This window comes from Micromonospora sp. PLK6-60, assembly GCF_019890675.1.
Taxonomy (GTDB): domain Bacteria; phylum Actinomycetota; class Actinomycetes; order Mycobacteriales; family Micromonosporaceae; genus Micromonospora.
This window is the reverse complement of record NZ_JAIOAA010000003.1, coordinates 567,210-622,483: the sequence shown is the minus strand read 5'-3', so window position 1 is coordinate 622,483 and position 55,274 is coordinate 567,210. Positions and strand designations below refer to the sequence as shown.

At 72.3% G+C, this 55,274-nt stretch carries 51 protein-coding genes, 1 tRNA gene and 3 pseudogenes (2 of these 55 cut by a window edge); 32 read left to right on the top strand and 23 right to left on the bottom strand.

Annotated features, from left to right (window positions below; translation table 11 throughout):
- The 3 genes and pseudogenes from K7640_RS09210 to K7640_RS30765 all read right to left on the bottom strand — a co-directional run.
- Nucleotides 1-778, bottom strand: the 5' portion of a protein-coding gene (locus K7640_RS09210; RefSeq protein WP_222954275.1) for an alpha/beta fold hydrolase. 86 nt of this gene lie to the left of the window's left edge; the window shows 778 of its 864 coding nt (coding positions 1-778); the start codon lies at nucleotides 776-778; the stop codon falls past the left edge of the window.
- A complete protein-coding gene (locus K7640_RS09205; RefSeq protein ID WP_222954274.1) occupies nucleotides 778-1,332 on the bottom strand; it encodes a hypothetical protein in 555 nt (184 codons plus the stop codon). The genes K7640_RS09210 and K7640_RS09205 overlap by 1 nt, the downstream gene beginning before the upstream one ends.
- 410 nt (nucleotides 1,333-1,742) lie before the next feature.
- Nucleotides 1,743-2,123: pseudogene (locus tag K7640_RS30765) on the bottom strand (hypothetical protein).
- 125 nt (nucleotides 2,124-2,248) lie between these two features.
- On the opposite strand from K7640_RS30765, the gene K7640_RS09190 reads away from it, so the two are divergent.
- Both K7640_RS09190 and K7640_RS09185 read left to right on the top strand, forming a co-directional pair.
- On the top strand, nucleotides 2,249-2,650 hold the full coding sequence (locus K7640_RS09190) for a winged helix-turn-helix domain-containing protein (RefSeq protein WP_222954271.1): 402 nt from the start codon (nucleotides 2,249-2,251) through the stop codon (nucleotides 2,648-2,650).
- Nucleotides 2,651-2,941: 291 nt separating this feature from the next.
- Nucleotides 2,942-3,811, top strand: coding sequence for a hypothetical protein (locus tag K7640_RS09185; protein ID WP_222954270.1), 870 nt, complete (start codon nucleotides 2,942-2,944; stop codon nucleotides 3,809-3,811).
- A gap of 107 nt (nucleotides 3,812-3,918) precedes the next feature.
- Here the strand turns inward: K7640_RS09185 and K7640_RS09180 are convergent, their stop codons facing one another.
- Nucleotides 3,919-4,536, bottom strand: a complete 618-nt coding sequence (locus tag K7640_RS09180; protein ID WP_222954269.1) for a hypothetical protein — start codon at nucleotides 4,534-4,536, stop codon at nucleotides 3,919-3,921.
- Nucleotides 4,537-4,754: 218 nt separating this feature from the next.
- Between K7640_RS09180 and K7640_RS09175 the strand changes: the two genes are divergently transcribed.
- Nucleotides 4,755-5,321, top strand: coding sequence for a hypothetical protein (locus K7640_RS09175; protein ID WP_222954268.1), 567 nt, complete (start codon nucleotides 4,755-4,757; stop codon nucleotides 5,319-5,321).
- A gap of 358 nt (nucleotides 5,322-5,679) precedes the next feature.
- Here the strand turns inward: K7640_RS09175 and K7640_RS09170 are convergent, their stop codons facing one another.
- Nucleotides 5,680-6,153 carry a hypothetical protein gene (locus K7640_RS09170; protein ID WP_222954267.1) on the bottom strand — a complete coding sequence of 158 codons (474 nt, stop codon included), beginning with the start codon at nucleotides 6,151-6,153 and terminating at the stop codon, nucleotides 5,680-5,682.
- Nucleotides 6,154-6,417: 264 nt separating this feature from the next.
- Here K7640_RS09170 and K7640_RS09165 point away from each other — a divergent pair, with 264 nt between their 5' ends.
- A complete protein-coding gene (locus tag K7640_RS09165) occupies nucleotides 6,418-7,143 on the top strand; it encodes a hypothetical protein (protein ID WP_222954266.1) in 726 nt (241 codons plus the stop codon).
- 44 nt (nucleotides 7,144-7,187) lie between these two features.
- On the opposite strand, the gene K7640_RS09160 is transcribed toward K7640_RS09165, so the two are convergent.
- Nucleotides 7,188-7,991 carry a type II toxin-antitoxin system death-on-curing family toxin gene (locus K7640_RS09160; RefSeq protein ID WP_222954265.1) on the bottom strand — a complete coding sequence of 268 codons (804 nt, stop codon included), beginning with the start codon at nucleotides 7,989-7,991 and terminating at the stop codon, nucleotides 7,188-7,190.
- Nucleotides 7,992-9,376: 1,385 nt separating this feature from the next.
- On the opposite strand from K7640_RS09160, the pseudogene K7640_RS09155 reads away from it, so the two are divergent.
- Together K7640_RS09155 and K7640_RS09150 are read left to right on the top strand one after the other, a co-directional pair.
- Nucleotides 9,377-10,459, top strand: a pseudogene (locus K7640_RS09155) (replication initiator); the annotation flags it as partial.
- Between the two features lie 164 nt (nucleotides 10,460-10,623).
- Complete coding sequence (locus tag K7640_RS09150) at nucleotides 10,624-11,844, top strand: site-specific integrase (protein WP_222954264.1); 1,221 nt, start codon at nucleotides 10,624-10,626, stop codon at nucleotides 11,842-11,844.
- 116 nt (nucleotides 11,845-11,960) lie between these two features.
- Here the strand turns inward: K7640_RS09150 and K7640_RS09145 are convergent.
- Together K7640_RS09145 and K7640_RS09140 are read right to left on the bottom strand one after the other, a co-directional pair.
- Nucleotides 11,961-12,032, bottom strand: a tRNA-Lys gene (locus tag K7640_RS09145).
- A 98-nt stretch (nucleotides 12,033-12,130) separates the two neighbouring features.
- Entirely contained in the window at nucleotides 12,131-12,316 is a 186-nt protein-coding gene (locus K7640_RS09140) for a prevent-host-death protein (protein ID WP_222954382.1), read from the bottom strand.
- 116 nt (nucleotides 12,317-12,432) lie between these two features.
- On the opposite strand from K7640_RS09140, the gene K7640_RS09135 reads away from it, so the two are divergent.
- Together K7640_RS09135 and K7640_RS09130 are read left to right on the top strand one after the other, a co-directional pair.
- A complete protein-coding gene (locus K7640_RS09135) occupies nucleotides 12,433-12,921 on the top strand; it encodes a DUF1772 domain-containing protein (protein WP_222954263.1) in 489 nt (162 codons plus the stop codon).
- A gap of 73 nt (nucleotides 12,922-12,994) precedes the next feature.
- Nucleotides 12,995-14,077, top strand: a complete 1,083-nt coding sequence (locus K7640_RS09130; protein WP_222954262.1) for an NAD-dependent epimerase/dehydratase family protein — start codon at nucleotides 12,995-12,997, stop codon at nucleotides 14,075-14,077.
- 128 nt (nucleotides 14,078-14,205) lie between these two features.
- Here the strand turns inward: K7640_RS09130 and K7640_RS09125 are convergent, their stop codons facing one another.
- Nucleotides 14,206-15,399 (bottom strand): hypothetical protein, encoded by a 1,194-nt coding sequence (locus K7640_RS09125; RefSeq protein ID WP_374198076.1) that lies wholly within the window; start codon nucleotides 15,397-15,399, stop codon nucleotides 14,206-14,208.
- A 128-nt stretch (nucleotides 15,400-15,527) separates the two neighbouring features.
- On the bottom strand, nucleotides 15,528-16,277 hold the full coding sequence (locus tag K7640_RS09120; protein ID WP_222954260.1) for a ZIP family metal transporter: 750 nt from the start codon (nucleotides 16,275-16,277) through the stop codon (nucleotides 15,528-15,530).
- 79 nt (nucleotides 16,278-16,356) lie between these two features.
- Between K7640_RS09120 and K7640_RS09115 the strand changes: the two genes are divergently transcribed.
- Nucleotides 16,357-17,052, top strand: coding sequence for an SDR family oxidoreductase (locus K7640_RS09115; RefSeq protein ID WP_222954259.1), 696 nt, complete (start codon nucleotides 16,357-16,359; stop codon nucleotides 17,050-17,052).
- A gap of 6 nt (nucleotides 17,053-17,058) precedes the next feature.
- Here the strand turns inward: K7640_RS09115 and eis are convergent, their stop codons facing one another.
- The gene (gene eis / locus K7640_RS09110; protein ID WP_222954258.1) at nucleotides 17,059-18,252 is read right to left on the bottom strand and encodes an enhanced intracellular survival protein Eis; all 1,194 of its coding nucleotides are present in this window, start codon (nucleotides 18,250-18,252) and stop codon (nucleotides 17,059-17,061) included.
- 73 nt (nucleotides 18,253-18,325) lie between these two features.
- Entirely contained in the window at nucleotides 18,326-19,045 is a 720-nt protein-coding gene (locus tag K7640_RS09105) for a PP2C family serine/threonine-protein phosphatase (protein WP_222954257.1), read from the bottom strand.
- 64 nt (nucleotides 19,046-19,109) lie between these two features.
- On the opposite strand from K7640_RS09105, the gene K7640_RS09100 reads away from it, so the two are divergent.
- Nucleotides 19,110-20,129 carry an AAA family ATPase gene (locus K7640_RS09100; protein ID WP_222954256.1) on the top strand — a complete coding sequence of 340 codons (1,020 nt, stop codon included), beginning with the start codon at nucleotides 19,110-19,112 and terminating at the stop codon, nucleotides 20,127-20,129.
- Between the two features lie 45 nt (nucleotides 20,130-20,174).
- Nucleotides 20,175-20,780 (top strand): pyridoxamine 5'-phosphate oxidase family protein, encoded by a 606-nt coding sequence (locus K7640_RS09095; RefSeq protein WP_222954255.1) that lies wholly within the window; start codon nucleotides 20,175-20,177, stop codon nucleotides 20,778-20,780.
- A 1-nt stretch (nucleotide 20,781) separates the two neighbouring features.
- Here K7640_RS09095 and K7640_RS09090 read toward each other — a convergent pair whose 3' ends face one another.
- The 4 genes and pseudogenes from K7640_RS09090 to K7640_RS09075 form a co-directional block, all read right to left on the bottom strand.
- Nucleotides 20,782-21,156 (bottom strand): hypothetical protein, encoded by a 375-nt coding sequence (locus K7640_RS09090; protein ID WP_222954254.1) that lies wholly within the window; start codon nucleotides 21,154-21,156, stop codon nucleotides 20,782-20,784.
- A 123-nt stretch (nucleotides 21,157-21,279) separates the two neighbouring features.
- Nucleotides 21,280-21,559 (bottom strand): annotated as a pseudogene (locus K7640_RS09085) (hypothetical protein).
- 183 nt (nucleotides 21,560-21,742) lie between these two features.
- A complete protein-coding gene (gene mscL, locus K7640_RS09080; protein ID WP_222954252.1) occupies nucleotides 21,743-22,219 on the bottom strand; it encodes a large conductance mechanosensitive channel protein MscL in 477 nt (158 codons plus the stop codon).
- A gap of 39 nt (nucleotides 22,220-22,258) precedes the next feature.
- Entirely contained in the window at nucleotides 22,259-22,942 is a 684-nt protein-coding gene (locus tag K7640_RS09075) for a FadR/GntR family transcriptional regulator (protein WP_222954251.1), read from the bottom strand.
- Between the two features lie 48 nt (nucleotides 22,943-22,990).
- Here K7640_RS09075 and K7640_RS09070 point away from each other — a divergent pair, with 48 nt between their 5' ends.
- Nucleotides 22,991-24,331: an MFS transporter gene (locus K7640_RS09070; RefSeq protein ID WP_255608399.1), complete on the top strand. Its 1,341-nt coding sequence runs from the start codon at nucleotides 22,991-22,993 to the stop codon at nucleotides 24,329-24,331.
- A gap of 9 nt (nucleotides 24,332-24,340) precedes the next feature.
- Here K7640_RS09070 and K7640_RS09065 read toward each other — a convergent pair whose 3' ends face one another.
- Nucleotides 24,341-24,697, bottom strand: coding sequence for an STAS domain-containing protein (locus tag K7640_RS09065; protein ID WP_222954250.1), 357 nt, complete (start codon nucleotides 24,695-24,697; stop codon nucleotides 24,341-24,343).
- Nucleotides 24,698-24,857: 160 nt separating this feature from the next.
- Between K7640_RS09065 and K7640_RS09060 the strand changes: the two genes are divergently transcribed.
- The 6 genes from K7640_RS09060 to K7640_RS09035 are packed head-to-tail and all read left to right on the top strand — an operon-like array spanning nucleotide 24,858 to nucleotide 30,463.
- Nucleotides 24,858-25,718: an STAS domain-containing protein gene (locus K7640_RS09060; protein WP_222954249.1), complete on the top strand. Its 861-nt coding sequence runs from the start codon at nucleotides 24,858-24,860 to the stop codon at nucleotides 25,716-25,718.
- Nucleotides 25,719-26,132 carry an STAS domain-containing protein gene (locus K7640_RS09055; RefSeq protein ID WP_222954248.1) on the top strand — a complete coding sequence of 138 codons (414 nt, stop codon included), beginning with the start codon at nucleotides 25,719-25,721 and terminating at the stop codon, nucleotides 26,130-26,132.
- Nucleotides 26,129-26,548: an ATP-binding protein gene (locus K7640_RS09050; RefSeq protein WP_222954247.1), complete on the top strand. Its 420-nt coding sequence runs from the start codon at nucleotides 26,129-26,131 to the stop codon at nucleotides 26,546-26,548. The genes K7640_RS09055 and K7640_RS09050 overlap by 4 nt, the downstream gene beginning before the upstream one ends.
- Nucleotides 26,545-27,558, top strand: a complete 1,014-nt coding sequence (locus K7640_RS09045) for a SpoIIE family protein phosphatase (protein WP_222954366.1) — start codon at nucleotides 26,545-26,547, stop codon at nucleotides 27,556-27,558. The genes K7640_RS09050 and K7640_RS09045 overlap by 4 nt, the downstream gene beginning before the upstream one ends.
- A 32-nt stretch (nucleotides 27,559-27,590) precedes the next feature.
- Nucleotides 27,591-28,919 (top strand): ATP-binding protein, encoded by a 1,329-nt coding sequence (locus tag K7640_RS09040; protein ID WP_222954365.1) that lies wholly within the window; start codon nucleotides 27,591-27,593, stop codon nucleotides 28,917-28,919.
- A complete protein-coding gene (locus K7640_RS09035; protein WP_222954246.1) occupies nucleotides 28,916-30,463 on the top strand; it encodes a SpoIIE family protein phosphatase in 1,548 nt (515 codons plus the stop codon). Before K7640_RS09040 ends, K7640_RS09035 begins: the two co-directional genes overlap by 4 nt.
- A 182-nt stretch (nucleotides 30,464-30,645) precedes the next feature.
- On the opposite strand, the gene K7640_RS09030 is transcribed toward K7640_RS09035, so the two are convergent.
- Nucleotides 30,646-31,443: an AraC family transcriptional regulator gene (locus K7640_RS09030; protein WP_222954245.1), complete on the bottom strand. Its 798-nt coding sequence runs from the start codon at nucleotides 31,441-31,443 to the stop codon at nucleotides 30,646-30,648.
- 31 nt (nucleotides 31,444-31,474) lie between these two features.
- On the opposite strand from K7640_RS09030, the gene K7640_RS09025 reads away from it, so the two are divergent.
- The 3 genes from K7640_RS09025 to K7640_RS09015 all read left to right on the top strand — a co-directional run bounded on the left by K7640_RS09025 (nucleotide 31,475) and on the right by K7640_RS09015 (nucleotide 35,025).
- A complete protein-coding gene (locus tag K7640_RS09025; RefSeq protein WP_222954244.1) occupies nucleotides 31,475-32,050 on the top strand; it encodes a TIGR03086 family metal-binding protein in 576 nt (191 codons plus the stop codon).
- A 420-nt stretch (nucleotides 32,051-32,470) separates the two neighbouring features.
- On the top strand, nucleotides 32,471-32,917 hold the full coding sequence (locus K7640_RS09020; RefSeq protein WP_222954243.1) for a hypothetical protein: 447 nt from the start codon (nucleotides 32,471-32,473) through the stop codon (nucleotides 32,915-32,917).
- Nucleotides 32,918-32,919: 2 nt separating this feature from the next.
- Nucleotides 32,920-35,025: a glycosyltransferase gene (locus K7640_RS09015; RefSeq protein ID WP_222954242.1), complete on the top strand. Its 2,106-nt coding sequence runs from the start codon at nucleotides 32,920-32,922 to the stop codon at nucleotides 35,023-35,025.
- A gap of 64 nt (nucleotides 35,026-35,089) precedes the next feature.
- Here the strand turns inward: K7640_RS09015 and K7640_RS09010 are convergent, their stop codons facing one another.
- The gene (locus tag K7640_RS09010) at nucleotides 35,090-35,269 is read right to left on the bottom strand and encodes a hypothetical protein (RefSeq protein ID WP_222954241.1); all 180 of its coding nucleotides are present in this window, start codon (nucleotides 35,267-35,269) and stop codon (nucleotides 35,090-35,092) included.
- A gap of 338 nt (nucleotides 35,270-35,607) precedes the next feature.
- Here K7640_RS09010 and K7640_RS09005 point away from each other — a divergent pair, with 338 nt between their 5' ends.
- Nucleotides 35,608-36,561, top strand: coding sequence for a threonine/serine dehydratase (locus tag K7640_RS09005; RefSeq protein WP_222954240.1), 954 nt, complete (start codon nucleotides 35,608-35,610; stop codon nucleotides 36,559-36,561).
- 45 nt (nucleotides 36,562-36,606) lie between these two features.
- Here K7640_RS09005 and K7640_RS09000 read toward each other — a convergent pair whose 3' ends face one another.
- Entirely contained in the window at nucleotides 36,607-38,709 is a 2,103-nt protein-coding gene (locus K7640_RS09000; RefSeq protein ID WP_222954239.1) for a S9 family peptidase, read from the bottom strand.
- A gap of 85 nt (nucleotides 38,710-38,794) precedes the next feature.
- Between K7640_RS09000 and K7640_RS08995 the strand changes: the two genes are divergently transcribed.
- Nucleotides 38,795-40,171, top strand: a complete 1,377-nt coding sequence (locus K7640_RS08995; protein ID WP_222954238.1) for an FAD-binding oxidoreductase — start codon at nucleotides 38,795-38,797, stop codon at nucleotides 40,169-40,171.
- Nucleotides 40,172-40,286: 115 nt separating this feature from the next.
- Here the strand turns inward: K7640_RS08995 and K7640_RS08990 are convergent, their stop codons facing one another.
- The gene (locus K7640_RS08990; protein WP_222954237.1) at nucleotides 40,287-42,350 is read right to left on the bottom strand and encodes a SpoIIE family protein phosphatase; all 2,064 of its coding nucleotides are present in this window, start codon (nucleotides 42,348-42,350) and stop codon (nucleotides 40,287-40,289) included.
- Nucleotides 42,351-42,680: 330 nt separating this feature from the next.
- Between K7640_RS08990 and K7640_RS08985 the strand changes: the two genes are divergently transcribed.
- Nucleotides 42,681-47,054, top strand: coding sequence for a HAMP domain-containing protein (locus K7640_RS08985; RefSeq protein ID WP_374198068.1), 4,374 nt, complete (start codon nucleotides 42,681-42,683; stop codon nucleotides 47,052-47,054).
- Nucleotides 47,051-47,605 carry a two-component system response regulator gene (locus tag K7640_RS08980; RefSeq protein ID WP_222954235.1) on the top strand — a complete coding sequence of 185 codons (555 nt, stop codon included), beginning with the start codon at nucleotides 47,051-47,053 and terminating at the stop codon, nucleotides 47,603-47,605. Before K7640_RS08985 ends, K7640_RS08980 begins: the two co-directional genes overlap by 4 nt.
- On the opposite strand, the gene K7640_RS08975 is transcribed toward K7640_RS08980, so the two are convergent.
- Nucleotides 47,602-48,084, bottom strand: coding sequence for a GbsR/MarR family transcriptional regulator (locus K7640_RS08975; protein ID WP_222954234.1), 483 nt, complete (start codon nucleotides 48,082-48,084; stop codon nucleotides 47,602-47,604). The genes K7640_RS08980 and K7640_RS08975 overlap by 4 nt on opposite strands.
- A gap of 95 nt (nucleotides 48,085-48,179) precedes the next feature.
- On the opposite strand from K7640_RS08975, the gene K7640_RS08970 reads away from it, so the two are divergent.
- Both K7640_RS08970 and K7640_RS08965 read left to right on the top strand, forming a co-directional pair.
- Nucleotides 48,180-49,088: an ABC transporter ATP-binding protein gene (locus K7640_RS08970; protein WP_222954233.1), complete on the top strand. Its 909-nt coding sequence runs from the start codon at nucleotides 48,180-48,182 to the stop codon at nucleotides 49,086-49,088.
- Nucleotides 49,085-50,677, top strand: a complete 1,593-nt coding sequence (locus K7640_RS08965; RefSeq protein WP_222954232.1) for an ABC transporter permease — start codon at nucleotides 49,085-49,087, stop codon at nucleotides 50,675-50,677. Before K7640_RS08970 ends, K7640_RS08965 begins: the two co-directional genes overlap by 4 nt.
- An 11-nt stretch (nucleotides 50,678-50,688) precedes the next feature.
- Here the strand turns inward: K7640_RS08965 and K7640_RS08960 are convergent, their stop codons facing one another.
- Nucleotides 50,689-51,021 (bottom strand): STAS domain-containing protein, encoded by a 333-nt coding sequence (locus K7640_RS08960; protein ID WP_222954231.1) that lies wholly within the window; start codon nucleotides 51,019-51,021, stop codon nucleotides 50,689-50,691.
- 147 nt (nucleotides 51,022-51,168) lie between these two features.
- Between K7640_RS08960 and hemL the strand changes: the two genes are divergently transcribed.
- The 5 genes in view from hemL to K7640_RS08935 are tightly spaced (each overlapping or abutting the next) and all read left to right on the top strand, a layout consistent with a single transcriptional unit that may run on beyond the window.
- Nucleotides 51,169-52,509: a glutamate-1-semialdehyde 2,1-aminomutase gene (hemL, locus tag K7640_RS08955; protein WP_222954230.1), complete on the top strand. Its 1,341-nt coding sequence runs from the start codon at nucleotides 51,169-51,171 to the stop codon at nucleotides 52,507-52,509.
- Complete coding sequence (locus K7640_RS08950) at nucleotides 52,502-53,149, top strand: histidine phosphatase family protein (protein ID WP_222954229.1); 648 nt, start codon at nucleotides 52,502-52,504, stop codon at nucleotides 53,147-53,149. The genes hemL and K7640_RS08950 overlap by 8 nt, the downstream gene beginning before the upstream one ends.
- Nucleotides 53,149-53,727 (top strand): TlpA disulfide reductase family protein, encoded by a 579-nt coding sequence (locus K7640_RS08945; RefSeq protein ID WP_222954228.1) that lies wholly within the window; start codon nucleotides 53,149-53,151, stop codon nucleotides 53,725-53,727. The genes K7640_RS08950 and K7640_RS08945 overlap by 1 nt, the downstream gene beginning before the upstream one ends.
- Entirely contained in the window at nucleotides 53,727-54,593 is an 867-nt protein-coding gene (locus K7640_RS08940; protein WP_222954227.1) for a cytochrome c biogenesis CcdA family protein, read from the top strand. The genes K7640_RS08945 and K7640_RS08940 overlap by 1 nt, the downstream gene beginning before the upstream one ends.
- Nucleotides 54,593-55,274, top strand: partial view of a cytochrome c biogenesis protein ResB gene (locus K7640_RS08935; RefSeq protein ID WP_222954226.1) — the 5' portion only. 947 nt of this gene lie beyond the right edge of the window; the window shows 682 of its 1,629 coding nt (coding positions 1-682); the start codon lies at nucleotides 54,593-54,595; the stop codon falls past the right edge of the window. The genes K7640_RS08940 and K7640_RS08935 overlap by 1 nt, the downstream gene beginning before the upstream one ends.

The following is a 55,274-nucleotide window of genomic DNA, read 5'->3' as shown; positions in this document are numbered from 1 at the left end:
GTGCGGCGCCGGGGATCTCCTCGGTCAGCGCCACGCCGTTTCCGTACGGAGAGAACGGATCCTCGTCGCCGTGGATGACAAGCGTCGGCACGGCAATCGTGCCCAACCGCTCACGCCACCGTGGCTGGCAGTCGATGGCGGCGAACATGGTGCCCAGGTGGCTGGCACGCTGTGCCTCCGCCGTCCGTCCCGCCCGGTCGAACACGCGCCCGGCACCGACGCGGGCGTCCCCCTCGTCGAACCCCCGCCTGCCTGACATCAGCCGCGCGGTGGCGGTCATATAGTCGACGACGCTGTCGCGATCGGTCCAGTCCGGCTGCGGACGGCCGAACAGCTTTGCCATCAACTCCGGCGCGTGGTCGGGCAGGTCGGGATCCGTCGGACCGGGAGCGACGGGCCGGGTGGAGATCAGCGTCAGCGACGCGACCCGGTCAGGATGGTCCAGCGCGAGCAGTTGCGCGACGAAGCCGCCGACGCCGAGCCCGACCACGTGCGTACCCCTCAACTCCAGGGCCAGCAGTAGCTCCGCCGCGTCGGTCACCAGATCACGCAGGTCGTACGCGGGCGCGTCCGGGTCGACGAACGTCGACTGGCCGGCATCCCGCAGGTCGTAACGCACCACGTAGCGCCCGGTCAGCGCCGCGCACAGCTCGTCCGGCCAGCTCAGCATGGTGACGCCGATGAGCAGCACCGGCGGATCCTCCGGATCACCGAAGGTCTCGACGCAAAGCTCAACGTCATTGACGTTGATCCGCCGCGGGGTCTCGTTCGGCAACATCAACTGACCTCTCCCGACGCCCAGCACTCCGGCCTTCTCCTCGTCTCGCTCTGACCCGGGGTAGACCAGCCGGGCCGCCCGGCCTCATCGGCCCCGGCCTCCGTGGTCTGGCCGGATCGTGCGGGCGTCGAGTGGCGGCCCGTCCGGTGTGCGGCGATAGCATTGCTGTCACCCGTCGGAGCGGAGGATAAGGCGATGGCGGCAATCAGCATCAGAGATCTCGACGACGCGGTGCGAGAGAAGTTGCGCGGCTGCCCGAGGGTCACCGCAGGGAATCGCCGCACCAGGCCGCCAACGAGGTCTTCGCCGCCTTCCCTCGCCAAGTGCTGACCTTCGACCTCGCGGCGGCCGGCGCCTATGCCGACGTCGTCGCCGGCCGGTAGAGGCTCGGTCACCCGATCGACGGGTTCGACGCCCAGATTGCCGCCATCTGCCGGACCCAGGTTGCCGTTCTCGCCACCCGAAACAGCAAGGACTTCACCGATACGGGCGTCGAGGTTATCGATCCCTGGCAGGAGCCGATCGCCGGCGAAGGCTGAGCGACGCCCCGACACGGTCCGAACGTCGTTCGCGGCGAGCAGAGTGAGTGGGCCGCCAGGGACTCGAACCCTGAACCTATGGATTGCCGGCGAGCCGGCCGGATCGGATGCGGTGCGAGGTCATCCGGGCTGCTGGCGCGGATCTCGGCCGGGTTCGGCGGGCACGGTTGCTGTACTTCGCTGCTGTACTGCTGGCGCGGTTTCGCCCGCCTCCCGGGTCCACCCGAGGAACCTGCCGTGTAGGGCGCCGGCTGGCACCCATGTCAGGTCTTCGGCGGCCTGGATGAGGTAGGAGCCGAGGTAGAGGGCGAGGGACACCGGGGCGTGCGCGAACTCGGCCTGTAGTTCCCGGCGGCGGGTAGGGCAGGGCCAGGCGGCGTTGCAGCCGCCGCAGCTCCAGATCGGCATGACGGGGCCGTGGGTGGTCACCGCACACCGCCGAGGAAGCGGGTCGTGATCGTCCGGGCCTGCCGGCTGGTCGCCCAGTCCAGCTGCCAGCACGGGTACGGGGCCAGGCGTGACCACCAGGCGCGGCAGCCGACGCACATGCCGTCGATTCCCCGGACGTGTACGGCCAGGATCGCGTGCTCCTGGTCGGCGTTCACTGCGTCTCCTCTCCGGGCCAGTGGCCGCGATTAATGGGAATGCGGTGCCGGTTGTGGCAGGGCAGGTCGGCTCCGCAGCGGCAGATCCGCCGCCACTTCCGCCAGGACCAGACCGGCCGGTGCCGACGGGCGAGGGTGAGGGCGACGGCTACCAGGTACTCCTCGTACGAGACGCGCTGCACCGGATCTCCCCTCGGGCATGGATCGACGGCACGGCGGCCGGGCCTGAGCTGGTCATCCGACCGCCGCACCTGCTCTTCACCGTACCGACGTAGGACTGTAGATACAATAAGATGTAGAACTGTCGGACACGTAGCGTCACTTTCGTGATCGATCCCAGCTCAGATCGGGCCGTGTTTCGGCAGCTCGCAGACCTCCTGCGGAACCGGATCACGTCTGGCGACCTCGCGCCCGGCGCGTCGCTGCCGAGTGAGCTGCGGCTGGCTCAAGAGCACGGGCTGAGCCGCACGAGTGTGCGGCAGGCGATAGCGCTACTCCGGTCGGAAGGGCTCGTGATCGTAAAACCGCCGCGCGGGACCTTCGTCCGGGCCGTCGAGCCGGCCGAGACGGTGACCCTGCTCAAGGGTGACACCGCCTCCGCCCGTATGCCGACGCCGGCCGAACGCCGTGAGCTGGAGATCGGCGAAGGCGTCCCGGTGCTCGTGGTCTTCCGCGCCGACGGCTCCCGCGAGTTGTACGCCGCCGACCGCGTACGCGTGGGGCGCTAGCCCTCGGCCGATGAGCCCTCGCTTGTAAGTTCTGGGCGCTACGTCCAGCGGCGTCTATCCGCGTCCGAGACCTCGGGCACTCGTTCGTGCCCCGCCGTCGCAGGCTGTCATGGTCCAGGCTCATTGCTGTCAGCGTTGCTGTCGGCAGGCCGTTCACCCGCCGGCACATAGGTTCGCACCGCACCGCCAGATCCCCGCTGATGCCTACATCCCGATAACCAGTTTGCCGCTTGCCTCGCGCCACGCGACTATGTGCCAGTGCTGCCGCGACGACTCAGGATGCTCGTACAAGTGCCGGAGGCCAAACGGTTCGCCGTACTGGCTGAGGGCACGGAACTGTTGGCCGACAGCGTAGCCGCGCTGGAGGCCGACGCCTGCACCCTCGGCAACGCCCGGCACCACCGTGGCGCTGCGGTACTTCGTTGTTTCGCAGAGGAGGAGGCAGCGAAGGTCTTGATCCTGATGGATCTCGCTCGCGCGGGATGGAGAAACCACGCTGCGGTGAAAACAGGTCTCTACTCCTTCTACGACCACCTTGCGCGCGGCCTATACGTCAAGGCATACGATGGGTCGCCCGCCGACCTCGCCGAGGTCCGGCGCTATGTCGATTTTTGGCGTCAGCAGTACTACCTAGATGGTCCGATGGACGTGGATTGGATCTTCGGCAACGAAGTGATATCTGGCCGCGAGGAACGGCTCTACGTCGATTACATCGAAGACGAAAACGGGAATCGTCGCTGGACAGGTCCCGCCGATCGAGCTGCCGCCTTTGACGAGCCTTACCAGACTGCGCCTCCCACCAGTGTCGCCGTCCGGCTAGTCGCTGCTATGCATGACATTGGTTTGCTCACCGAGGAGGGGCTAGCCGCCACGCGTTCCGTGTGGGACGGAGTGGAAGCTGACGACAGCATGCATTGGTCCGACCTTCACCCTCTCAATGTTGCCGTGATCGAGAAGTCGATCGAGAACCGGAAGCAGCCCATCTCTGAAGCGAAGTGGGACTCGGCGCGCTACGTGTGTGAGCGATGGATTTTCCCGATGACCAGCTTGGATCTCAAAATGGCAGAGGTGAATCTCGCAGATTTAGAGGCTCAGCGCGAGCGTTGGCTCGCCCGGGAAATGGGCGTCGCCGACGAGATGGGCGACTACGGCACGTACTGATCAACGTCCTATACCCGCTGCGCTCGGTGATTCTGCCCTGCTGGCATGTCACCATGAATCGGCACGCCTGCACCCGGGCGCAGTCTGCCTGGTCGTCACTCAGTTAGTCACTCAGCTGCGGTAGTGACGTCGTCGGATCGTCCCCTGCGCGCTTCAATCTCCTTATTCAGTCCCTCGACGTAGGCGTCGATGCAGAGCTGGAGCAGGAGGATTGGGCCGGGAGTAATGTCGTCGACGTCAACCTCGCCGTAAGCCTCGTAGGTGCCGAGGTCCATCTCGACGCGCGTCCAGTAACGCCGGATGTCCTGCAAAATTTGCACGGCGTCACTAAACAGCTGCATGTCTGGCTCGAACTCCGGGTCAACAATGTACTTGCCGAGTTCATGAGTCAGATCATGCCGATGGGCATAGATCTCGTCGAGACGGTCGGCCTGTTGAAGTGTGATGGCGCCCGACTCCACGAGCCAGAGCAGCGACGCCCGCATCTTGCGCCTCTTTGGGTCGCGCCTCAGAACTTGGGCCTCATAGCGCTGCTCGTCGTACGTGTAACCGGACTCGTCGAAGCCGATGAGATAGAAGCCGCGGACGTCGTCGATTACGGTCTCTTTGATCAGCTCATGAGTTATCTGGTAGAGGCCAGCAAAGCTAAGAGTCGCACGGATGCGCCAAGGCTCCAGCTTGGCCGATAGTCGCGCCGCCAGGACCTCGCGCTCGTTCGCGTTCATCCGATAAGTCTGCTGGGTGACGGCGGATGACGGCAACGAGGTCCGTGCGTCTCATCTCCTGGTGCCCGATGGTCGTTGAAGCATGGCCCCACGCTGCCAAGCTCTGCGCCGGGCCTCCGCTGGCCTACGGTGACCGCCGCCTCGGGCGGGGAGCGGGCACGGATTCAGGGCAGGCTGAAGCTTGGACAGTCTTCGACGTCCACTATGGTCCCGTAGTCATGCGACTGAAGTGGGCGAAGCGAGTAGTCCTCATCCTGATCGGCGTAGTACTGGTAGGGCTAGCGGTCCTCGGGGCCGCAAATAAGTGGTCCGAAGCGGTGATGATCGCGCTACTCCCGCTCGGGTTGTTCATGTTGGTCTTCGGCGTTATCGGTGTTATGCCCTCCGGTAACTGGAAGGAGGGAAACCTGCAATGGCCGGAAGCGGATCTGTTGGCCCGTGTGGACGAGATGACCGGACGCGTTGACAAACTCGCCGCAGGACTGGACGAGTTGCGCCGGGAGTGGCGGGCCACCGACGAGCGCCTAACCGACATTATCTTGGCGTTGGAGCCGCCGCCCGATGACGAACTCACCGACGAAGAACGGCTGCAGCAACTGGAAGACGACATGAACTCGACTGACGTCGTCGTGAGCACCATGGCGATGGAGGGCAGCGGCTACGAGGATGGATCGACCTACGAGGAGTGGCGGGCGTCGCTGGAGGAGCTTCGGACTCTTTACTACCGAGAGGAGCGCCGGCAGCGGGCTCGGCAGAAATACCGGATCGCGCGCTCGGAACGTTAACAATGCTGCGGTCGTTGGACTTCTTCGTCCCGAAGGAACCACCAGCCGTCGACGAGCTGCGCCAGCAGGGCTGACCTGTCCAGAGGGTCCACCGCAGTCCACGGACGTCCGGCGTTGCTCGCGCCCGTCGTCACCCAGTTGGTCACCCAGCTTGGGTGTCAGACGTTGAAGCGGAACTTAGAGCGGCTGTCCCGCCACCAGCGGAAACCCTGCTCCGCCCCTGCTCTCGCGACGTCTGAAGCCGTCATTGTTGGTCGCTGGTTGACGACGTTTGACGCTGTCTTGTGCCCTATGTGTGCCCCGCACTGCGAGAAGCCGGCGACGGGGGGCAGTCTCCCCGCCGCCTAGCCGGCTGCTGTCATTCGCCAGTGGGCTCGCCTGACCATGGCGGCAAGTCTCGACGGACGCGGTAGGTGTAGGGCAGATTCTCGCGCGTGCCCAGCTCAACCTCGTAACGCGCCTCGTATGGATCCTTAAAAAGGAGCGTCCAACGACCTGTTTCGAGATCAAGTTGTTCACTGATCAAGTCGAGTTCGTCCATGTGTACGGGCCGCCCACGGCGGTCCGACATCTTGAGGCTGTCCGTCAGGGCAATCCGCCCTCGCATCGCCGCTTCCTCTCGCTCAAGAGGCCGGTCACTTGCGTGGATGTTCGGCCACCTCTGCTTCAAGCTGGCGAAGAGCAGTCCAACAGCAGTCCCCAGAGCGGCGTCCATGGCGTGGGAGCTGACGAACAGGAAGATGTTGTAGAACTCCTCTCCTGCCGCCCCCCAGCTGGTCTGCCCGCCTTCGTGCCGAAAGACATGCGGCCGGTACCCCTGACCGTCAAGCAAGCTCCGTACGCGCGCCGTAAGCGCCTCCCGCTGGTCACGCGGAACGGATAGATCAGCGATCCAAGCGGAGTCAGGCTCACCTCCCGGTGCCTCGGTAGTCGCAACGGTCACTCTGACGTGCAGGACGGCTTGATTCGCGTCCCCTGCCCTCGTTGACATGCCCTAGATCATGTGCGATGCCGGGAGGTAGCGGTACCCGCTGCAGTTCACTAACTACAGGTAAGTCTCCGGGGTTATAGCTGGCGACTGGATCGGTCATCAGCTGTGACCTGGGCAGACGCGGTCGCTGTCGGTCAACGTTCGGCGACGTTGGCCGATCCGCGACGGCCTGATGACGGCCTGGGCGCGCACTCGATCAAGCCGCCCGACGTGATGGCAGTTCGGCTGCTTGCACCGCGTCTGTACGGTGACCCGGTGTTGCTGACTCAAGCGCCGCTGGCCGCCAACTGGCAGGAGATGTCTGACCAAGCGACGGTCATTGGTGTCGTCGTCGCCCTTCTTGTTGGCATAGCGACGACCATCGTCCTGATCAGGCAGGAGAAGGTCACGAGGGACGGGCAGCGCCTCCAACTCGAACAGGCCAAGGCAGCCGCAGATCGGTCAGAGTCTGCTGCGAGGCTGACGGAGGAGTACACACGGCGCGTGGTGGATGCGCTCGAAACCATGGCCACACGAGCTGGCAGCCCTCTCGCGCCCCCGCCGGCTGCTCCCCGTGTCCAGTGGTCGCTCGTCCATCATCAGAACGACGCATACCGTCTGACCAACATCGGAGACGATGTTGCCAGGAACGTCCGACTGACCGCCCATGAGTCGATGTTCTTGCGTTCGCCAGCGCCGGAGACCTTGAACCCAGGTGAAGCGCTGACCTTCATCGCGGCGAGGAGTATGGCGACCTCTGATAGCACGATCACCGTGCTATGGGGCGGCCTGGATGGCGAGGATGAGCACAGTTGGCGGTACCCACTTCCGCCCCGACCGCCGCGAAGGTAACGCTGGCCTCCCCGGCGGCGATCAGCGGGCAGAGCGATCAGAGGCTACTCATCCTCGACCTCGGCCCACTCCTCTTCGAAGTCTTCGTTCGTCATAGGGTGCTGATCAGGGCCGTAGAGGTAGTTGCCAACCATCCGGGCTCGCCAAAACTCCTTCTGGCCGAGCGGGTATCGCTCGGCCTCGGCGTTTAGCGCGTCTAGTTCTTCCTGCGCGTAGCCATCTCCAACGATGGAGATAATGATCTCAGCCACCGTAACGGCCTCTGCCTTGCCGCTGATCCTTCTTACGTAGATCGACGCAGGGTTGTACCCATGCACGTCCCGGATTACGTGATCGCCAATCTTAATAGAGTGATCCTCATACGGAAGCTCGCCGACATACTCAGCGGGATAGATCACCATGCCAGGCGAATCTGCAAGACTTTTAGGCAGCGGCGGCGGCACCAGCACCAATCGATCTTCGATCCACGCGGCTAGCGCTGGCACCGGCACCGCTCTCCGAGCAGCACCGATAACCACCTCAAAGGTTTCGTCGCCGTCTGGGTCATCAGCCTGCGGCGGCTCCCAGTCGTACCCGTTGAGGTGCGCGAACAAGATCGCGACAAGGAGACCTACGCGCTTGTTGCCATCAGGGAGAGCGTGATTGCTGACGACGCGCTGTAGCAGTACAGCCGCCTTCGTGGGGAAGCTCTTGTATTGCTCATAGCCTTCCCACCCAGCTCGTGGAGCCGATAGCGCAGACTCCGCAAGTGGCCGCTGGGCGACCCTGTTGATTGTCTCCTCGTCAACCTGCAATACCCCGGCCGCTATTTCGACGAAGTCGTCCCACGTCGGGTATACAAGCTCCACGGTGTTGGCGGCTGCTTACTTGGCAAGGCGAGCAAGCGCAGCGCGGTTGCGCTCCATGGCCCTGCGAAGCAGCGCGCGAGCGGCGTCTGGGTCATTCCTACCCTCACGTCGCGCTTGCGCCAGTCGACCGATCAGCTCCTCTGGGTGGGCAAGGTCGAGCGCGCCGGGCTCGACGTCGGTTGCCCGATCGTCGAAGCGGCGAGGAGCCTTCATGCGTCGACCCATGGGTCCATGTTCTCACTTCCAGGGGCCACTTGCCACCCGCCATCGAGCCTGCCACGGCCCCAGAACGGCACAGACAGCTTCATAACGCAGTCAACCACAGCGCAGCACGCGACAGCGATTCGGAGTCAAGACGGGGTTGACACAAATCTGGCTGGCATGACGAGCGCTACAGCCGACGAGGCCGTGGTGGGGATGCGGCGTGAGCATCACGGGCAGGCCCCCGCCTGCCGGCAACGCCGGCCCGAGGGGCCGCAGAGGCTCCGGGGTCAAGGGCGGCCCGTAGGGCCGTCGCGCAGCGACGCGAAGCGCCCTTGAGGTCGGAGGGGCGGCCCCGCATCCTTCGCGCCGCATCCCCACCACGGCCGGCGGCGACTCGCCCTACAGCGCGGCGGTGCGACGGCCGCCGCGCCCGGTCGGCTGCCGGCCCACGAACCTCGACCACTCTCGGCCCTAGCCGTCTGCGGCGGCCCTTTGGGCTTCTCGCTTCCGCGCCAGCCGCCGGGCGTGTTGCGTGGCCGGAGTCGGAGCGCCAGCGGAGCGACGGGTTCGCGCCCAGGCGACGGCGCGTGCGGCCCGTTGCGGGCCGCCTTGATAGACGTACAGAAAGTCCTCCCACACCGGCCGGCAGCCGGTCGTCCCACCTCTGCCGCAGGAGTCACGACGGATTGACGTGTCGGTACCCGGTGCTACTCTGGCGCTCGTCGAGCACGCTAGCGCGGCCTTCTGCCGGATCGCTGGACTCGACGTCGGAGATGCTGAGCGGCCTTCCTGCCGCTGATGCGGGCCACGTCCCGCCGGCTCTCGATCGCACCGGCCGCTGTGCCGGCCTCCCGAATCCGCTGAGCGGCCCAGCACGGTCTTCCCTGCCGTCCACGATGGCCCGGAATCGCACATCTCCACGGGTGGGGGCCAGCCTGCGGCAACCCGCCGGATGTCGATATCCCAGGCTCCCCACCCGTGCCGGTTCATTCGTCAGGTTCATGAGCGTGAAAGGACATGACCCATCGGCGGCAAGTGGCACGACCACGCCTCCGCCCTCCGGCGTCAGCCGCCCTCTCGGCGGTGCCAGGAGACACGACGAACACCACCAGCGGACACAGCGTCCACGGCTGGTGGTGCTTCGTCTCCCGTCCCTGCCACCCCGTGATGAGGAGACAGTCGTGTCCACACTGCTCACCCTGTACCGGCCCGGTCTCGCCGTCGGCCGTGACGCCCAGGTCCTGCACCGCGCCGCCATGCCGGAGTTCTCCGGCTGGCTGGAGCACACTCGCCCCGCCGGCGGCTGTGCTCGCCCGATCCGCCTTACCGGCACCATCGCCGCCGTCGAGCGAGACACTGGCCGTATCACTGGCCGGCTGCACACCGACGAGCTGCCGGACCGGACGCTGTACAAGGCGTGCGGCAACCGCCGCGAATCGGTGTGCGCGGACTGCGCCTGGGTCTACCGGGGCGACGCCTACCAAGTCGTCTGTCGCGGTCTGACCGGCGGCAAGGGCGTCCCCGCCTCGGTCGGCCGGCACCCGGTCGTCTTCGCCACCTTCACCGCCCCCTCCTTCGGCCCGGTCCACCACCGCCACGTCCCCCGCCACACCTGCCGCCACCGGCAACGCTGCCAGTGCCGACCCGCCCCCTGCCACGCCCGCAGCAACGCCGGCACCTGCCCACACGGGCAACCCGCAGCGTGCTTCGCCCGCCACGACGCCGACGACCCGCGGCTCGGGCAGCCGTTGTGCCTCGACTGCTACGACCACGACCACCAGGTCGTCTGGAACTACTTCTCCGGCGAGCTGTGGCGGCGCACCAAGCAGGCCATTGAACGCCACCTCGCCGCCCTCTGCCGCAAGCGCGGCCTCCCCTTCGTCCGGGTCGTCACCGCCTCCGGCAAGGTCCGCTGGGTGCCGCCCGTGCGGGTCTCCCACGGCAAGGTCGCCGAGATGCAACGCCGCGCCGCCGTGCACTTCCACGTCCTGCTACGCCTCGACGGCGTCGACCCCGACGACCCGGACGCCCTCGTGTCGCCACCGGCCGGCATCACCCTCGATGACCTGGCAGACGCGATCCACGCCGCCGCCCGGCAGATCACCGTCACCACACCACCGCACCCCGACAAGCCCCAAGGCTGGCTGATCGCCTGGGGCAAGCAGGTCGACGTCCGACGCATCAACACCGCTCCCGGCGAGTTGACCGACGGCAAGGTGGCCGCCTACCTGGCCAAGTACGCCACCAAGGCCACCGAAGCCACGCCGGCCGACGTCGCCGTCCTGCTCGGCTTCGGCATCTCCAAGGTGAAGATGAAGATCGCCACCGGCGAGCTGCGCTCCATCAAGGACGGCAAGTACCGCCGCATCCTCCCCGAATGGGTCGACGAGTACATCCGTGACCAGGTCGAGCGGCAGGAGGCGGCCTGATGCCCGGGCGTGCCCGAGCCAACGGTGAAGGGTCGATCTTCCCGTACCGCAACGGCTTCGCCGCCTACGTGTGGGTGGAGAAGCCGGACGGCAAGCGGGGGCGGAAGTGGGTCTACGGCAAGACCCGCGAGGAGGTCCACGACAAGTGGATCAAGTTGCACGGGCAAGCCAAGGCCGGCCCGGTGGCGACCCGCTCTCCGACGGTGGGGGAGTACGCCGGCTACTGGCTGCGGGAGATCGTCAAGCCGAACCTGGCCCCGGGCAGCTACGTCACCTACGAGGTGGTGGTCCGGCTCTACCTCGTGCCAGGGCTGGGCCGGAAACGCCTCGACAAGCTCCGGGTCAGCGACGTGCAGACCTGGATCAACGAGGTTGGGCGAACCTGCCAGTGCTGCGCCCAGGGCAAGGACGAGCGGCGCAAGCCCGCCCAGCGTCGCTGCTGTGCCCTCGGCCGCTGCTGCCATGATCTGCCCTCGACAACCAGCGTCACCCACCTGCGAACCGTCCTCCGGACGCTGCTGTCCCAGGCGATCACCGAAGGGCAAATCAGCCGCAACGTCGCGTCCCTGGTCAAGCTGCCGCCGGTACGGAAGCGCAAGCGGAAGGCGTGGACGAGCGACGAGGCACGGCGCTTCCTGGAGTCGGCCCGCGCCGACGACGACCCGCTCTACGCCGCGTACGTCCTGGTCCTGGTGCTCGGTCTGCGCAAGGGCGAGATGTTGGGGCTCACCTGGGCTGACGTCGACCTCGACGCGGGGGAGTTGACCATCGATCGGCAGCTCCAGCGGGTCGGTGCCGAGCTGCTGCACCGGGAGACGAAGACGGCCGCCTCGGACGCTACCCTGCCGCTGCCCGGCATCTGCACCGTCGCGCTCGGCCGTCGCCGCGCCGCGCAGACAACCGCCCGGGACGCCGCCGGCCCGGCCTGGCAGCCATCCGACCTGATCTTCACCACCCGCTACGGCCGGCCGGTCGAGCCGCGCAACTTCAACCGTTTCTGGGACCGCCGCTGCGATGCGGCCGGCGTTCGGCGGATCACCGTCAGGGACGCCCGGCGGACCTGCGCCTCGCTCCTGGCCGACCTGGACGTGCACCCCCGGGTGGCGATGCAGATCCTTCGCCACGCACAGTTCGCCATCACCATGGAGATCTACACGGTCGTCTCCTCGGCGGCCACCCGCGACGCCCTCAAGCGCCTCGGCAACGCACTCGACCGGTGAGGCGTGATTCGTTTACGTCATCAAGTCTGTAGGCGGCTACTGCTGTACTTCGCTGCTGTACGAGCCGCACCCACAAAGACAGCGGCCCTAGAAAGGGCCGCTGAGCTGGAACGGAGTGGGCCGCCAGGGACTCGAACCCTGAACCTATGGATTAAAAGTCCACAGCTCTGCCATTGAGCTAGCGGCCCGCGGCCTCAGGCTACCGGACCCCGCTCCCAGCCGCGATCAGCGAGCCCTGCGCACCGGGACACGTGCGGCGGGCTACCTGGAAGTGCACGACCCGGCGTCACACCACGGCGACTCCGCCCGTACCGAAGTCACCGGCAAGTTCGGCGTTGGTCTCGGGTGAGTCCCAGTCGCCGGAGAGGTCCAACTGGCCTGCGAGGGAGCCGACCGCAGTACGATCGGCCAGCCGCGTCAGCGGCACGACCTGTTCGGTGACGCGCGAGAACTCCGCATGGGCATCGTGCATCAGCCAGCAGCTTAGCCGGCTCGACCGCCGGCTTTCCCCGTCGATGGATCGGCCCGTCCGCATCGAGCCGTTGGGCGGGTGGCCGACCCCACCCGAGACACGGTTGGCTGTCGGGCATGACATCGCTGCGTACTCTCGTGCTGGCCGCCGCGACCCTGCTGACCGGGCTGATGGGCGGGCTCTTCTTCGCGTACGCCTGCTCGGTCATGCCGGGTCTGGCCGCGACCGACGACCGGACCCTGGTCGGGACGATGCGGTGGATCAACCGGCGGATCCTGAACGGGTGGTTCCTGACGGCGTTCCTGGGCGCGGCGCTGCTCGGCGGCCTGGCGGTGGTGCTGCACCTGGGCGTCGGCGGGCCGGTGCTGCTCTGGTCGGTCGCCGGGCTGGTGCTCTACCTCGCCACGCTGGCGATCACGATGGCCTGGAGCGTGCCGTTGAACAACCGGCTGGAGGCGGCCGGGCCGGTCGACGAGATTGCCGACCTGGCGGCGGTGCGGGTCGACTTCGAGCGGCCGTGGGTGCGGTGGAACCTGGCCCGGACGGTGACGAGTGTGGCGGCCTTCGCCTGCCTGGTGGTGGCGCTGACGGTCGACCGAGCCTGACCGGGGCGGGCGGCGCCGGCCGGGGAGCGGCCGCCGGTGGTTGGGGTCCGGTTCAACGGGTACGGGGGCAGGCATGCGGATCGTGATCGTGGGGGCCAGCGGCAACGCGGGCACCGCCGTGCTGCGCCGGTTGGGCCGGGAGTCCGGGGTGGAACTGGTCGGGGTGGCCCGCCGGCTGCCCGGCGCGGACGCCGGTGAGCCGTACGACGGGGTGCGGTGGCACTCCTGCGACGTGGGTGCGCCGGGCGCCGCCGACCGGCTGGCCGAGATCTTCGCCGGGGCGGCGGCGGTGGTGCACCTGGCCTGGCAGATCCAGCCCAGCCACGACCAGCGCACGCTGCACCGGACCAACGTGGGTGGCAGCCGGGCCGTCGTCGACGCGGTGCTGCGCGCCGGCGTCCCGGCCCTGGTTTACGCCTCGTCCGTCGGCACCTACGCGCCCGGCCCGAAGGATCACCCGGTCAGTGAGCGGTGGCCGGCGACCGGGGTGCCCGGGTCGTCGTACAGCCGGGACAAGGCCGAGGTGGAGGCGGTGCTGGACGCCGTGGAGGCGGAGCACCCGTCGCTGCGGGTGGTACGCCTGCGGCCGGGGCTGATCTTCCAGCGGGACGCCGGCACGGAGATCGCCCGTTACTTCCTCGGCCCGCTCGCCCCGGTCCGGCTGCTCCGGTACGGCCGGCTCCCGCTGGTCCCGGCGCACCGCCGGCTGCGGATGCAGGGCGTGCACGCCGACGACGTCGCCGACGCGTACGCCCGGGCAGTGCTGGGCGACGCGCGCGGCGCGTTCAACGTCGCGGCGGACCCGGTGCTCAGCCCGGAGCTGGTGGCCCGGCACTTCCACGGCTGGACGGTGCCGGTGGCCGCCCCGGTGCTGCGCGCCGCCGCCCGGCTGACCTGGCATGCCCGCCTGCAACCGGTCGACGCCGGCTGGGTCGAGCTGGCCCTGGCCGCCCCCCTGATGTCCAGCCACCGCGCCGAAACCGAACTCGGCTGGCACCCCCAGGTAGACGCCCTGACCGCCCTCAAGGACCTCTTCACCGGCATGTCCACCCAAGCCGGCACCCCCAGCCCCCCACTCTCGACCAGCCCCGACCTCCCCGGCCGCCCCACCGCCCTCCTCAAGGCCAAACCCCCCGGCCACTCCAACCCCTACTGACCGAACTCCCGCCCTGACCGGACTTCCGAGTTGATCATGAACTTTGCGTCTGCGACACGCCGGTGAGCCGACGCAAACTTCATGATCAACGGGGCGGGGGCAGGGGGTGGGGCGGGGAAGAGCGGGGGTCAGGGGAGGGTGGCGGAGGCGCCCAGGAAGAAGATGCCGGGGAGGCCCTTGGTTTCGAAGCCCTGGCTGGGGTTGTTGCGCAGGGTGGAGTTCTCGATCTTCAGGGTGCCGGTGCGGTCGTTGCTGACGAAGAAGATCGCGCCGCCGCCCTCGGTGGCCTTGTTGTCCCGGATCACGCTGCCGGCGATGCGCAGCCGGAAGGTGTTGCCGTCGCAGTAGATGGCGCCGCCGCTGCCGCCGCCCGGGGTGCCGGACCGGGCCGGGTTCGCGCCGTTGCCGACCGCCCGGTTGCCGGTGAAGAGGCTGTTCAGCACCGTCCAGGAGACGCCGATGCTGCTCAGCGCCGCCCCGTTCGCGCAGACCCCGCCGGTGAAGGTGCTGCGCACGACGTACACCGGCTGGTTGTCGTACTGGCTGAGCACCCGGATCGCCGCCCCGCCCAGGTCCGGGCCGGTCCGGTCGCAGCGGTTGTCGACGAACCGGGAGTTGACCACCTTCAGGCGCCCGCCGCGGACGAAGATCGCGCCGCCACCGCCGCCCTCGGCCCGGTCCCCGGTGGAGTTGCCGCCGGTGAAGGTGAGGTTCTGCACGGTGAGCCGGGGGTGGTCCTGGTTCTGGCAGTGCGAGGTGGTCCAGCCCTGCGCCTGGTCACAGGTGTTCATGTAGAGGATGCGCCGCTGGCCGCCGCCGGAGAGGGTCACCTTGCCGCCGCCGTCCAGGACGACCTGCGGCCCGTTGGCGTTGCGGACCTTCGCGGTCGCCGTCATCCGGATGGTCACCGGCGCCGGCCCGCAGTCGAAGGTGATGATCCCGCCGGCCGCGACGGCCCGCACCACCGCGTCGGAGGTGCAGCTCGCCGGGGTGCCCCGGCCCACGGTCCGGGTGGGCCGGGAGGTGTCGACCGCCCGGGCCTCGGCCGGTACCGCCGCCCTGCCGTCCGGGTTGCCGGCCCGGAACGCCGGTGCGGGGGAGCGGGTGGGCTTCGCCGCCGGGGACGGGGTGCGGCTGGGCCGGGCGGAGGCGCTCGGCGACCCGCTCGGCGTGGCGGTGCCGGCGGGCGTGGTGGCGTCGCCCGGGGTGGTGGGCTCGGCCGACCAGGCCGCCGGGGCGGCCGGCGGCGGGTCGCCATCGCCGCGGGCCGGCAGGGTGACGACGGCGACGGCGAGGACGAGCGGGACGACAAGGGACTTCACGCGCACCGGCCGAGCCTAGGGGCCGCGACACCGGCGGCACGAGCCGTCGGGGAAGTCTTAACCCGGCGCTAAGCCGGGATCGTCGCCGGTGCCCGGCGTGCCGTGCCCGGCAGCCGCGCCGAGGAACCTCAGGCGCGGGAGAGGGCGAAGGCGGTCAGGAAGCCGGCCACGGTGATCAGGCCGACCAGCAGGTGGGCGTCCTCGAACGCCTCCGGGACCATGGTGTCGGTGATCATGGCGAGGATCGCGCCCGCCGCCAGCGCGGTGATGCTCGCCAGCACCTCCGGCGGCGCCCCGCCCAGCAGCGCGTAGCCGGCCAGCGCCGCCACGCCGCTGACCAGGGCGATCGACAGCCAGAGCAGGAAGACGTACCGCCCGGAGCGGCCGGCCTGACGCATCCCGGCGGCGCTGGAGAGGCCCTCCGGCACGTTGCTGAGGAAGACCGCGACCACGGTGACCAGGCTGACCGGGCCGCCGGTCAGCAGGCTCGCGCCGATCACCACCGATTCGGGTACGCCGTCCAGCAGCGCGCCCACCGCGATCGCCGACCCGGAACCGGGCTGCTCCTGCTCGGAGGGCTGCTCGTCGCCGGAGCGCTTGCGGTGCCGGGCACCCCGCCGGGCCAGCAGCACGTTCGCCCCGGTGTACGCCAGCGCCCCGACCGCGGCGCCCACCGCGGTGGGCAGCAGCCCGCCCAGCTCGTGCGCCTCGTCGATCAGCTCGAACGACACGGCGGAGAGCAGCACGCCCGCTCCGAACGCCATGATCGAGGCGATCAGCCGCCGGGGCACCCGGGCGAACCAACCCGCCGCCGCGCCGACCAGCAGGGCCGACCCCGCCAGCAACCCCCACCCGCCCGCTTGCAACCACTCCGGCATTCGGCGGACGGTACCCCGGGTGTGCCCGGCCGAAAAGCGGGAAGCCCTCCCCGTTCGCGCGACGGCGGCGGGGAGGGACATGGACGCCAGATCCTTCGTGGTGGTCGGCGGGACGAGCGGCCTCGGGCTGGCCGTGGCCCGGCTGCTCGTCGACGAGTACCGGGTCGCTGTGCTCGGCGACCGGGCCGACGAGGTGGCCGCGATCAGCGACGAGCTGGGCTGCGACGGCAGCGTCTGCGACGTCTCCTCGTACGGGCAGGTCCGGGAGGCGTTCGCCGGGCTGGCCGAGCGGTGGGGCGTCATCGACGGGGTGCTCGCCGCCGCCTCCATCTGGGCCGGCGGCGATCTCGAGGACCTCTCCCCGGAGCGGATCCGCCGGGCGGTCGAGGTCAACGCCCTCGGCACCACGTACGTGCTGAAGGAGGCGGTGCACCACCTGCGGCGGCAGGGCTACGGCAACGTGGTGTGGGTGGGCGCGACGGCGGTGTCCACCCCCCGGCCCGGCATCCCCGTCTACCGGGCCACCAAGAGCTACGGCAGCAGCCTGGTCGAGTCGCTGGCGCAGGCGCAGCGAAGCAACCGGATCAAGGTGATGCAGCTGCACCCGGGGCCGATGCCCACCCGGTTGCAGGAGCGCGTCGGCGACGACTTCCGCGACGACGTGTACGCCCTGCCGGAGCAGGTCGCCGCGGAGGTCGTCCGGCTGCTCCTGCTCGCCCCCGACGACCTGTACGTCTCCGGCGAGCGGGTGCTCCGCGCCGACGGGCGGTGGTGAGCCCGGTCAGAAGTCGGCGAACAGGTACGGCAGCGCGCGCGGGAAGAGCCGGCGCAGCTCGACCACCGCGTCGGTCGGCACCGAGCCGAGCCCGCGCACCGCGACCTCCGCCGGGTCCAGCACCCCGTACGCGAGGGCGGAGAGCCCGGCCGCGGTGAGGGTCACCGACGGCACGCCCGGTGCCGCCCGGTCGGCCACCAGCTCCAGCCGGCCGGTCGCCCCGTCGAGCAGGTACGCGCCGGCCAGCCACCGGTCGCCGGCCAGCTCGACCCGGACCCGGCCCGGGCCGGCGGGCAGGCCGGTCAACGCGTCCACCGACAGCAGCCGGGCCATCGGGGCGGGCGACTTCGGCCCGGCCACCCGCGCCTCGACCCGGACCGACAGGTCGGTCAGCCACAGCTCGGGCAGCGCGTCGGCGGGGACCGCGAAGCTGACCCGGTCCACCTGGTCGACGTGCCGGGCGAAGAACTGGAGCAGCAGCGCCCGGGCGTACGGGTCGTCGGCGAGCAGGTCGTCGGCGACCAGCTCGCCGCCGTGGTCGTCGATCCGGTAGGTCACCGCGCCGACGGTGCCGCCGCCGATCTGCGCGGTGAGCAGCCAGCGGTCGTCCCGGTCGCGCAGCCCGACCGCGCGGAACTCGGGGAAGAGCGCGAAGCCGTGCCGGTCGTCCAGGCACCGCTGGGTGTACGCCTGGTAGCGGGTCCAGCCGGCGGCGATCCGCTGCCAACCCAGCTCACCCGGGAGGTCGGCGCGCAGCAGCGGGGCGAGGTCGGCCGGGGCGAGGGTGACCCGCCGCCGCGCGGGCAACCCGACGTAGCCGAACCGCTCGTAGAACGAGGCCCGGAACGGATAGAGGGCGGTCAGCGCATGCCCCTCGTCGCGCATCTCGTCGAGCAGCCGGTGCAGCAGCGTGCGGACGTGGCCCCGGCGACGGGCCAGCGGATGGGTGGCCACCCCGGCCACCCCGGCCATCGGGAGCACCCGACCGCGCAGGTTCTGCCGCATCGGGATCGCCGAGGCGGCGGCCACCGCCTCGCCGTCCTCCTCGGCCACCAGCGTCCGGTTGCCCGAGTTGTAGGGCAGGTAGGCGCGGAACTCCTCCGTCCGGGCGGCGCTCAACGGGGACGCCTCGAAGGCGTACCCCTGGAGGGGGAAGCTGTCGGTCAGTCGTTCCTCGGCGGCCAGACGGCGAATGCGCACCCGTCCATCCCAACCCGGCCCGCCGACCGCCGCAACCGCATTGGGTGCCGGCGGCCCGGCGCGGCGGGGCCGGTCAGGGCCGCGTGACGTCGGCGACCACCACCGTCACGTTGTCCGGCGCGCCGGCCTGGTGGGCCAGCTTGACCAGCTGCTCGCCGCAGTGCTGGCGGTCGCCGTACACGGTCAGGGTCTGGGCGATCACCTCGTCCTCGACGTAGTCCGAGAGCCCGTCGGTGCAGAGCAGCAGCCGGTCACCGGCGACGACGGTGAGCACGCCGACCGCGGGTGGGGTGTCCGAGCCCTGCACGGCCCGGGTGACCAGCGACCGCTGCGGGTGGTGCCGAGCCTGCTCGGGGGTGAGCGCGCCCTGGTCCACCAGTGCCTGGACGAACGTGTCGTCCCGGGTGAGCTGGGACAGTTCGCCGTCGCGCAGCAGATAGCAGCGGGAGTCGCCGACCTGGGCGAGCACCAGGGCGTCGCCGGCCAGCAGCGCGGCGGTGAGCGTGGTGCCCATGCCGTCCCGCGCCGGGTCGACGTCGATGGCCGCGCGGATGCGCTGGTTGGCGGTGCTCACCACGGCCCGCAGCGCGTTGCCGGCCTCGGCGGGGGTGTCCGGCGGGGTGAGCTCGTCCAGGATCCGGATCACGATCTCGCTCGCCACCTCCCCCGCGGGCAGGCCACCCATGCCGTCGGCCACCGCCACGAGGCGGTCACCGGCGAGGGCGGAGTCCTCGTTGTTGGTGCGAACCAGGCCGACATCGTTGAGGATGGCCGAGCGGAGGATGAGCGTCATGGGGTCCAGCTTGCCAAGAAATCCCCGCCGCCGTCTCTACGCACTAGTACGTAGGGTGAAGTAGATGATGCCGGTGTCGATGGTGGGACGCGCCGGCGAGCTGGCGGAGCTCGACCGGGTCTGGTCGACCGTGGCCGGTGACGGTCGGCCGACACCCGCCGTCACGGTGCTCACCGGTGCCGCCGGGGTGGGCAAGAGTTTGCTGGTCGCGGCGGCCCTGGCGCGGTTCACCCCGCGCCCGGCCGCGGTGCTCTCCGGCGCGGCCCGGGTGCACAGCCCGGCCCCGTACGACTGGTTGGCGGCGGTGCTCAGCGGGCGGGACACCACCGGTCTCGACCTTCCGCCGGACGCGCTGGCCTGGCTCGGCCAGCAACCCACCGTGCCACTGGAACGCTACGCTCCGGACACGCTGCTGCGACTCGCCGTGCGGGTGGTGCGTGGGCTGGTCGGCGCCGGGCCGGCGGTGCTGGTGGTGGAGGATCTGCACGCGCTGGACCCGGCGAGCCTCAACCTGATCGGCGAGCTGGCCGTCGCGCCGGAGCTGCCGGCCCTGCTGATCGTGGCGAGCCGTCCGGCCGCGGACGCGGTGGTGCCGGAACTCACCCGCCGGGCGTTGGCCCGCCTGCACGGGGCGCCCGGCGCGGTCCGCCAGCACCTGCGCCCGCTCACCGCCGACCAGGTCGCCGAGCTGCTGACCCAGGTCTACGGTCGCCGGCCCGCCGATCCGCTGGTCGCCACGGTCTGGCAGCGCACCGGCGGCAACCCGTACGCGCTGACCGAGCTGCTGGCCACCCATGCCGGGCAGGGGCCGGCCGCGCTGGCCGGGCCGCCGCCGCCCGACCGGCCGCCGCTGCCCCGGCCGGCGGCGCCGCCCGAGCTGACCGGGCGGGAGGTCGAGGTGCTCGGTTGCCTGGTCGCTGGGATGTCCAACAAGCAGGCTGCCCGGGCGCTGGGCATCTCGGTGCGCACGGTGACCGTGCACGTGTCGAACCTGCTGCGCAAGACCGGCTCGGCGTCGCGTACCGAGGCGGCGCTCTGGGCGGTGCGGCACCGGGTGCCGGTCTCCGCGCCGCCCGCCGGCTGATCCACAGGGCCCACGGTGGCCGGGCGGGCGGGGATACTGGACGGCATGGGAAAGACGTACCCCCGGATCGACGGCCGTCTCCGGGACTTCATCCTGTCCCAGCCCCTCTTCTTCACCGCCACCGCGCCGCTCGACGCCGACGGCACCGTCAACCTCTCGCCCAAGGGCCTCACCGGCTCGCTCGCCGTCCTCGACGAGCTGACGGTGGCCTACCTGGACTTCGCCGGGAGCAACGCCGAGACCGTCGCCCACCTGCGGGAGAACGGCCGGATCACGCTGATGTGGTGCGCCTTCTCCGGGCCGCCGAACATCGTCCGGGTGCACGGCCGGGGTGAGCCGGTCTTCCGCGACGACCCCCGCTGGGCGGAGCTGATCGCCCACTTCCCGGAGATCGACCACAGCCAGCACGGGCTGCGCGCGATCATCCTGGTGCGCGCCGAGCTGATCCGGGACACCTGCGGCTACGCGGTGCCGTTGATGAGCTACCAGCAGGACCGTGACCTGCACGCCCGGCGCTTCGCCCGGGAGGACGACGCGTCGCTGGACGCGTACTTCGCGAAGAAGGACCACGTGGCGACGAGCATCGACGGGCTGCCGGGGCTGCCGCTCCCACTGCCGCCGACCCCGTTGACGGCGCCGCCGACCCGGTGAGTCACTGCTCGGGCTGGAGGTCGGCCGCCGGCACGTCGAGGTGGACCCGACCGTCGGTGACCGTGGCGATCTGGTCGGCCAGCACGTAGACCGCGCCGGTGCGGGCCAGGTCGCTGGTGACCTTGAGGTAGCCGGTGCGCAGCAGCCGGGCGGCGAGGTCGGCGGGCACGTCCGGCTCCTCGACCGCGGCGGACTCGATCAGCTCGTCCAGGCTGCCGCCCGGGTCGGGGGTGGGCGCCTGGACGGTCACCGCGGCCGGATCGCCGCGCTGGACCAGGTCCACCGTGCCGACCTCGCGGCCGTTGGCGTCCACCACCGCCATCCCGGTGGTGACCCGGGACAGCACCGCCTGCTCCTCAACGCCCTGCTGCTCCATCCTGGCGCGGTTCCCGCCCCGCCCACCCGCTAAACGCCCGCGTCGATCCGGTGGCCGCCGCGGGTGGCCGGCGGGACGAAATCGAGCGTGATACCTGAGAGGTATAAATATTCCGCAGAGGTATCACGCTCGCGGGAGTGCCTGACCGCCAAGGCTTCGGATCCCGCCGAGCCCGGCCGGCTCAGCGGGGGGAGAGTTCGCGCCAGGTGTCCGGGCCGGTGAGCAGGGCGCGCACGGTCTCCTCGGCCTCCTCGGCGGTGGCGTACTCGTAGAACTGGGAGACCCCCTCGGCGCCGCCGGCGCGCTGCTCGACGTGCCAGCGGTCGGCGTCCACCCGGAGGAAGACGTCCCGCCGCGCCAGCCGCCCCCACTTGCCGTTCCACCAGTGCTTACGCTGCTCCATGGCGGCACTCTATCGAACATGTGTACGACACACGTCCGACCCCCGCGGATCCCCGCGAAGGCCGGACGTGCGTGGGTTGTGGAACGTCACTTGCGGCATGTCGTGCCGTCGGCGGGCTCGGAAGCCGCTAACTGCCGCCTCTCGGCCGAACCGTCTTCCGCCCGGCCCGGGCCGGGCTGGGGGTCAGCGCGGGGCCGGCGGGTCCGTGCGGCGACCGAGTACGTCGTCCAGGGCGCCGCGGTGCTGGCCGGGCACCGCCTGGCCGGGTGCGGCCTGGCCGGCGGCGACCAGGGCGTCCCGGATCTCGGTGAGCAGCTTGACCTCCTCGCTCGGCGCGGCGGGCGGCGGCTCCTCGCCCCGGCGGCGGCGCTCGGCGAGCCTGTTCATCGGGTAGACCACCAGGAAGTAGAGCACCGCGGCGGTCAACAGGAAGGTGATGATCGCGTTGACGAACGCGGCCCAGTCGATGTAGTTGTCCTTGGTGATCTCCCAGGAGCCCGAGAACTGGTCCTCGCCGCCGCCCAGCGCCCTGATCAGCGGTTCCAGGAACGACTTCGTGAACTGGGTGACCAGGCCGGTGAAGGCGGCGCCGATGACGATACCGACCGCCAGGTCGACCACGTTGCCGCGCATGATGAAGTCTTTGAAGCCCTTGAGCATCCGTACTCCCGTGCTGTCCGGTTTTCCGTCGGGGACAACCTATGCCCCGCGTGGCGACTCCAGAAAAGCACCGGCCTCGATCGCTGCCCGGTGCGGATCGCCGTCCCGGATGGCGGACACCAGCCGGCCGTGGTCGACGTAGCGTTCGGGGCGTAGCGCCTCGCCCATGGCCTGGGCGACGGTGCTGCGCAGCGCGGTGCCGACCGAGGCGTACAGCTCGGCGAGCATGGCGTTGTGCGCGGCGGCCACCACTGCCGTGTGCAGCGCCGCGTCGGCCTCGACGAAGTCGTCCACCCGGCCGCCGTGCCAGGCCGCCTCGCGAGCGGCGAGCGCGCCGTCGAGCGCCGCCAGGTCCTCGGGCGTACGCCGCAGCGCGGCCAGCCGGGCGGCCTCCACCTCGAAGGCCCGCCGCACCTCGACCACCTCGGCCATCCGGTCGTCGGTGAGCCGCCGGGCCACCACCGGGGCCAGCTCGTCGGTGGAGATCACGTACGTCCCGGAGCCCTGGCGGGGCTCCAGCACCCCCGCGTGCACCAGTGCCCGGACCGCCTCGCGGACGGTGTTCCGCCCCACGCCGAGCGCGGCGACCAGTTGGGGCTCGGTGGGGATGCGCGTGCCCACCGGCCACTCGCCGCCGAGGATGCGCTCCCTGAGCTGCTCGGTCGTCTCGTGCACCCGGCGGCCACGCGGTGGCACCGGGAGGGAATCGACGGGGCGTGTCACCGGTTACAACTCCTGCCGAAATTCATCCCATGATTGTAGGTTGACCTCATGACCCCGCCAACCGCCTGCGCCGACGGGCCCGTCGCCGACCGGATCACCGCCGCACCCTCGCCGACCACCGACGCGACGCCCGGCCGGGCGGCGGAGGCCGGCCGGTCCGGGCCCGGCCTTGCGCCGGCGGCGGGGTCGACGCCGGCCCGGCCGGTGCTCGGTGGCGGCGTGCTGGTGCTGGTCGGCATGCTGCTGGTGGCGGTGAACCTGCGGGCCGCGGTGACCAGCCTCGGCGCGCTGCTCGACGAGGTCCGCACCGGGCTGGGCCTGTCCGGGACGATGGCCGGCGTGGTGACCACGCTGCCCACCGTCGCCTTCGCCGGCCTCGGTGCGCTCACCCCGTGGCTGGTCCGCCGCTGGCCGGCCGCCCGGGTGCTGGTGGTGGCCATGCTGGCGCTCACCGTCGGGCAGGTGCTGCGGGTGGTGACCGACTCGGCGGCGGTCTTCGTGGCCACCAGCGCGCTGGCGCTGGCCGGCATCGCGGTGGCGAACATCCTGCTGCCGATGCTTGTCAAGCAGCACTTCCCGCACCGCACCGGGCTGGTCACCGGGGCGTACACGATGGCGCTGACCGTGGGCACGACGGTGGCCGCCGCGTCCGCGGTGCCGGTGGCGCACGCCTTCGGCTCCTGGCGGGCCGGGCTCGGCGTCTGGGCCGGGATGGCCGCGCTGGCCGTACTCCCGTGGGTGCCGCTGGCGCTGCGGGCCCGCGCCGCCCGGCGGGCGGCGACCCCGGCGGCCGTCCCGGCCCGGGTCCGGATCTCGCCCGGGCGGACCGGGCTGGGGCGGGCCATGGCGCTGTACTTCGGGGCGCAGTCGCTGAGCGGGTACGCGATCATGGGCTGGCTGGCCCAGCTCTTCCGGGACGCCGGTTACCGGGCGGAGACCGCCGGGCTGCTGCTCGCCGGGGTGACCGCGCTCGGCGTGCCGGTGGCGCTGGCGATGCCCACCCTGGCCGGCCGGCTGCGCACGCTGCGGCCGCTGGTGCTGTCGCTGACCGCGTTCTCCGCCGCCGCGTACCTCGGCCTGGCGCTGGCCCCGCGCGGCCTGGCGCCGCTCTGGGTGCTGCTGCTCGCCCTCGGCCAGGGCGCGTTCCCGCTGATCCTGACCACCATCGGGCTGCGCGCCCGCACCGCCGACGGGACGGTGGCCCTGTCGGCCTTCGCGCAGAGCACCGGCTACGTGATCGCCGCGCTGGGCCCGCTGCTGGTCGGCATCCTCTACGAGGCGACCGGGGGCTGGACCGCGCCGATCGGCTTCCTGCTCGTGGCGCTCGCCGTGCAGACGGCGGCGGGCATGATGATCGCTCGTCCCCGGTTCATCGAGGACGAGCGGTGAGCGTGGGGGTCAGGAGGAGGCCGGGGTGGGATCGCCCGCGACGGCCTCATCCACTGTCGGGTAGGTGTGCAGCACCTCGACGAGGCCGCTGACCTCGAGGATGCGCAGCACGCCACGCTGCGGGGCGGCCAGCCGCACCACGCCGCCGGCCTCGTCGCAGCTGTTCTTGGCGCGGACGAAGACGGACAGGCCGGTCGAGTCGCAGAACGAGACCTCGGACAGGTCGAACACGAGGCGGCTGCGGCCCTTGTCCAGCAGGTCCGTGATCTGGTCCTGCAGCTGGGGCGCCGTCGCCATGTCCAGCTCGCCCGCGACCGCCACGACGACGACGTCGCCGCGTTGTTCCGTGTGCACCGTCAAGGACATTCGCCGACCTCCTGTTATCGGTGGAACGGTATCCCACCGAGGGCGGGATGCGCAGAACGGGAGCCGGTACGGGTGCCCGTTCCCATTCCATTGCTACGTGGCAAGCAGTTGCTGGAACCCCGGTGATAGAGTCCGGCCGGTTCGGGTCGAGGGAGGAAACATGGCGCTGAGCGCGGAAGAGAGCGGCCGGCTCGCGGGTCTGCTCGCCGAGCACACCGATCAGGTCGTGCAACGCTGGACCGAGCTGGTGGCGACCTCGCTGCGCGGGCGGCTGAGCCAGGCCGAGCTGCGGCGGCAGGTGATGGAGCTTCACGCTAGCATGATCACCGCCGGCGAGAGCGGGCTTACCGACCTGGACGCGGAGGCCGCCGCCGAGCTGCGCGCCGTGCTCGCCGAGCTGTCCCAGGGGCGGGCCCGGCAGGGCTTCTCCGCCACCGAGACCGCCGCCAGCGTCTTCACCCTGAAGGACGTCCTGCTGGAGCTGCTGGAGATCCGGCAGGGCGACGGCGCGCTGCGCGACTTCGTCGCCTTCTCCTCGTTCGTCGACCAGATGGGCCTGTTCACCTTCGAGACCTACGTGCGTGCCCGGGAGAGCCTGATCGCCGACCAGGCCGAGCAGCTGCTCGAGCTCTCCACCCCGGTGGTCAAGCTCTGGGAGGGCGTGGTCGCCGTCCCGCTGGTCGGCACGCTCGACTCGGCCCGCGCCCAGGTGGTGATGGAGCGGCTGCTGCAGACCCTGGTGGACACCGGATCGCCGTACGCGATCATCGACATCACCGGCGTGCCGGCCGTCGACACCCAGGTCGCCCAGCACATCCTCAAGACGGTGGTGGCCGCCCGGCTGATGGGCGCGGACTGCATCATCTCCGGCATCCGCCCGCAGATCGCCCAGACGATCGTCGCCCTCGGCATCGAGTTCGGTGACATCGCCACCAAGGCGAGCCTGGCCGACGCGCTGCGCCACGTGCTGCGGCTCACCGGGCTGGAGACGCCCCGCCGCCAGTCCCGCCGGGAGCTCTAGATGGAACGGGTTCCGATCCTGAAGATCGGCGACGTGCTGCTGGTCTCCATCCAGGTCGACATGTCCGACCAGACCGCGATCCAGCTCCAGGACGACCTGGCCGAGCGGATCGTGGCGACCGGCTGCCACGGCGTGCTGATCGACATCACCGCGCTGGACATCGTCGACTCGTTCGTCGGGCGGATGCTGTCCACCATCGCCTCGATCTCCAAGGTGCTCGACGCCGAGACGGTCGTGGTCGGGATGCGTCCCGCCGTCGCCATCACCCTGGTCGAGCTGGGCCTGTCGCTCAACGGCATCCGCACCGCGCTGAACGTGGAGCGCGGCATGGAGCTGATCGCGGCCAGCCGCGACGAGGACGCGTACGAGCCGGACGGTGACGACGCGGACGCCGAGACGACGGCCACGGCATGACCGCGGGAGTCGACCTGGGGGCCCCGCGTACCCAGGCGATCCGCAGCGACGAGGACGTGGTGCGGGTCCGCCAGCTGGTCCGTACGGTCGCGGTGGCCGCGAAGCTCTCCCTGGTGGACCAGACCAAGCTGGTCACCGCGGCGAGCGAGCTGGCCCGCAACACCCTGGTCTACGGCGGCGGGGGCACGGTCGAGGTGTCGACGGTGCAGAACGACCGGCGGCGCGGGGTGCGCATCGTCTTCGCCGACTCCGGGCCGGGCATCGCCGACCTGGAGCTGGCACTCACCGACGGGTACACGACCGGCGGGGGGCTGGGCCTGGGGCTCAGCGGCGCCCGCCGGCTGGTCGACGAGTTCGACATCCGGACCGGCGTGGGCGAGGGCACCACGATCACGGTCACCAAATGGTCGCGATGAGCCGGGACCTGGTCCCCGACGCCGGGCTCTGGTTCCGGGTGGAGGGGGGCAGCGCGGTCAGCGGCGTACGGCGGGCCGCCGAACGCCTGGGCGGGCAGCTCGAGCTCGGCGAGCAGCGGGTGGGCGACCTGGCCATCGTGGCCGCCGAGCTGACCAGCAACCTGGTGAAGCACGCCCGGGAGGGTGCGGTGCTGGTCCGTCCGGCGCGCCGCGCCGGCCGGGCGGGCGTGGAGCTGGTCGCCATCGACAGCGGGCCGGGAATGGCCGACCTGACCCTGTCCTCCCGGGACGGGCACTCCACCGTCGGCACCCTCGGCATCGGCCTCGGCGCCATCACCCGCCAGGCCAGCTGGTTCGACGGCTACTCACGACCGGGCCGGGGCACCGCGCTCGCCGTGCAGATCTGGTCGGGCCCGCTGCCACAACCCTCCTGGGCGGCCGGGCTGACCCGCCCGATCACCGGCGAGCAGACCAGCGGCGACGGGTGGGCGGTCCGGGTCGCCGACGGACGTCACCAGGTGCTGGTCTGCGACGGGCTCGGGCACGGCCCGCTGGCCGCGGTGGCCACCGAGGCCGCCACCGCCGCCTTCCGCGCCGCGCCGGCCGTCCCGCCCGGCGCGGTGGTGCAGCACCTGCACCGGGCGATGTCGCACACCCGGGGCGCCGCGCTGGCCGTCGCCGAGCTGGACGCGCCGGCCGGTGTGCTGCGCTACGCCGGGCTGGGCAACATCGCCGCCGCCGTCGTCGCCGAGGGCGAGCGACGCCGGGGCCTGGTCTCGCTGCCGGGCATCGCCGGGCACCAGCGGCCGGTCGTCCGCGAGTACGAATACCCGTTCGGGCCGGCGGCGACGCTGGTGATGCACAGCGACGGGGTGGTGGACCGCTGGGAGCTGGCCGACTACCCGGGCCTCGGCGGCCGGTCGCCGCTGGTGATCGCGGCCACCCTGCTGCGGGACGCCGGCACCCGCCGCGACGACGCCGGCGTACTGGTGGCAAGGGCCCAGCCGTGACCGGCGCGGTCGAACCGGAGCCGCTGCTGCGGATGGCGCTGCGGGTGGAGCAGGACATCTTCCTGATCCGTCAGCGGGGCCGGGAGGTGGCCGCCGCCGTCGGCCTGGAACACCAGGACCAGGTCCGCATCGCCACCGCGCTCAGCGAGGTGGCCCGGGACCTGCTGCACGCGGTGGGCGGCGCCGACGTCACGTTCCGCACCGAACTCGACGCCACCGACGGCCGGTTCGTGCTCTGGGTCGACCTGGCCCCCGCCCGCCCCCTGCCCGGCGACCGGTACGAACCGGCGTCCGGCGCGGTGGCCCGCCTGGTCGACACGCTGAGCGCGGTCCAGGTCGGGGGGGATACGGTCGTCAGGATGTCCCGACGAGTGCCCGCCAACGCACAGGCGCTGACCCCGGACCGGCTGACCGAGCTGCGCGCGGCGCTCGGCACCAGCGCCCCGGGCAGCGCCCTGGACGAGTTGGCCGAGCAGAACGCCCAGCTGATCGCCGCCCTGGACGAGGTACGCAGCCAGCGGGACGAGCTGGCCGTGCTCAACGCCGAGCTGGAGGAGACCAACCGGGGCGTGATGGCGCTCTACGGCCAGCTCTCCGAGGAACTGGAGGAGACCAACCGGGGCGTGGTCGCCCTCTACGCCGAGCTGGACGAGAAGTCCGCCCAGCTCCGCGCCGCCAGCGAGTCGAAGAGCCGGTTCCTGGCCAACGTCTCGCACGAGCTGCGGGCCCCGGTCACCGCGATCATCGGGCTGGGGCGGCTGCTCACCGACTCCGCCTCCGACCCGCTCACCCCCGAGCAGTCCCAGCAGGTCGAGCTGATCCGCTCCGCGGCGGCCGACCTGCTCACCCTGGTCAACGACCTGCTCGACCTGGCGAAGGCCGAGTCCGGCCGGATCGAGCCGGACTGGGCCGACGTCGACCTGCGGGTCGTCTTCGGGCAGTTGCGCGGGACGCTGCGCGCGCTCAGCGCCCGGCCCGAGGTCACCCTCGTCGTGGAGGAGCCGCCGACGCCCGCGATCGTCCGGTCGGACGAGGTGCTGTTGGCGCAGGTGCTGCGTAACCTGCTGCACAACGGGCTCAAGTTCACCGAGCGGGGAGAGGTCCGGATGCAGGCACGGCGGGTCGGCGACCGGTGGCGGCTGACCGTCGCCGACACCGGCGTGGGCATCCCGCCCGAGCTGCACGAGCGGATCTTCGAGGAGTTCTACCAGGTGCCCGGGACCAGCCGGGTCGGCGGCACCGGCCTCGGCCTGCCGTACGCGCGGCGGCTGGTCACCCTGCTCGGCGGCAACCTGCAGCTGGCCAGCGAGCCGGGCCGGGGCAGCACGTTCACCGTCGACCTGCCCGTGGACCGGACATGACGCAGGAGGTCTCCACCGGCGGCACCGTGCTGGTCGTCGACGACAGCCGCACCAAGCGCTACCTGCTGGTCAGCTGGCTCACCCGGGCCGGCTTCCGGGTGGTCGAGGCGGAGACGGGCGGCGCCGCGCTGGCACGGGTCGACCAGGAGCCCGTCGACCTGGTGGTGCTCGACGTGCGGCTGCCGGACCTGAGCGGCTTCGAGGTCTGTGAGCGGATCAAGATCGCCCACCCCGCCATCCCGGTGATCCACGTCTCCGCGCACGCGGTGGACGTGGTGGACCGGGCGCAGGGACTGACCCGGGGCGCGGACGCGTACCTCGCCGAGCCGATCGAGCCGGAGGAACTGGTCGCCACCGCGCACGCGGTGCTGCGTTACTACCAGGCCCGGCAGCGGGCCGAGTGGCTCGCCGAACGGCTGACCGGCCTGGCCGACACCACCGTGGCGGTGCACTCGGCACCGAACTTCGCCCGGCTGCTGGAGGCCGCCGCCGCCGGTGCCGCGCAGATCTTCAAGGCGCCGGCCGCGGTGGTGGCGGAGACCTTCGACGGCGACTGCATCGCCGGGGTGGCCGACGGCCCGGGGGAGCCGGCCCGGATCGTCGAGTGGATCGTCGACGACACCGGGGTGCCGACCGGCCCCACCGTCCGCGTCGACCAGCCCGGCAACTGGGGGCTGGTCGACTGGCCGGCCGGGGACACGGTGACCGTGGCCGCCGCCCGGCTGCGGGAGGACCGGGCGCCGCTGTACGTGGTGGTGCCCTCGCAGACCCAGACCCGGCGCACCCCGGTGCTGGTCCAGCTCGCCCAGGCGGTGGCCTCGGCGGTGGAGGCGCAGCGCTCCTTCGACGAGGAGCACCGGATCGCGGTCACCCTGCAACGCAGCCTGCTGCCCCGGCGGATCCCGGAGATCGCCGGGCTGGACCTCGCGGTGCGCTACGAGCCGGCGAGCGCGCAGACTGAGGTGGGTGGCGACTTCTACGAGCTGGTGATGCTCGACGGGCACCTGCTGATGGCGATCGGCGACGTGGCCGGCCACTCGCTGCACGCGGCGACCGTGATGGCCGAGCTGCGGCACGCCGTCCGGGCGTACGCGGTGGAGGGGCACCAGCCGGGGATGATCCTGGAGCGGGTAAACGAGCTGATGCGTACCCTGCTCCCCAACGAGTTGGCGACCATCTGCGTGCTGCTGATGCACCCGCCGTCCGGCCGGGTGCGGCTGGCCAGCGCCGGTCACCTGCCCGCGCTGATCAGCGTCGACGGCCGGACCGAGTTCGTGCAGCACTACGCCCCGCTGCTCGGGGTCCGCGCCGACCGGCCGGCCGACCTGGAGTTCGTGCTGCCGGCCGGCGCGACGCTGGTGCTCTACACCGACGGGCTGATCGAACGGCGGGACGCCACCATCGACGAGGGCCTGGCCGCGCTGGCCACCTGCGCCGAGCGGGTCGACGACGACCTGGACCGGTTCTGCGAACGGCTGCTGGTGGAGCTGGCGCCGCCGCAGATCCACGACGACGTCGCGGTGGTCGCCCTGCGCCGGGTGTAAGGAGGGGCCCCCTGTTAACGCATTCTGTATAGGCGGGGCCCCCTGTTAACGCCGTCCGGCAGCGACCAGGCACCCGCCGTCCGGCAGCGACCAGGCACCCGCCGTCCGGCAGCGACCAGGCACCCGCCGTCCGGCAGCGACCGGGCACCCGCCCCTCAGCCCAGGGGCCGGGCAGCCGCCCGTCAGGTCAGCGACCGGGCGTACGCCGTCGGGGAGACGCCGGTGACCGAGCGGAACTCCCGAGCCAGGTGGGCCTGGTCGGCGTAGCCCAGGTCGGCGGCGAGGGCGGCCCAGTCGAGCGGCCCGGCGGCGGCCCGCTCGATCGCCTCCTGGAGCCGGTAGCGGCGGATCACCCACTTCGGACCGATCCCGACGTGCTCCAGGAAGAGACGTTGCAGCTGCCGGGTGGAGAGCCCGTGCCGCCGGGCGAGGTCGTCGACCCGCAGCACCTCCCGGTCGGTGCGGATCTCCTCGGCCAGCGCGACCACCTCGGCGGTCACCGGGTCGGGGGCCGGTGACCAGCCGGCCAGCAGGTCGTCCAGGCGGCGGCAGCGCTCGTCGTCGGTGCCCGCGCCGAGCCGGCCGGGTGGGACGGGGAGCCCGAGGGTGGCGAGCGGCCGCCGGTGCCCGGTCAGCTCGGCGACCGGCCGCCGCCAGAACGGCCGGAACCCGCCCGGGCGGAACTGCACGCCGGTGGCCCGTCCCACCCCGTCCAACGTGATCGAGAAGAGCTGGGTGGCGACGCCGGAGACCTCGGCGGTCTCCGGCGCGTCGTCGTTGCCGTGGAACACCACGTTCACCGCCGGGTGCGGCACCAGCCGCTGCTCGTGCGGCTCGGTCAGCGCCCAGTCGATCAGCCAGTAGTGCTCCACGTACGGTCGCAGCGCCGCCGCCGGCAGTCGCCGCCGGAACCGGACCCGGCGCCGCAGCCCGGCGGGGTCGAGAATGCCCCGATCGTCACCACGCGGTCGTTGTCGCATTTGTTCAAGACCACCTTCGTACGCTGGCCCTATGAGCACGAAGACTAGTGAGCTGCTTACCGAGATCGCACCACGGACGGTGGCCGTGGTCCGGGGTGTCACCGACGACCAGCTCGGCCTTCCCACGCCGTGCCCGGACTACACCGTGCGGGATCTGCTGAACCACCTGTACGACGTGGCGGTGAACTTCCAGGGCCTGGCCCGCCGGGAGGCGGCCGACTGGTCCGGCAAGGAGGACCACCTGACCGAGGGCTGGCGGGACCGGTTCGCGATCGAGGTGGACCGGGTGATCGAGGCGTGGTCGGATCCGGCGGCCCTGGAGGGTGACTCCCCGGGGATGGGCCTGCCGCAGGTCACCGTCGGCGACATGTTGCTGGTGGACCTCACCGTGCACGGCTGGGACCTGGCCCGGGCCACCGGTCAGCGGATGGACGCCCCGGCGGGCGTGGTCGCGACCGGGCACGGCTTCATGGACCGGATGGGCGAGATGGGGCAGCGGATGGGCGCGTTCGGCGCGCCGGTGCCCACCGACGCCGGCGCCACCGACCTGGACCGCCTGCTCGGCCGGACCGGCCGCGACCCCGCCTGGACCCCGGCGACCGCCTGACCTGCCGAGGTCCGCCTGGCGGTCGCCGCCGAACCTGCCGTGGTCCCGGCTGGATCCCGGTCGCCGCCGGATCTGCCGCGCCCCCGCCTGGGGCCCGGTCACCGCCTGACCTGCCGAGGTCCGCCTGGCGGTCACCGCCGAACCTGCCGCCGTCCCGCCTGAGGCCGGTCACCGCCGGATCTGCCGCGGTCCCGCCTGGGCCCGGTCACCGCGCTCCCGCCTGGGCCCCGGTCACCGGCCGACCTGCTGCGATCCCGCCTCGCCCCGGCCACCGCCGGACCTGCTGGACGAGCGGACGGGGACGGATCTGGGCGTAACGCTGCCGACGGCCGGCACGCTGTTGCCTGCGAGGGCCCGCCCGGCGGGCCCGGCGGCGGAGGCGGAGCGCCCCCGCCCAGCGCGACAGCGGGAGTGCACCAGATGCGGAACCAGCCGGGCGGTGCGCCGCCGGTCTTCGTCGACCGAACCGGCCGGCGTCGCCGGCTCACCATGATCGCCGGGACTGTTCTTGGTCTCGGCCTGCTCACCAGCGTGGGGCTGATCGCCGCCGGGCTCTTCTGGGACTCGGCGGTGTCCCTGCCCGGCTGGTCCGACCCGGGCAAGGGGCAGTCCCCGATCAAGGCCGGCGTCGGCGACCGCCTGGACGAGGCTGCCCAGCCGCCCAGCCGGCGCCCCCTCCCGTCCGCGGTGACCAGCACGGCCGCGCCGGTGACCAGCGCCGCGCCGACGGCCACCCGCCCGTCGCCGACCGCCACCGGACAACCGTCCGGCACCACCGTCACGCCGACTCCCCAGCCCACCCACCGTGGCCAGGGTGTGGAGCGGAGGAACAGCACCCGGCCGAGCAAGTCCCCGGGCAAGCCCTGACGATGGCGCTGCACGCCGCCCGACGCGATCCCCGGGCACACTGGCTCCTGCTCCTGCTCGGCCTGGCCGTCCTGCTCGCCGCGCTCAGCCTGAACGCGATGGTGACCGGCGTCGCCGGCGGCTCGGGCCCGTCCGCCGCGGCCTCCTCGCCGGCCCCGCGGCAGGTCACCGGTGGTGGCCCGGTGCTCCGGCTGGACCAGACCAAGCCGCTGGTCCGCTCGGTGCCGGACCGGACGGTGGCGCTGACCTTCGACGACGGGCCGGACCCACGCTGGACGCCCCAGGTCCTCGACGTGCTACGCCGGCACCGCGCGCACGCCACCTTCTTCCTGGTCGGCGCCCGGGTCAACGAACATCCGGAGCTGGCCCGGCGGATCCTCGCCGAGGGCCACGAGATCGGCTCCCACTCCTTCACCCATGCCGACCTGAGCGCCGCCTCGGCCTGGCGGACCGAGTTGGAGCTGTCGCTGACCCGCAAGGCGATCGCCGCCGCCACCGGGCGGGAGGTGACCCTGCTGCGGCCGCCGTTCACCTCCACCACCCGGTCGCTGACCGGCCGGCAGTACGACGTGTTGCGCGCCGCCGCGGGCAGCGGCCACGTGGCCGTGCTCGCCGACCGGGACACGAAGGACTGGCAGCGCCCCGGGGTGCCGGCGATCCTGCGTTCCGCCACCCCGCAGGGCGGCCGGGGCGCGGTGGTCCTGATGCACGACGGCGGCGGCGACCGGAGCCAGACGGTGGCCGCGCTCGACCAGCTGCTGCCCCGGCTGACCAAGACGGGCTACCGCTTCACCACCGTGTCGGAGGCGATCGCCGCCCCCGGGTCGACGGTGTCGGCCGGGCTCACCACGACGCTGAGCGGGGCCGCGTTGCGCGGGGCGCAGCTCGGCGCCGGGTGGCTGGCCGCCGCGATGAACGCCCTGCTCGGCGTGGCGCTGGCGCTCGGCCTGGCCCGGCTCGCGGTGCAGGTGGTCTGCGCCCAGCTGCACGTCCGCCGGGTACGCCGGACCCGGCGCCCCGGCCCGGCGGTGAGCGTCCCGGTGTCGGTGATCGTGCCGGCGTACAACGAGGCGGCGAACATCGCCGCGACCGTACGGTCCCTGGTGGCCAGCGCGTACCCGGCGCTGGAGGTCATCGTGGTGGACGACGGGTCCAGCGACGGCACCGCCGACATCGTGGCACGGCTGCGGCTGCGCGGGGTGCGGGTCATCCGGCAGGCCAACGCCGGCAAGCCGGCCGCGCTGAACACCGGCATCCGGGCGGCCCGGGCCGAGCTGCTGGTGCTGGTGGACGGCGACACCGTGTTCCAGCCGGACACCATCCACCACCTGGTGCAGGGCTTCGCCGACCCGCGGGTGGGCGCGATCTCCGGCAACACCAAGGTGGCGAACCGGCGGCGGCTGCTCGGTCGCTGGCAGCACCTGGAGTACGTGATCGGCTTCAACCTCGACCGCCGGATGTACGACGTGCTGCGGTGCATGCCCACCATCCCCGGCGCGATCGGGGCATTCCGCCGCCGCGTGCTGCTCGATGTCGGCGGGGTCCCGTCGGACACCCTCGCCGAGGACACCGACCTGACGATGAAGGTGCTCCGGGCCGGGTGGCGGGTGACGTACGAGGAGCGGGCGATCGCCTGGACGGAGGCCCCCTCCTCGCTGCGCCAGCTCTGGCGGCAGCGCTACCGCTGGTGCTACGGCACCTTGCAGGCGATGTGGAAGCACCGCCACTCGCTCCGGGAGGCGGGCGGTGGCGGCAAGCTGGGCCGGCGCGGCCTGCCGTACCTGACGCTGTTCCAGATCGTGTTGCCGCTGGCCGCGCCGGCCGTGGACGTGTTCGCCCTGTACGGCCTGATCTTCCTGCCCTGGTCGAAGCTGGTGCTGGCGTGGCTGGGCCTGCTTCTGCTCCAGGGCGGCACCGCCGCGTACGCGCTGCGGCTGGACCGGGAACGCCTCGGTCCGCTCTGGACGCTGCCGTTCCAGCAGGTCGTCTACCGCCAGGTGATGTACCTCGTGGTGGTGCAGTCGGTGGTCACCGCGGTGATCGGGAACCGGTTGCGCTGGCAGCGGATGGTCCGCACCGGTGAGGCCGCCGCCCTGGTCCGGGGGTAAGGAGGGGCCCCCTGTTAACGCATTCGGTATAGCAGGGGCCCCCTCTTAACACCTCGGCGTCGGCTCAGCCGGGGTGGAAGAGGCCGGCCGACCACGAGACCGCCAGCCCGATGACGGCGGAGCAGCAGCAGACCAGCAGGGCGGCGGCGACAATCGCGAGGATCACCCAGGCGGGCCCGCGCCGGGCCGCTCCGGTCGGGGGTACGGGTGCCTCGGCCCGCTCCTCGTCGCCGGCGTCGCTCACCCGGGCAGTCTAGGTGCCAGCTCGTGCGCCGCCCCGGCAAGATCGTGCTCGATCCAGGAAATAGGCCCCTTCGGGCCTCGCGAAGGCCACTCTTTCCAGGATCGAGTGCTGCCCGCCCGTGCGTTGTCCGCCCGAGTGCTGTCCGCCCGTGCGTTGTCCGCCCGTGCGTTGTCCGCCCGAGTGCTGTCCGCCCGTGCGTTGTCCGCCCGTGCGTTGTCCGCCCGTGCGTTGTCCGCCCGTGCGCTGCCCGCCCGGCCCGAGACGTCGCCCGCCCCGCACCGACCGGGACGGGCCGACCGGGACGGGCCGACCGGGGTCGGGCGGGGCAGGATGGGCCGATGGAGCTGGTCTCGATCGCCGACGTCCGAGCCGCCGCCGCCGACCTCGCCGGCGCGGTGGTGCGTACCCCGCTCGTGCCGGCGCCGTGGGACGACGGCCTGTGGCTCAAGCCGGAGAGCCTGCAACCGGTGGGGTCGTTCAAGTTGCGCGGCGCGACCCACGCGGTGGCCCGGCTCGACCCGGCGGCCCGGTCCCGGGGCGTGGTCACCCACTCCTCGGGCAACCACGGCCAGGCCCTGGCGTACGCGGCCCGGACCTTCGGCGTGCCGTGCACGGTGGTGGTGCCGGAGGGCGCGCCGCGGGTCAAGGTGGACCGGATGCGGGCGCTGGGCGCCGAGGTACGGCTGGTGCCGCCGGCCCGGCGACTGGCCGAGGCGGAGCGGGTCGTCGCGGCGACCGGGGCGACGCTGGTGCCGCCCTTCGACGACCGGCGGATCATCGCCGGGCAGGGGACGGTGGGGCTGGAGATCGTCGCGGACCTGCCGGACGTGGACGTGGTGCTGGTGCCGGTCGGTGGCGGCGGCCTCTCCTCCGGGGTGGCCACGGCGGTCGCCGCCCTGCGCCCGTCGGCGGTGGTGATCGGGGTGGAGCCGGCGCTGGCCGCCGATGCCCGCGAGTCGCTGGCCGCCGGCGAGGTGGTGGTCTGGGACGTGGCGCGGACCTACCGGACCAGCGCCGACGGGCTGCGCACCAACCTGTCCGAGCTCACCCTCGCCCACCTGCGGGAACGGCTCGACCGCATCGTCACCGTCGGCGAGGAGGAGATCGCCGCGGCGATGGGTCGGTTGGCCCGCGAGGCACGGCTGGTGGCCGAGCCGAGTGGCGCGGTGGCGCTGGCCGCCCGGTTGTTCCACGCGGGGGAGCTGCCGCCGGGACGTACGGTCGCGGTGGTCTCCGGTGGCAACGTCGAGCCGGCGGTGCTGGCCTCGGCGCTCAACGCCCCGGGGTGTTAACAGGGGCCCCCTGCTATACAAAATGCGTTAACAGGGGGCCCTTCCTTACACCCGGTCGAGGGTCCAGGCGTTGATGAAGGCTTCCTCGCGCCAGGCGTCGTAGCGGCCGCTGGGGCCGCCGTGGCCGGCGCCCATCTCGGTCTTGAGCAGGTAGTCGCCCTGCGGCGCGACGGCGCGCAGCCGGGCGATCCACTTGGCCGGCTCGTGGTAGAGCACCCGGGTGTCGTTCAGGCTGGTCACCGCGAGGATGGCCGGGTAGTCGACGGCCGTCACGTTCTCGTACGGCGTGTACGACTTCATGTACGCGTACACCTCGGGGTCGTCGAGCGGGTTGCCCCACTCCTCCCATTCGGTGACGGTCAGCGGCAGCGACGGGTCGAGGATCGTGGTGAGGGCGTCCACGAAGGGCACCTGCGCGACGATCCCGGCGAACGCGTCGGGGGCCAGGTTGGCCACCGCGCCCATCAGCAGGCCGCCGGCCGACGCGCCCCGGGCGACCAGCCGGTCGCTCGCCGTCCAGCCGGCCTTGACCAGGTGCCGGGCGCAGGCCACGAAGTCGGTGAAGGTGTTCTTCTTGGCCAGCAGCTTGCCCTGGTCGTACCAGCGCCGGCCCAGCTCGCCGCCGCCGCGGATGTGCGCGACGGCGAAAACGACGCCCCGGTCCAGCAGCGACAGCCGGGCGATGGAGAACCAGGGGTCCATGCTTGCCTCGTACGAGCCGTAGCCGTAGAGGACGGCGGGGGCGGTGCCGTCGCGCGGGGTGCCCCGGCGGCAGACCAGCGAGATGGGCACCCGGGTGCCGTCGTCGGCGACGGCCCAGTCCCGGTGCTGCTCGTAGTCGGCCGGGTCGTACGGTCGACCGTCCGGCCCGGGGCGGACCGGCCGCTGCCGGCGCAGCACCAGCTCCCGGGTGACCAGGTCGTAGTCGTAGACGGAGTCGGGGGTGACCAGCGAGGTGTAGCGCAGCCGGACCGAGCCGGTGCGGTATTCCGGGTTGGCGTCCAGCCCGACGCTGTAGATCGGCTCGGGGAAGTCGATGTCCCAGCCGTCGCCGCCGCCGACAGGCAGCACCCGCAGCCCGGTCAGCCCGTTGGCGCGCAGGGAGACGACCAGGTAGTTCTCGAACGCGTCGACGGCCTCCAGCCGGGTGCCGGGGGAGTGCGCGATCAGCGGCACCCATTCGCCCGGCGCGTCGGCCGAGGTCCAGGCCAGGGCGAAGTCCTCGGCGCCGTCGTTGTGCAGGATCAGGAAGCGGTGGCCGTGGTGCTCCACCGCGTACTCGACGCCCTGCCGGCGCGGGGCGATCACCGCGGGTTCGCCGGTGGGGTTGCCGGCCGGGATGACCCGGACCTCGCTGGTGATCTTGCTGTGGATGTCGATGAGGATGAACCGCTCGGAGCGGGTCAGCTCGACGCCGACCCAGAACCGCTCGTCGTCCTCGGCGTGGACCACCACGTCCTCGCTCGACGGGGTGCCCACGGTGTGCCGCCACACCCGGTTGGGGCGCCACGTCTCGTCGACGGTGACATAGCAGAGCACCGACGCGTCGGTGGACCAGGCGGTGCCGTAGAAGGAGTCGGGCACCTCGTCGGGGAGCAGCTCACCGGTGCTCAGGTCCTTGATCCGCAGGGTGAACCGCTCGTCGCCGGTGAAGTCGGTGGAGTATGCCAGCCAGCGGCCGTCGGGGCTGACGTCGAACGCGCCGAGCGCGAAGAAGTCGTGGCCCTCGGCGAGCAGGTTGCCGTCGAGCAGCACCTCCTCGCCGTCGAGGGGCGCGCCGTCGGTGCTCATCGGCGGGTCCGTCTCGCCGTCGCGGACCGCCCGGCGGCAGTGCACGCCGTACTGCTGGCCCTCGACCGTGCGGGTGTAGTACCAGTGGCCGCCCTTGCGGGTGGGCACCGAGAGGTCCGTCTCCTGGGTGCGCCGCCGGGTCTCCTCGAACAGCTCCTCGCGCAGCGCCGCCAGGTGCGCGGTGCGGGCCTCGGTGTACGCGTTCTCGGCGGTGAGGTGGGCGATGGTCGCCGGGTCGTCCTTGGCGGCGAGCCAGGCGTACTCGTCGACGACCGTGTCGCCGTGGTGGGTGCGCTCGGTGGGGACGCGCCTGGCGACCGGCGCCGGGCCGGCGTGGTCGGGAGTCTCGGTGGTCACGGCGCCACGTTACCGGCCGCCCGCCGCCGCCGATCCAGCGTCGGCCGCCGCCACGTTTCGTTCGAACATGTGTACGATAGCCGCCATGGCGGCTGCAGCGAGTTCGACCGGCGCGATGGAGATCACCCGAAAGTTGACCGAGATCTGTGGCCCGCCGTTCGCCCGCTTCGCCGGGGCGGCCGACGAGGTCGCCGGCCGGTCCGCGCGCTGGGTGGCGGTGCCCGGCGCGCCCGCCGCCGCGGCCGAGGTGTTGCGGCTGGCCGCCCGGCACGACCTGACCGTGGTGCCCCGGGGCGCCGGCACCAAGATCGACTGGGGTGCGGCGCCGGCCCGGGTCGACATCATGCTCGACACCGGCCGGCTCGCCGGGCTCGGGCACCAGTCCACCGGCTCGCCGGTGACCGAGATCGGCGCCGGCACGCCGCTGCGCGCGGTGCAGTCCGCCCTGGAGCGCACCGGCCGGCGGCTCCCGCTCGACCCGCCGTCGCCGGGCGCCACCCTGGGCGGGGTGCTCGCCGCCGACGAGGCCGGCCCGTTGCGGCTGCGGCACGGCACCGCCTGCGAGCAACTGGTCGGCCTGCGCTGGCTGAACGCCGACGGCGAGCTGGTCGGGGCCGGCGCGGCCGAGGCGACCGGCGGCGCGCCACCGGTCGGGCTGGAGCTGGGCCGGCTGCTCTGCGGTTCCCAGGGCGGGCTGGGGGTGCTCGTCTCGGCCACCCTGCGGGTGCAGGCCCTGCCGGCCAGCCGGGTCTGGGTGTCCCGTCCGGTGTGGACGCCGCTGGAGGTGCACGACCTGGTCCGGGCGGTCCTCGCCGCCCGCCTCGACCCGGCGGCGATCGAGCTGGATCTCCCCACGGCCGGCTCCCGGGCCCGGCGACCGGTGCACCCGTCCCGCGCCGCCGCGATGGCCAACCACCCGTCGGCGGCCGGCCGGCGGCGGGACCCGGCCGCCGCCCGGGGCGGCGCCGGCACGCTGGCCGTGCTCCTGGAGGGCGGCCCGGCCGAGGTCACCGAGCGCGCCGAGCGGCTGGTCGCCCTGGTCGAGGGGGACGCGACCGTGGCCCACTCGGCCCCGGACTGGTGGCGGCGCTACCCGTTCGCCCCGGGCGACACCGCGCTGCGGGTCGAGGTGCCGATCGGCGACCTGCACGCCGCGGTCTACGCGCTCCGCGACGCCGCCGGCGGGCCCGTCCCGGTGCGTGGCTCGGCCGGCCTGGGCGTGGTGCACGCGGCCCTGCCCGGTTCGCTGCCCGCCGAGCGGGTCGGCGCGATCCTCGCCGCCGTGCGGGGGGTGCTGCTGGCCCGCCGGGGCCGGTGCGTGGTGCTCTCGGCGCCGCCGGCGGTCCGGCAGGCCGTCGACGTGTGGGGCGAGGCGGCGGTGATCCCCCGGCTGCGCGCCGCGAAGGAGCACCTCGACCCGCACCGCCGGTTGGCCCCCGGGCGGCTGCCGGGCGGCCTGTAGCCAGGCCCTGTCCTGGACCGCCCGGGGTCGGCGGTCTCCGCGAGGCTGAACATGCCCGTGAGGGAGGCTGAACATGCCCGTCAGGGCAGTCACCCGGCGAGTCGGGTGACTGCTCTCAGAGCGCGTCGTTGCGCAGCACCAGCACCGCGATGTCGTCCCGGGGCGCCTCCACCGAGAAGTTGATCGCGGTGGCCCGGAGCCGGGCGGCGATCACGTCGGCGGAATATCCGGCCAGCGGGGCGGCGGCGTCGCGCAGCCGGTCGGTGCCGAACAGCTCCCGGCCGCGCCGCCGCTCGGTCACCCCGTCGGTATAGAACACCAGCGCGTCGCCCGGGTCGAGCGGGAAGTCGAGGGTCGGGGTGGCGATCGAGTCGAGCAGGCCGAGCGCGGTGCCGCCGGTGCCGGTGAAGGCCGCGCCACCCCCGCCGCGCAGCAGCACCGGCCGGTCGTGGCCGGCCAGGTGCAGCGAGACGTCGAGCTGGTCGCCCTCGCCGGGGGCGACCGCCGCCAGCGCCAGCGTGCAGTAGCGCCCGCCACCGCGTTCCACCAGGGTCTCGTTGAGCCGGGTGAGCACCTCGGGCAGCGGCTTGCCGTCGCCGGCCAGCACCCGGATCACGTCCCGGACCAGCCCGGTGACGGCCGCCGCCTGCACGCCCTTGCCGGAGACGTCACCGATCACCACCAGCCACCGGCCGTCCGGCAGCGGCAGCACGTCGTAGAAGTCGCCGCCGACCTCGGCGTCGTCGCCGGTCGGCACGTACTCGGCGGCGAAGCCGATCCCCTCGATCACCGGCAGCACCGGCGGCAGCAGGGACTTCTGCAGGGTCTGCGCGACCCGCCGGCGCTCGGCGTGGATCCGGGCGTTCTCGATGGCCAGCGCGGCGCGGCGGGCCACGTCCTCCAGCACGGCGATCTCGTCCGGGTCGTGCCGGTGCCGCTGGTGCCGGCCCACCGCGAGGGTGCCGAGCCGCTGGCCGCGGGCGATCAGCGGGACGGCGAAGCCCTCCATCGGCGCGCCCAGCGGCATCTGGGCGGCGCTGCGGGACGCCTCCCGCAGCCGGGCGTGCACCGAGTCCGGGCCGGTGGCGCGCAACGCCTGGTCCAGCTGGGGCAGCACCGACTCGTCGGCGTGGGTGGCCGCGGCGAGCTTGAGCCGGCCCCACTCGTCGGTGGTGTGCACCGCGCACCACTGCCCGAGCCGGGGCACCACCAGCTGCGGGATGAGCGCCATGGTCAGCTCGACGTCCAGCGACTGGGCCAGCAGCTCGCTGGCCTCGGCCAGGAAGGTGAGCCAGGCCTGCCGCCGGACGTCCGCCCGGCGCAGCCGGTCGTTCTCCAGGTGCAGGGAGAGCCGCTCGCCGACCAGCATGGCGAGCGGCTGCGCGTACGCGCTCGGCGCCGCGTCCAGCTCCAGCTCGCCGGCGTACGGCCGGTGCACGGCCAGCCGGACCCGGAGCAGCTCGTTGCCGGGGCGGGGCTGCCGGCCGTACCGGGCCAGCGTCTGGGTGCCCTGCCCGTCGCCCCGGTCCAGCCGGACCGTGCCACCGGCCGCGCCCACCATCTCGGCGAGCCGACCGAGCAGGTCGGCGGCGAAGTCGGGCAGCGGATCGTCGGCGTACGGGTCGGGGCTGGCCTGCATCAGCTCGTGCATCGCGGCCGCGCTGGGCGTCGAGCTCTCCACCTGCCCGCCGTTCCCGCTCCCGGGCCGGAAATGCGCCACGGTGTCGGCCGGGCGGGGGTCGGACCGGTCGAGTCGGAACCACACCCCCTTGCCGGTCGGCTGGTACGTGGTCCCCCAGCGGCTGGCGAAGTGGTCGACCAGGAGCAGCCCCCGGCCGCGCTCGGCCACCTCGCCGATCTCGGCGGAGTCGTTGCGCACCCCGACGACCAGCTCCTCCACCGGCCCACCGGCGAAGTCACTGACCGTGACGGTCAGCCCGACGCCGTCCGCGAGGACCTCGATGTCCAGCTCGGTCCGGGCGTGCTCGACCGCGTTGGTGGACAGCTCGGTGGTGAGCAGCAGCGCCTCGTTGAGCAGCTCGTCGAGGTGCGCCTCGGTCAGCACGGAGCGGACCAGGGCGCGCGCGGCGGCGGGCGTACGCCGGTCGGCGGGGAGGCGGACGCGCCGCACGTGCTCCTCCGGGCCGTTCCTCTGCGCGGCCCCCGGCTCCGCTGGCATCCCCGTATCCTCCACCGTCGCCCGCCCGGTGCCAACCCGCCCGCGCCGGCCGGTCGGCGGGCCCGGCGTGCCGCCGCCGCGCGTGTCCCCGCCTGCGGCATGTTGGGCTATCACGGCCAGGTGATGGCCCAAAGTGCGGCATGTCGCACCTCGCCGGCCCCGCCGTGCGGCGGGCCGGCGAGCGCCGGCGCGGTCCCGGTGAGCAGGGCGGACGGGCGACCCGCCGGGCGTGGCGAGCCGGCGGCCGGCCTGGCATGGACGCGGGCGCGGGCACAATGATGGGATGGCCTGCGGTCTGGCCCGACCCGGGAGCCCCGAGCTGAGCGAGGAATGATGACCACGGCGAAACATTCGGTAGCCGCGGATTCGTCCGCTTCAGACCACGAGGTGATGCTCGCGGAGTTGGCGCAGGCCCTGCGCCGGGTGCGCGGTGGCGACCTGAAGGTCCGGTTGCCGCGCCGGGCGGGCGCGGCCGGGGAGGTCGCGGACGCCTTTAACGAGGTGGTCGCGCTCCAGGAGCGGCAGCACCTCGACCTGCGCCGGATCAGCCGGATCGTGGGTCGGGACGGCCGGCTGACCGAACGCCTCGACGAGGAGGGGCTGGAGGGCGCGTGGGCGGAGGGGCAGCGGGCGATCAACTCGCTGATCGACGACCTGGGCCGGCCGACCACCGAGATCGCCCGGGTGATCGTGGCGGTCGCCGACGGCGACCTCTCCCAGCACATGGCGCTGGAGATCGACGGTCGCCCGCTGCGCGGTGAGTACCTGCGCATCGGCCGCACCGTGAACACCATGGTCGGGCAGCTCTCCTCCTTCTCCAACGAGGTGACCCGGGTGGCCCGGGAGGTGGGCACCGAGGGCAAGCTGGGCGGTCAGGCGGACGTGCGCGGGGTGGCCGGCACCTGGAAGGACCTCACCGACTCGGTGAACACCATGGCGTCGAACCTGACCGGCCAGGTGCGGTCGATCTCGCAGGTGGCGACGGCGGTGGCCCGGGGCGACCTGAGCCAGAAGATCACCGTGGGCGCCCGGGGCGAGGTCGCCGAGCTGGCCGACACGATGAACTCGCTTACCGACACCCTGCGCCTCTTCGCCGAGCAGGTCACCCGGGTGGCCCGCGAGGTGGGCACCGAGGGCAAGCTGGGCGGCCAGGCGGACGTGCCGAACGTGGCCGGCACCTGGAAGGACCTGACCGACAGCGTCAACTCGATGGCGTCGAACCTGACCGCCCAGGTGCGCAACATCGCGCAGGTCTCCACGGCGGTCGCCCGGGGTGACCTGTCGCAGAAGATCACGGTGGCCGCGCAGGGTGAGATCCTGGAGCTGAAGGACACCGTCAACACGATGGTCGACCAGCTCTCGTCGTTCGCCGACGAGGTGACCCGGGTGGCCCGCGAGGTGGGCATCGAGGGCAAGCTGGGCGGTCAGGCCCAGGTCCGCGGGGTGTCCGGCACCTGGCGCGACCTCACCGAGAACGTCAACCAGCTCGCCGGCAACCTGACCAGCCAGGTACGCAACATCTCCCAGGTCTCCACCGCCGTGGCGAAGGGTGACCTGAGCCAGAAGATCACCGTGGACGCGCAGGGCGAGATCCTGGAGCTGAAGAACACCGTCAACACGATGGTGGACCAGCTCTCGTCGTTCGCCGACGAGGTGACCCGGGTGGCCCGCGAGGTGGGCACCGAGGGCAAGCTGGGCGGTCAGGCCCAGGTGAAGGGGGTCTCCGGCACCTGGCGGGACCTCACCGACAACGTGAACTCGATGGCGTCGAACCTGACGTCGCAGGTGCGCAACATCGCCTCGGTGACCACGGCGGTGGCCAAGGGTGACCTGTCGCAGAAGATCACGGTGGATGCCCGGGGCGAGATCCTGGAGCTGAAGTCGACGGTGAACACGATGGTCGACCAGTTGTCGTCGTTCGCCGACGAGGTGACCCGGGTGGCCCGCGAGGTGGGTACGGAGGGCAAGCTCGGCGGCCAGGCCCAGGTGCGCGGCGTGGCCGGCACCTGGCGCGACCTGACCGACAACGTCAACTCGATGGCCTCGAACCTGACCGCCCAGGTGCGCAACATCGCGCAGGTCTCCACCGCGGTGGCCAAGGGTGACCTGTCGCAGAAGATCACGGTGGATGCCCGGGGCGAGATCCTGGAGCTGAAGTCGACGGTGAACACGATGGTCGACCAGCTGTCGTCGTTCGCCGACGAGGTGACCCGGGTGGCCCGCGAGGTGGGTACGGAGGGCAAGCTGGGCGGTCAGGCCCAGGTGAAGGGGGTCTCGGGCACCTGGCGGGACCTGACCGGCAACGTGAACTCGATGGCGTCGAACCTGACGTCGCAGGTGCGCAACATCGCCTCGGTGACCACGGCGGTGGCCAAGGGTGACCTGAGCCAGAAGATCACCGTGGACGCGCAGGGCGAGATCCTGGAGCTGAAGAACACCGTCAACACGATGGTCGACCAGCTCTCGTCGTTCGCCGACGAGGTGACCCGGGTGGCCCGCGAGGTCGGCATCGAGGGCAAGCTGGGCGGTCAGGCCCAGGTGAAGGGGGTCTCCGGCACCTGGCGGGACCTCACCGAGAACGTCAACCAGCTCGCCTCGACGCTGACCACCCAGCTGCGCGCGATCTCCCAGGTGTCCACCTCGGTGACCCGGGGCGACCTGACCCAGCGGATCGCGGTGAAGGCGCAGGGCGAGGTCGCCGAGCTGAAGGACAACATCAACCAGATGATCGTCACCCTCCGGGAGACGACAAAGAAGAACGCCGAGCAGGGCTGGCTGGACTCCAACCTGGCCCGCATCGGCGGCCTGCTCCAGGGCCAGCGGGACCTGGGCGAGGTGTGCCGCATGATCATGATGGAGGTGACCCCGCTGGTCGACGCGCAGCTCGGCGCGTTCTTCCTGGCGGACAGCTCCGACGGCAGCGTGCGGCTGCGGCTCACCGCCTCCTACGGGTACGTGGCCCGCGGCCACGACGTCACGTTCGGGCCGGGTGAGGGGCTGGTCGGGCAGGCCGCGCTCTCCCGCCGGACCATCCGGGTCAAGGCCCAGCCGGACGGCCGGCTGGTGCTGCGCTCCGGGCTGGCCGAGACGCCCCCGGCGGACCTGGTGGTGCTGCCGGTGCTCTTCGAGGGGGAGCTGCTCGGCGTGATCGAGTTCGCCGGGGTGGCCACCTTCTCCGAGCTGCACCTGTCCTTCCTGGAGCGGCTGGTGCTGACCATCGGCGTCGCGGTCAACACCATCCAGGCCAACCGGCGCACCGAGGAACTGCTGGCCCAGTCGCAGCGGCTCGCGCACGAGTTGCAGGAGCAGTCGGCCGAGTTGCAGCGCACCAACGCCGAGCTGGAGGACAAGGCCCAACTGCTCTCCGAGCAGAAGGGCAACATCGAGACCAAGAACCGGGAGATCGAGCTGGCCCGGCTCGGCCTGGAGGAGAAGGCCCAGCAGCTCACCCGGGCCTCGGCGTACAAGTCGGAGTTCCTGGCCAACATGAGCCACGAGCTGCGTACGCCGCTGAACTCGCTGCTGCTGCTGGCCCGGCTGCTGGCCGAGAACTCGGAGCGCAACCTCACGCCGAAGCAGATCGAGTTCGCCCGGACCATCCACGGCGCCGGCTCGGACCTGCTCTCCCTGATCGACGACATCCTGGACCTGTCCAAGATCGAGGCCGGCCGGATGGACGTCGAGCCGACCGACGTGCGGTTCGACGAGATCCGCGGCTACGTCGAGCAGGCGTTCGTCCCGCAGGCCGAGGAGAAGGGCCTGGACCTTCAGGTACGGCTGGCCCCGGAGCTGCCGCCGGCGTTGGTCACCGACGCGCAGCGGTTGCAGCAGATCCTGCGCAACCTGCTCTCCAACGCGGTGAAGTTCACCGACCAGGGCGCGGTGACCCTGCGGATCGCGCCGGCACCGCCGCACGCGGTCTTCGACGTGCCGGCGCTGATCAACGCCCGGCAGGTCATCGCGTTCACCGTGATCGACACCGGTATCGGCATCTCCGACGACAAGCTGTCGCTGATCTTCGAGGCGTTCCAGCAGGCCGACGGCACCACCAGCCGCCGGTACGGGGGCACCGGGCTGGGGCTGTCCATCAGCCGGGACCTGGCCCGCCTCCTCGGCGGCACGATCGCGGTCACCTCCGAACCCGGCCAGGGCTCGACGTTCACCCTGTTCGTACCCGACGTGTTGGCCCCGGACGCGGTGGTGGCGCCGCAGCCGCCGTCCCCGCAGCGGGCCGGTCTGCCGTCGTCGTTGCTGATGCCGCCGGTGGAGCTGCTGCACGAGCGGCCGGAGGCGCCGGCCACCCGGCAGCTCGACGGGGCGACCGTGCTGATCGTGGACGACGACGTGCGGAACGTGTTCGCGCTGACCTCCGCATTGGAACTGCACGGTATGACCGTGTTGTACTCGGACAACGGGGCGGACGGCGTTCGCCTGCTGGCCGAGCATCCGGAGGTGGACATCGTGTTGATGGACGCGATGATGCCGGACCAGGACGGCTACGAGACCACCCGGCAGATCCGGCGCAACCACCGCTTCGCCGACCTGCCGATCGTCTTCCTCACCGCGAAGGCGATGCCCGGCGACCGCGAGTCCGCGCTCGCGGCCGGTGGCAGCGACTACATCACCAAGCCGGTGGACCTGGACGAGCTGATCGAGCTGATGTCGTCCTGGATCCGCGGCGCCCGAGGCGAGGAGCATTCGTGACGCAGACCGCGAAGGCGCTGCTGGTGGACGACCGCCGGGAGAACCTGATGGCCCTGGAGGCGATCCTCCAGGGGCTGCCCGTGCAGTCGGTGGCCGTGGAGAGCGGTGAGGCGGCGCTGAAGCAGTTGCTCGTCGACGACTTCGCGGTGATCCTGCTGGACGCGCAGATGCCGGACATGGACGGCTTCGAGACCGCGAGCCACATCAAGCGCCGGGAGCGGACCCGGCACGTGCCGATCATCTTCCTCACCGCCGCCGACCGGGACGCCCAGCTCGCGCTGCGCGGGTACGCGGTGGGCGCCGTCGACTACCTGACCAAGCCCTTCGACCCGTGGGTGCTGCGGGCCAAGGTCTCCGTCTTCGTCGAGCTGTGGGTGAAGAGCCGGCAGTTGGCGATGCAGTCGGATCTGGTCCGCGAGCGTGAGACGCAGTGGCGCACCCTCACCGACGCGGTGGACGAGGCCACCGCGCTGCTGCGCTCGGGTGACCCGGACGGCGCCGACCGGGCGGTCGAGCTGCTGGAGCAGGCCCGCTGGGGGTCCACTCCCTAGCGAGTCGCGCGGCGGGCGCGCCAGCGCTCGCCGAGGGAGTCCAGTTCCTCCTGGACGAAGACGAAGAAGTCCCGCATCTCGGCCACCCGCTCGCGGCCCGGGCCGGTGCCGTCCAGCGCGCTCACCCCGGCCGCGGCGATGTCGATGAAGTTCTTGTAGAGGCCGGTCTTGGTGATGGTGGCCTCGTACCACGGGTTGTCCGGCACCCGGTAGCGGTCCCGGCGGGAGCCCTTGACCGGCTCCCGGACCAGCATGCCGAACTGGGTGAGGTAGCGCACCGCGCCGGAGACCGCGGCGGCACTGACCCCGAGGCGTTCGCCGATCTCGGCGGCGGTCAACGGCTCGTCCGCGCTCATCACGGTGAACAGCACCCGGGCGGCCATCCGGGGGAAGCCGACGTCGGCGAACGCCATCGCCATCCGTTCGACGAAGAGGTGGACCTCCTCCTCGTTCCGGCTGGGACGGGTGGCCTCGGTCATGTGTCGGAACTCCTCTGCGCGCCGGTCCGGAACCCGATCGTGCCTCACACAACACTGTCTTCACAAGTTTGTGAAACAAGCGTAGCTTCTGATGTATGGAAACTCCCATTGCGGTGGCCGGCCTGGTCAAGACCTTCGGCCGGATCAGGGCACTGGACGGGCTCGACCTGACCGTCCGCGCCGGCGAGGTGCACGGCTTCCTGGGCCCCAACGGCTCCGGCAAGTCCACCACCATCCGGGTGCTGCTCGGCCTGCTGCGGGCGGACGCGGGGACCGTCCGGCTGCTCGGCGGCGACCCCTGGCGGGACGCGGTGCCGCTGCACCGCCGGCTGGCGTACGTGCCGGGTGACGTGACCCTCTGGCCCAACCTCTCCGGCGGTGAGGTGATCGACCTGCTCGGCCGGATGCGCGGCGGCCTCGACCCGAAGCGCCGGGCCGAGCTGCTGGACTCCTTCGAGCTGGACCCGCGCAAGAAGGGCCGCACCTACTCCAAGGGCAACCGGCAGAAGGTCGGCCTGGTCGCCGCCCTCGCCTCCGACGTCGAGCTGCTCATCCTCGACGAGCCGACCTCGGGCCTGGACCCGCTGATGGAGGAGGTCTTCCAGCACTGGGTCGGCCGGGCCAAGCGGGACGGCCGCACCGTGCTGCTCTCCAGCCACATCCTGGCCGAGGTGGAGGCGCTCTGCGACCGGGTGACGATCATCCGCAACGGCCGGGCGGTGGAGAGCGGCACCCTGACCGAGCTGCGCCACCTGCACCGGACCGCGATCGACGCCGAGCTCACCGGCGCGGTGGACGGTCTCGGCGACCTGCCCGGCGTGCACGACCTGCGGGTGCAGGGGCAGCGGGTGCGCTTCGACGTCGACACCGCGGCCCTGGACGCCGCGCTGCGCCGCCTCACCGAGCTGGGCGTACGCAGCCTGGTCAGCCAGCCGCCCACGCTGGAGGAGCTCTTCCTGCGGCACTACGAGTCGACCGGCGAGCCGGCGGAGGCGACCCGATGAGCACGCTGACCGGCACCCGCCACCTGACCCGGCTGATCCTGCGCCGGGACCGGATCCTGCTGCCGCTCTGGGTGCTGGTCCTCGCGGTGCTGCCGATGACGTACGCGACCAGCTTCTTCGAGCTCTTTCCGACCGCCGCCGAGCGGGCCGCGTACGCCACCGGCACCGGGCGGAACCCGTCGATCGTCGCGCTGCTCGGCCCGCTGTACGGGGAGAGCGTCGGCGCGCTGACCGCCCAGCGGGGCGGCTTCCTGCTGGCGATCGTCGCGCTGGCCGCCCTGCTCACCGTCGTCCGGCACACCCGCACCGAGGAGGAGGCCGGGCGGCGGGAACTGCTCGCCGGCAACGTGCTCGGCCGGTACGCCGGCCTCACCGCCGCCCTGCTCGTGACGTACGCGGCCAGCCTGCTGCTCGGCCTGCTCACCGCCGCCGGCCTGGTGGCGGCCGGGCTGCCGGCCGCTGGCAGCCTGGCGTACGGGCTGGCCACCGCGCTGACCGGCGTCGTGTTCGCCACCCTGGGCGGGCTGGCCGCCCAGCTCACCGAGAGCGCCGGTGGCGCGCGGGGGATCGGGATCGGCGTGCTCGGGCTGGCCTTCGCGCTGCGGCTCGCCGGGGACGCCGGCGGCCGGGAGTGGCTGAGCTGGCTCTCCCCGCTCGGCTGGGCACCCCGGGTCCGGCCGTACGAGGGGGACCGCTGGTGGGTGCTGGCGCTGCCGGTCGCCGCCTCGGCGCTGCTGGCGGCCGTCGCGTACCCGCTGTCGGTGCGCCGGGACCTGGGCGCCGGGCTGCTGCCCTCGCGGCTCGGCCCGGCCACCGGGGGACGGGGCCTGTCCGGGTCGTTCGGGCTGGCCTGGCGGCTGCACCGGGGGCAGATCCTCTGGTGGTCGGTCGGCTTCGGCCTGCTCGGGTTGATCCTCGGCGGCGCGGCCGAGGCGGCCGGCCGGTCGGTCGAGGGCAACCCGCGGCTGGAGGAGATCCTGGCCCAGCTCGGGGGCGCGTCCGGGCTGGCCGACGCGTACCTCGGGGCGACCCTGGGGCTGACCGGGATGGCCGCCGCCGGTTACGGCATCCAGGCGGCGCTGCGGATGCGTACGGAGGAGACCGCCGGGCGGGCCGAGCCGCTGCTGGCGACGGGCACCCACCGTTCCACCTGGCTGCTCTCCCACCTGCTGTTCGCGCTGCTCGGCCCGGCGGTGGTGCTGCTGGTCACCGGCCTGGCCACCGGCCTGGCGTACGGGATCAGCGTCGGCGACGTGCCCCGCGAGCTGCCCCGGATGCTCGGGGCCGGCCTGGCGCAGCTACCCGCGGCCTGGGTGCTGGCCGGCCTGGCGGTGCTGCTGTTCGGGCTGCTGCCCCGGCTGGCCCCGCTGGCCTGGGCGGCGCTGGCGGCCGTCGTGCTGCTCGGTCAGCTCGGCCCGGTGTTGAAGCTGGACCAGTGGCTGCTGGACCTCTCCCCGTTCACCCACACGCCGCAGGTGCTGCGTCCCGACTGGAGCGCCACCCCGCTCGCCGTGCTGGCGGCCCTGGCCCTGCTGCTGGCGCTGGCCGGCCTGGCCGGCTTCCGGCGGCGGGACGTGCCCGCCGGCTGACCGGGAGCGGGTCAGGGTGCGGTCTCGTTGCGGATCATCAGGGCGCTGCGCAGGCCGGTGATGTCCAGGACCCGGAGGAGGAAGTCGCCGACGTTGCTGAGGACCAGCAGGCTCTGGGCGTGGCTGGCCTTGCGGCTGAGCACGACGAGGGTGCCGAGGCCCTGCGAGTCGCAGAAGGTGACCCCGCCCAGGTCGAGCACCACGCGGGGCGGCGGATCCGCCAGCGCCTCGTTGACGACGGTGCTGAGTTGGGCGGCCGTGAGCATGTCGATCTCACCGACGAGGCGAAGGACAACCTCATCGCCAGTGCGGTGTACGGTGATGGACAGTTCGGCACGATCCACCCGGTCAGCCTATCGCGATCTCGCCGGTGCGGCCCGTCGAGGCGATGGGCGTCGCGGCGTGAGTCGGCCCGGCCTGCGTGAGCCGGGTAACCCCGCTGCCGGGGTGCCTGCCGATTCGCCGTCCGGCGCTGACACAATGGCGGCATCGTGACCGACACCTTTTCCGCCGGATCCGGCCGCTACCCGGCCGACGCGCCGGCCTCCGAGGCCCTGTTCGACCGCGCCAAGGCCATCGTGCCGGGCGGGGTGAACTCCCCCGTGCGCGCCTTCCGTGCCGTCGGCGGCACCCCGCGCTTCATGGTCCGGGGGGAGGGTCCCTGGCTGTACGACGCCGACGGTCGCCGCTACGTCGACCTGGTCTGCTCCTGGGGCCCGCTGATCCTCGGCCACGCCCACCCGCAGGTGGTCGAGGCGCTGCGCGAGGCCGCCGGGCTCGGCACCAGCTTCGGCACCCCCACCCCGGGCGAGGTGGAGCTGGCCGCCGAGATCGTCGCGCGTACCCCGGTCGAGCAGGTGCGGCTGGTCAACTCGGGCACCGAGGCGACCATGTCGGCGATCCGGCTGGCCCGCGGCTTCACCGGCCGCGCCAAGATCGTCAAGTTCGCCGGCTGCTACCACGGGCACTCGGACGCGCTGCTCGCCGCCGCCGGCTCCGGGGTGGCCACCCTCGGCCTGCCCGACTCGCCCGGCGTCACCGGCGCGGCGGCCGGCGACACCATCGTGCTGCCCTACAACGACCTGCGCGCGGTCGAGGAGGTGTTCGCCGCCGAGGGCCGGCACATCGCCGCGATCATCACCGAGGCGGCGGCCGGCAACATGGGCGTGGTCGCCCCGCGCGCCGGCTTCAACCAGCAGCTCGCGGCGATCGCCCACGCACACGGCGCGCTGCTCATCGTCGACGAGGTGATGACCGGGTTCCGGGTCTCCCGCGCCGGGTGGCACGGCCTCGACGCCGCCGACGCCGACCTGTGGACGTACGGGAAGGTGATGGGTGGCGGGCTGCCCGCCGCGGCCTTCGGCGGGCGCGCGGAGATCATGGCGAAGCTGGCCCCGGCCGGTCCGGTCTACCAGGCCGGCACGCTCTCCGGTAACCCGCTGGCCTGCGCGGCCGGCCTGGCCACCCTGCGGCTGGCCGACGACGCGCTCTACCGCAAGCTGGACGACACGGCCGCCGTGGTGGGCAAGCTGGCCGGCGACGCGCTGGCCGCCGCCGGGGTCCCGCACCGCCTGTCGTACGCGGGCAACATGTTCTCGATCTTCTTCACCGACGCCGACGTGGTCGACTACGACAGCGCCCGCACTCAGCAGGTGCCCGCGTTCAAGGCGTTCTTCCACGCCATGCTCGCCGCCGGCGTCTACCTGCCGCCGAGCGCGTTCGAGTCGTGGTTCGTGTCGGCGGCGATCGACGACGCCGCCCTGGAGCAGATCGCCGCGGCCCTGCCGGAAGCGGCGAGCGCGGCGGCAGCAGCGGGGGGAACTCATGGCTGAGACGGTGGTGCACGTGCTGCGGCACGGCGAGGTCTACAACCCGCAGGGCATCCTCTACGGCCGGCTGCCCGGTTTCCGCCTCTCCGAGCTCGGCGTGCAGATGGCCAAGGCGGCGGCGCAGGCCCTCGCCGACAAGACCGTGGTGCACGTGGTGGCCAGCCCGCTGGAGCGCGCCCAGCAGACCGCCGAACCGATCGCCGCCCAGTTCGGGCTCTCGGTCGGGGTGGACGAGCGGCTGATCGAGAGCGCCAACTGGTTCGAGGGCAAGAAGGTCTCCCCGGGCGACGGCGGGTTCCGCGACCCGCGCAACTGGTGGGTGCTGCGCGACCCGGTCACCCCGTCCTGGGGCGAGGCCTACCAGGTCATCGCGGAGCGGATGTTCGCCGCCCTGCACGCCGCCCGGGTGGCCGCCGAGGGTCGGGAGGCGGTGCTGGTCTCGCACCAGCTGCCGATCTGGACCCTGCGCCGCTACGTCGAGCGCAAGCGGCTCTGGCACGACCCGCGCCGTCGGCAGTGCGGGCTGGCCAGCCTCACCTCGTTCCACTTCGACGGCGCCAAGATCGCCGGCATCGGCTACTCCGAGCCGGCCGCCCACCTGATCGCCATCTCGCCGACCGCCCGGACGGCCAAGGGGGCCTGATGCGCGCCCGGAGGCCGATCGCCGCCCTGCTCACCGCCGTCGCCCTGGCGGCGGCGCTGGCCGGTTGCGGCTCCGGGAGCCAGGAGAGCCGCTGCGCGAACTCCGACGGCATCGTGCAGTGCGCCCCCGACCAGCGCGCCGCGGCCCCGGAGATCGCCGGCGACCTGCTCGACGGCACCGGCCGGTACGACGTGTCCCAGGCCCGCGGCCAGGTGGTGGTGCTCAACTTCTGGGGTTCCTGGTGCCCGCCCTGCCGCGCGGAGGCCGACGACCTGGAGGGGACCTACCAGGCGACGAAGGCGACCGGGGTGACCTTCCTCGGCATCAACGTGCAGGACAGCCGGGACAAGGCGATCGCCTTCGAGGAGGGCCGGGTCACCTACCCGAGCCTGTTCGACCCGGCCAGCCGGTTGGCGCTGGCGTTGAACATCCCGCCGAACACCATCCCGGCGACGGTGATCCTCGACCGGGAGGGCCGGGTCGCCACGGTGATCCGGGCGGCGGTGCGGCAGGAGGGCCTCCAGCCCCTGGTGGAGAGGGTCGCCGCCGAGCAGCCGCCCGCCGACGGTTCCCGCTGATGGGTGAGACCTTCCGCCAACTCGCCCTCTCCGGCCCGCTGCTGCTGGCCGTCGGCGCGGCGGCGCTCGCCGGGCTGGTCAGCTTCCTCTCCCCGTGCGTGCTGCCGCTGATGCCCGGCTACCTGTCGTACGTGACCGGGCTGGCGGGTGCCGAGCTTGAAAGTGCAAGGAAGGGCCCCCTGTTAACGCCTCCGGTAGAGCAGGGGCCCCCTGTTAACACCTCTGCCGACCGGGCGAGCGGCGGGCTGGCCGTGGCCGCGCCGCCGGCCGCCCGGCGGGTGGTCGCGGTGAAGGGCCGGGTGCTCGCCGGCACGCTGCTGTTCATCGCCGGCTTCACCTTCGTCTTCACCTCCACCGCGATCCTCTTCGCCAGCTTCGGCCGGGTCTTCTTCGACCACGAGCGGACGCTGGAGATCGTCATCGGCGCACTCGTCGTCCTGCTCGGCCTCGGCTACCTCGGGGTGATCCCCGGCATGCAGCGGGAGTTCCGGATCAACCGGCTCCCCGCCGCCGGCCTGCTCGGCGCGCCGGTGCTGGGCGCGGTGTTCGCGCTCAGCTGGCTGCCCTGCACCGGCCCCACCCTCGGCGCGGTGCTCGGCATGGCCACCGCCGGCGGGCAGACCGACCGGGCGGTGGTGCTGGCGGTGGCGTACTGCCTCGGGCTGGGGCTACCGTTCGTCGTCTTCGGGCTGGGCTTCCACCGCCTGCTCGGGGTGTTCCGCGCCGTCCGGCGCAACAGCCGCTGGGTCACCCGGATCGGCGGCGCCCTGCTGATCCTGATCGGCCTGGCGCTGGTCACCGGGGGCTGGCAGAACTTCGTGATCTGGTTGCAGACCAGCGTGGGTACGGGTGAGGTGAGCATCTGATGACGCCCGTGGACGACCGACCGGCGGCCCCGCCCGCTCCGGCGCCGCGTCGGCGGGTCAATCCGGTGCTGGCCCTGCTGCGCAACTCCTGGCGGCAGCTCACCAGCATGCGTACGGCGTTGATGTTGCTCTTCCTGCTCGCCGTCGCGGCCATCCCCGGCTCGGTGCTGCCGCAGCGCGGGGTCAACCCGGAGCGGGTCGACCAGTACTTCGTCGACCACCCGGAGTGGGCCCCCCGGCTGGACCGGATCGGCGCGTTCGAGGTCTTCGGTTCGGTCTGGTTCTCCGCGATCTACCTGCTGCTCTTCGTCTCGCTGGTCGGCTGCATCACGCCCCGGATGCGCGACCACGTGCGGGCGCTGCGGGCCCGCCCGCCGGCCGCGCCGAAGCGGCTGGAGCGGCTGCCGCAGCACGCGGTGCTGGCGGCGCCGGCCGCCGCCGACCCGGCGGCGATCGCCGCGGTGCTGCGCCGCCGCCGCTGGCGGACCGAGGTACGCGGCAACGAGGTCTCCGCCGAGAAGGGCTACCTCAAGGAGACCGGCAACCTGCTCTTCCACACCTCGCTGGTCGCGGTGCTGCTCGGGGTGGCGCTCAACTCCTGGTACGGCTGGCACGGCAACCGCCTGCTGGTGGCCGGCGAGGACAACGCCTTCTGCAACACCCGCCAGCAGTACGCCGAGG

Excerpts from the sequence above, each read along its gene's own strand:
- K7640_RS09040 (WP_222954365.1), top strand. The coding sequence starts at position 27,591 with ATGGCGCTGCGGGTGGAGCAGGACATCTTCCTGATCCGTCAGCGGGGC.
- K7640_RS09025 (WP_222954244.1), top strand. The coding sequence starts at position 31,475 with ATGAGCACGAAGACTAGTGAGCTGCTTACCGAGATCGCACCACGGACG.
- K7640_RS09060 (WP_222954249.1), top strand. The coding sequence starts at position 24,858 with ATGGCGCTGAGCGCGGAAGAGAGCGGCCGGCTCGCGGGTCTGCTCGCC.
- K7640_RS09120 (WP_222954260.1), bottom strand. The coding sequence starts at position 16,277 with ATGCCGGAGTGGTTGCAAGCGGGCGGGTGGGGGTTGCTGGCGGGGTCG.
- K7640_RS08995 (WP_222954238.1), top strand. The coding sequence starts at position 38,795 with ATGGCGGCTGCAGCGAGTTCGACCGGCGCGATGGAGATCACCCGAAAG.
- K7640_RS08940 (WP_222954227.1), top strand. The coding sequence starts at position 53,727 with ATGGGTGAGACCTTCCGCCAACTCGCCCTCTCCGGCCCGCTGCTGCTG.
- K7640_RS09055 (WP_222954248.1), top strand. The coding sequence starts at position 25,719 with ATGGAACGGGTTCCGATCCTGAAGATCGGCGACGTGCTGCTGGTCTCC.
- K7640_RS08990 (WP_222954237.1), bottom strand. The coding sequence starts at position 42,350 with ATGCCAGCGGAGCCGGGGGCCGCGCAGAGGAACGGCCCGGAGGAGCAC.
- K7640_RS08965 (WP_222954232.1), top strand. The coding sequence starts at position 49,085 with ATGAGCACGCTGACCGGCACCCGCCACCTGACCCGGCTGATCCTGCGC.
- K7640_RS09135 (WP_222954263.1), top strand. The coding sequence starts at position 12,433 with ATGACATCGCTGCGTACTCTCGTGCTGGCCGCCGCGACCCTGCTGACC.
- K7640_RS09115 (WP_222954259.1), top strand. The coding sequence starts at position 16,357 with ATGGACGCCAGATCCTTCGTGGTGGTCGGCGGGACGAGCGGCCTCGGG.
- K7640_RS09140 (WP_222954382.1), bottom strand. The coding sequence starts at position 12,316 with ATGCACGATGCCCATGCGGAGTTCTCGCGCGTCACCGAACAGGTCGTG.
- K7640_RS09020 (WP_222954243.1), top strand. The coding sequence starts at position 32,471 with ATGCGGAACCAGCCGGGCGGTGCGCCGCCGGTCTTCGTCGACCGAACC.
- K7640_RS08945 (WP_222954228.1), top strand. The coding sequence starts at position 53,149 with ATGCGCGCCCGGAGGCCGATCGCCGCCCTGCTCACCGCCGTCGCCCTG.
- K7640_RS09105 (WP_222954257.1), bottom strand. The coding sequence starts at position 19,045 with ATGACGCTCATCCTCCGCTCGGCCATCCTCAACGATGTCGGCCTGGTT.
- mscL (WP_222954252.1), bottom strand. The coding sequence starts at position 22,219 with ATGCTCAAGGGCTTCAAAGACTTCATCATGCGCGGCAACGTGGTCGAC.
- K7640_RS09065 (WP_222954250.1), bottom strand. The coding sequence starts at position 24,697 with ATGTCCTTGACGGTGCACACGGAACAACGCGGCGACGTCGTCGTCGTG.
- K7640_RS09090 (WP_222954254.1), bottom strand. The coding sequence starts at position 21,156 with ATGGAGCAGCAGGGCGTTGAGGAGCAGGCGGTGCTGTCCCGGGTCACC.
- K7640_RS09175 (WP_222954268.1), top strand. The coding sequence starts at position 4,755 with ATGCGACTGAAGTGGGCGAAGCGAGTAGTCCTCATCCTGATCGGCGTA.
- K7640_RS09070 (WP_255608399.1), top strand. The coding sequence starts at position 22,991 with ATGACCCCGCCAACCGCCTGCGCCGACGGGCCCGTCGCCGACCGGATC.
- K7640_RS09005 (WP_222954240.1), top strand. The coding sequence starts at position 35,608 with ATGGAGCTGGTCTCGATCGCCGACGTCCGAGCCGCCGCCGCCGACCTC.
- K7640_RS09180 (WP_222954269.1), bottom strand. The coding sequence starts at position 4,536 with ATGAACGCGAACGAGCGCGAGGTCCTGGCGGCGCGACTATCGGCCAAG.
- K7640_RS09050 (WP_222954247.1), top strand. The coding sequence starts at position 26,129 with ATGACCGCGGGAGTCGACCTGGGGGCCCCGCGTACCCAGGCGATCCGC.
- K7640_RS09150 (WP_222954264.1), top strand. The coding sequence starts at position 10,624 with ATGCCCGGGCGTGCCCGAGCCAACGGTGAAGGGTCGATCTTCCCGTAC.
- K7640_RS08985 (WP_374198068.1), top strand. The coding sequence starts at position 42,681 with ATGATGACCACGGCGAAACATTCGGTAGCCGCGGATTCGTCCGCTTCA.
- K7640_RS09045 (WP_222954366.1), top strand. The coding sequence starts at position 26,545 with ATGAGCCGGGACCTGGTCCCCGACGCCGGGCTCTGGTTCCGGGTGGAG.
- K7640_RS09035 (WP_222954246.1), top strand. The coding sequence starts at position 28,916 with ATGACGCAGGAGGTCTCCACCGGCGGCACCGTGCTGGTCGTCGACGAC.
- K7640_RS09030 (WP_222954245.1), bottom strand. The coding sequence starts at position 31,443 with ATGCGACAACGACCGCGTGGTGACGATCGGGGCATTCTCGACCCCGCC.
- K7640_RS08950 (WP_222954229.1), top strand. The coding sequence starts at position 52,502 with ATGGCTGAGACGGTGGTGCACGTGCTGCGGCACGGCGAGGTCTACAAC.
- K7640_RS09130 (WP_222954262.1), top strand. The coding sequence starts at position 12,995 with ATGCGGATCGTGATCGTGGGGGCCAGCGGCAACGCGGGCACCGCCGTG.
- K7640_RS09015 (WP_222954242.1), top strand. The coding sequence starts at position 32,920 with ATGGCGCTGCACGCCGCCCGACGCGATCCCCGGGCACACTGGCTCCTG.
- K7640_RS08975 (WP_222954234.1), bottom strand. The coding sequence starts at position 48,084 with ATGACCGAGGCCACCCGTCCCAGCCGGAACGAGGAGGAGGTCCACCTC.
- K7640_RS09095 (WP_222954255.1), top strand. The coding sequence starts at position 20,175 with ATGGGAAAGACGTACCCCCGGATCGACGGCCGTCTCCGGGACTTCATC.
- K7640_RS08970 (WP_222954233.1), top strand. The coding sequence starts at position 48,180 with ATGGAAACTCCCATTGCGGTGGCCGGCCTGGTCAAGACCTTCGGCCGG.
- K7640_RS09100 (WP_222954256.1), top strand. The coding sequence starts at position 19,110 with ATGATGCCGGTGTCGATGGTGGGACGCGCCGGCGAGCTGGCGGAGCTC.